Source organism: Pseudoalteromonas sp. SR44-8 (genome assembly GCF_014163635.1).
GTDB classification, from domain to species: Bacteria; Pseudomonadota; Gammaproteobacteria; order Enterobacterales; family Alteromonadaceae; genus Pseudoalteromonas; species Pseudoalteromonas rhizosphaerae.
The window spans coordinates 115,343-173,013 of sequence record NZ_JACJDS010000002.1; the positions used below are offsets into that span (position 1 = coordinate 115,343).

Annotated in this window: 51 protein-coding genes and 2 tRNA genes (2 of these 53 running past the window's edge); 22 read left to right on the forward strand and 31 right to left on the reverse strand. The window is 41.3% G+C overall.

Annotated features, from left to right (window positions below; genetic code table 11):
- From H5183_RS01335 to H5183_RS01345, 3 genes are all read right to left on the reverse strand, one after another.
- Positions 1–183: the start of an ABC transporter ATP-binding protein gene (locus H5183_RS01335; RefSeq protein WP_182730716.1), read on the reverse strand. Its footprint begins 573 nt before the window's first position; only the first 183 of its 756 coding nucleotides appear in the window; it begins with the start codon at positions 181–183; its stop codon lies beyond the left edge, outside the window.
- On the reverse strand, positions 180–1,457 hold the full coding sequence (locus H5183_RS01340; protein WP_145240305.1) for an efflux RND transporter periplasmic adaptor subunit: 1,278 nt from the start codon (positions 1,455–1,457) through the stop codon (positions 180–182). The genes H5183_RS01335 and H5183_RS01340 overlap by 4 nt, the downstream gene beginning before the upstream one ends.
- Before the next feature lie 158 nt (positions 1,458–1,615).
- Positions 1,616–3,100, reverse strand: a complete 1,485-nt coding sequence (locus H5183_RS01345) for a serine hydrolase (protein WP_182730717.1) — start codon at positions 3,098–3,100, stop codon at positions 1,616–1,618.
- Between the two features lie 329 nt (positions 3,101–3,429).
- Here H5183_RS01345 and H5183_RS01350 point away from each other — a divergent pair, with 329 nt between their 5' ends.
- The 7 genes from H5183_RS01350 (at position 3,430) to H5183_RS01380 (ending at position 12,068) form a co-directional block, all read left to right on the forward strand.
- Complete coding sequence (locus H5183_RS01350; RefSeq protein ID WP_182717510.1) at positions 3,430–5,076, forward strand: methyl-accepting chemotaxis protein; 1,647 nt, start codon at positions 3,430–3,432, stop codon at positions 5,074–5,076.
- Positions 5,077–5,355: 279 nt separating this feature from the next.
- Positions 5,356–6,597 carry an OprO/OprP family phosphate-selective porin gene (locus tag H5183_RS01355; protein ID WP_182730718.1) on the forward strand — a complete coding sequence of 414 codons (1,242 nt, stop codon included), beginning with the start codon at positions 5,356–5,358 and terminating at the stop codon, positions 6,595–6,597.
- A gap of 12 nt (positions 6,598–6,609) precedes the next feature.
- Complete coding sequence (locus H5183_RS01360; RefSeq protein ID WP_145240099.1) at positions 6,610–7,593, forward strand: tripartite tricarboxylate transporter substrate binding protein; 984 nt, start codon at positions 6,610–6,612, stop codon at positions 7,591–7,593.
- A gap of 11 nt (positions 7,594–7,604) precedes the next feature.
- A complete protein-coding gene (locus H5183_RS01365) occupies positions 7,605–8,072 on the forward strand; it encodes a tripartite tricarboxylate transporter TctB family protein (RefSeq protein WP_145240097.1) in 468 nt (155 codons plus the stop codon).
- 3 nt (positions 8,073–8,075) lie between these two features.
- Positions 8,076–9,617 carry a tripartite tricarboxylate transporter permease gene (locus H5183_RS01370; RefSeq protein ID WP_145240095.1) on the forward strand — a complete coding sequence of 514 codons (1,542 nt, stop codon included), beginning with the start codon at positions 8,076–8,078 and terminating at the stop codon, positions 9,615–9,617.
- Between the two features lie 12 nt (positions 9,618–9,629).
- Positions 9,630–11,252 (forward strand): sensor histidine kinase, encoded by a 1,623-nt coding sequence (locus H5183_RS01375; protein WP_145240093.1) that lies wholly within the window; start codon positions 9,630–9,632, stop codon positions 11,250–11,252.
- A gap of 93 nt (positions 11,253–11,345) precedes the next feature.
- Positions 11,346–12,068 (forward strand): response regulator, encoded by a 723-nt coding sequence (locus tag H5183_RS01380; protein WP_149982231.1) that lies wholly within the window; start codon positions 11,346–11,348, stop codon positions 12,066–12,068.
- Here the strand turns inward: H5183_RS01380 and H5183_RS01385 are convergent.
- The 3 genes from H5183_RS01385 to H5183_RS01395 form a co-directional block, all read right to left on the reverse strand.
- Complete coding sequence (locus H5183_RS01385) at positions 12,065–13,357, reverse strand: DUF3472 domain-containing protein (protein WP_182730719.1); 1,293 nt, start codon at positions 13,355–13,357, stop codon at positions 12,065–12,067. The genes H5183_RS01380 and H5183_RS01385 overlap by 4 nt on opposite strands.
- Before the next feature lie 105 nt (positions 13,358–13,462).
- Positions 13,463–16,300: a TonB-dependent receptor gene (locus H5183_RS01390; RefSeq protein ID WP_182730720.1), complete on the reverse strand. Its 2,838-nt coding sequence runs from the start codon at positions 16,298–16,300 to the stop codon at positions 13,463–13,465.
- A 96-nt stretch (positions 16,301–16,396) separates the two neighbouring features.
- Positions 16,397–17,770, reverse strand: coding sequence for a Gfo/Idh/MocA family protein (locus H5183_RS01395; RefSeq protein ID WP_182730721.1), 1,374 nt, complete (start codon positions 17,768–17,770; stop codon positions 16,397–16,399).
- A gap of 263 nt (positions 17,771–18,033) precedes the next feature.
- Between H5183_RS01395 and agaR the strand changes: the two genes are divergently transcribed.
- From agaR to H5183_RS01430, 7 genes are all read left to right on the forward strand, one after another.
- A complete protein-coding gene (gene agaR, locus H5183_RS01400; RefSeq protein ID WP_145240083.1) occupies positions 18,034–18,804 on the forward strand; it encodes a transcriptional repressor AgaR in 771 nt (256 codons plus the stop codon).
- Between the two features lie 42 nt (positions 18,805–18,846).
- Entirely contained in the window at positions 18,847–20,130 is a 1,284-nt protein-coding gene (locus H5183_RS01405; protein ID WP_182730722.1) for a D-tagatose-bisphosphate aldolase, class II, non-catalytic subunit, read from the forward strand.
- A 17-nt stretch (positions 20,131–20,147) separates the two neighbouring features.
- Positions 20,148–21,284: an SIS domain-containing protein gene (locus H5183_RS01410; protein ID WP_182730723.1), complete on the forward strand. Its 1,137-nt coding sequence runs from the start codon at positions 20,148–20,150 to the stop codon at positions 21,282–21,284.
- Positions 21,277–22,206, forward strand: a complete 930-nt coding sequence (locus tag H5183_RS01415; protein WP_182730724.1) for an ROK family protein — start codon at positions 21,277–21,279, stop codon at positions 22,204–22,206. The genes H5183_RS01410 and H5183_RS01415 overlap by 8 nt, the downstream gene beginning before the upstream one ends.
- Positions 22,203–23,366 (forward strand): N-acetylglucosamine-6-phosphate deacetylase, encoded by a 1,164-nt coding sequence (gene nagA, locus H5183_RS01420; RefSeq protein ID WP_182730725.1) that lies wholly within the window; start codon positions 22,203–22,205, stop codon positions 23,364–23,366. Before H5183_RS01415 ends, nagA begins: the two co-directional genes overlap by 4 nt.
- A gap of 165 nt (positions 23,367–23,531) precedes the next feature.
- Positions 23,532–25,616, forward strand: coding sequence for an elongation factor G (fusA, locus tag H5183_RS01425; protein WP_145240072.1), 2,085 nt, complete (start codon positions 23,532–23,534; stop codon positions 25,614–25,616).
- 388 nt (positions 25,617–26,004) lie between these two features.
- A complete protein-coding gene (locus H5183_RS01430) occupies positions 26,005–26,433 on the forward strand; it encodes a hypothetical protein (protein WP_145240070.1) in 429 nt (142 codons plus the stop codon).
- A gap of 79 nt (positions 26,434–26,512) precedes the next feature.
- Here the strand turns inward: H5183_RS01430 and H5183_RS01435 are convergent, their stop codons facing one another.
- From H5183_RS01435 to H5183_RS01490, 12 genes are all read right to left on the reverse strand, one after another.
- On the reverse strand, positions 26,513–29,251 hold the full coding sequence (locus H5183_RS01435; protein WP_145240068.1) for an ExeM/NucH family extracellular endonuclease: 2,739 nt from the start codon (positions 29,249–29,251) through the stop codon (positions 26,513–26,515).
- Positions 29,252–29,393: 142 nt separating this feature from the next.
- Positions 29,394–30,401, reverse strand: a complete 1,008-nt coding sequence (gene hemB, locus H5183_RS01440) for a porphobilinogen synthase (RefSeq protein ID WP_145240066.1) — start codon at positions 30,399–30,401, stop codon at positions 29,394–29,396.
- Between the two features lie 9 nt (positions 30,402–30,410).
- On the reverse strand, positions 30,411–32,261 hold the full coding sequence (locus H5183_RS01445; protein WP_182730726.1) for a diguanylate cyclase: 1,851 nt from the start codon (positions 32,259–32,261) through the stop codon (positions 30,411–30,413).
- Between the two features lie 2 nt (positions 32,262–32,263).
- Positions 32,264–33,046, reverse strand: coding sequence for a TatD family hydrolase (locus H5183_RS01450; protein ID WP_145240063.1), 783 nt, complete (start codon positions 33,044–33,046; stop codon positions 32,264–32,266).
- Positions 33,046–33,564 (reverse strand): hypothetical protein, encoded by a 519-nt coding sequence (locus tag H5183_RS01455; RefSeq protein ID WP_145240061.1) that lies wholly within the window; start codon positions 33,562–33,564, stop codon positions 33,046–33,048. The genes H5183_RS01450 and H5183_RS01455 overlap by 1 nt, the downstream gene beginning before the upstream one ends.
- Positions 33,565–34,308, reverse strand: coding sequence for a twin-arginine translocase subunit TatC (gene tatC, locus H5183_RS01460; protein WP_145240059.1), 744 nt, complete (start codon positions 34,306–34,308; stop codon positions 33,565–33,567).
- A 47-nt stretch (positions 34,309–34,355) separates the two neighbouring features.
- Positions 34,356–34,688, reverse strand: a complete 333-nt coding sequence (gene tatB, locus H5183_RS01465) for a Sec-independent protein translocase protein TatB (protein WP_145240057.1) — start codon at positions 34,686–34,688, stop codon at positions 34,356–34,358.
- Positions 34,689–34,693: 5 nt separating this feature from the next.
- The gene (gene tatA / locus H5183_RS01470) at positions 34,694–34,933 is read right to left on the reverse strand and encodes a Sec-independent protein translocase subunit TatA (protein ID WP_064666784.1); all 240 of its coding nucleotides are present in this window, start codon (positions 34,931–34,933) and stop codon (positions 34,694–34,696) included.
- An 80-nt stretch (positions 34,934–35,013) separates the two neighbouring features.
- Entirely contained in the window at positions 35,014–36,618 is a 1,605-nt protein-coding gene (gene ubiB / locus H5183_RS01475) for a ubiquinone biosynthesis regulatory protein kinase UbiB (protein ID WP_145240055.1), read from the reverse strand.
- Between the two features lie 17 nt (positions 36,619–36,635).
- Positions 36,636–37,241: an SCP2 domain-containing protein gene (locus tag H5183_RS01480; RefSeq protein WP_145240053.1), complete on the reverse strand. Its 606-nt coding sequence runs from the start codon at positions 37,239–37,241 to the stop codon at positions 36,636–36,638.
- A gap of 40 nt (positions 37,242–37,281) precedes the next feature.
- Positions 37,282–38,037, reverse strand: coding sequence for a bifunctional demethylmenaquinone methyltransferase/2-methoxy-6-polyprenyl-1,4-benzoquinol methylase UbiE (gene ubiE / locus H5183_RS01485; protein ID WP_145240051.1), 756 nt, complete (start codon positions 38,035–38,037; stop codon positions 37,282–37,284).
- A gap of 108 nt (positions 38,038–38,145) precedes the next feature.
- Entirely contained in the window at positions 38,146–39,132 is a 987-nt protein-coding gene (locus H5183_RS01490; RefSeq protein WP_145240114.1) for a diguanylate cyclase domain-containing protein, read from the reverse strand.
- A gap of 356 nt (positions 39,133–39,488) precedes the next feature.
- Between H5183_RS01490 and H5183_RS01495 the strand changes: the two genes are divergently transcribed.
- Together H5183_RS01495 and H5183_RS01500 are read left to right on the forward strand one after the other, a co-directional pair.
- Positions 39,489–41,264 (forward strand): DUF885 family protein, encoded by a 1,776-nt coding sequence (locus H5183_RS01495; RefSeq protein WP_182730727.1) that lies wholly within the window; start codon positions 39,489–39,491, stop codon positions 41,262–41,264.
- Between the two features lie 130 nt (positions 41,265–41,394).
- The gene (locus tag H5183_RS01500) at positions 41,395–42,876 is read left to right on the forward strand and encodes an FMN-binding glutamate synthase family protein (RefSeq protein ID WP_145240047.1); all 1,482 of its coding nucleotides are present in this window, start codon (positions 41,395–41,397) and stop codon (positions 42,874–42,876) included.
- 89 nt (positions 42,877–42,965) lie between these two features.
- On the opposite strand, the gene mtnK is transcribed toward H5183_RS01500, so the two are convergent.
- Positions 42,966–44,183, reverse strand: a complete 1,218-nt coding sequence (gene mtnK, locus H5183_RS01505) for an S-methyl-5-thioribose kinase (protein WP_145240045.1) — start codon at positions 44,181–44,183, stop codon at positions 42,966–42,968.
- Positions 44,184–44,315: 132 nt separating this feature from the next.
- On the opposite strand from mtnK, the gene mtnA reads away from it, so the two are divergent.
- Positions 44,316–45,341, forward strand: a complete 1,026-nt coding sequence (gene mtnA / locus H5183_RS01510) for an S-methyl-5-thioribose-1-phosphate isomerase (protein ID WP_145240043.1) — start codon at positions 44,316–44,318, stop codon at positions 45,339–45,341.
- Here the strand turns inward: mtnA and H5183_RS01515 are convergent.
- The 4 genes from H5183_RS01515 to H5183_RS01530 are packed head-to-tail and all read right to left on the reverse strand — an operon-like array spanning position 45,338 to position 47,540.
- Positions 45,338–45,676, reverse strand: a complete 339-nt coding sequence (locus H5183_RS01515; RefSeq protein ID WP_182730728.1) for a gamma-glutamylcyclotransferase family protein — start codon at positions 45,674–45,676, stop codon at positions 45,338–45,340. The two genes, mtnA and H5183_RS01515, sit on opposite strands and share 4 nt — an antisense overlap.
- A gap of 24 nt (positions 45,677–45,700) precedes the next feature.
- Entirely contained in the window at positions 45,701–46,243 is a 543-nt protein-coding gene (locus H5183_RS01520; RefSeq protein WP_145240039.1) for an acireductone dioxygenase, read from the reverse strand.
- The gene (gene mtnC / locus H5183_RS01525) at positions 46,240–46,926 is read right to left on the reverse strand and encodes an acireductone synthase (protein ID WP_145240037.1); all 687 of its coding nucleotides are present in this window, start codon (positions 46,924–46,926) and stop codon (positions 46,240–46,242) included. The genes H5183_RS01520 and mtnC overlap by 4 nt, the downstream gene beginning before the upstream one ends.
- The gene (locus H5183_RS01530) at positions 46,923–47,540 is read right to left on the reverse strand and encodes a methylthioribulose 1-phosphate dehydratase (RefSeq protein ID WP_182730729.1); all 618 of its coding nucleotides are present in this window, start codon (positions 47,538–47,540) and stop codon (positions 46,923–46,925) included. The genes mtnC and H5183_RS01530 overlap by 4 nt, the downstream gene beginning before the upstream one ends.
- Positions 47,541–47,630: 90 nt before the next feature.
- Here H5183_RS01530 and H5183_RS01535 point away from each other — a divergent pair, with 90 nt between their 5' ends.
- Together H5183_RS01535 and H5183_RS01540 are read left to right on the forward strand one after the other, a co-directional pair.
- Positions 47,631–48,773: a methionine aminotransferase gene (locus H5183_RS01535; protein ID WP_145240033.1), complete on the forward strand. Its 1,143-nt coding sequence runs from the start codon at positions 47,631–47,633 to the stop codon at positions 48,771–48,773.
- Positions 48,761–49,549, forward strand: coding sequence for an amidohydrolase (locus tag H5183_RS01540; protein WP_182730730.1), 789 nt, complete (start codon positions 48,761–48,763; stop codon positions 49,547–49,549). Before H5183_RS01535 ends, H5183_RS01540 begins: the two co-directional genes overlap by 13 nt.
- A gap of 239 nt (positions 49,550–49,788) precedes the next feature.
- Here the strand turns inward: H5183_RS01540 and H5183_RS01545 are convergent, their stop codons facing one another.
- From H5183_RS01545 to H5183_RS01560, 4 genes are all read right to left on the reverse strand, one after another.
- Entirely contained in the window at positions 49,789–50,265 is a 477-nt protein-coding gene (locus tag H5183_RS01545; RefSeq protein WP_182730731.1) for a hypothetical protein, read from the reverse strand.
- Between the two features lie 453 nt (positions 50,266–50,718).
- Positions 50,719–50,811: transfer RNA gene (locus tag H5183_RS01550), tRNA-Ser, on the reverse strand.
- Between the two features lie 51 nt (positions 50,812–50,862).
- Positions 50,863–50,953, reverse strand: a tRNA-Ser gene (locus H5183_RS01555).
- 211 nt (positions 50,954–51,164) lie between these two features.
- Entirely contained in the window at positions 51,165–51,305 is a 141-nt protein-coding gene (locus H5183_RS01560; RefSeq protein WP_169019719.1) for a hypothetical protein, read from the reverse strand.
- A 323-nt stretch (positions 51,306–51,628) separates the two neighbouring features.
- Between H5183_RS01560 and H5183_RS01565 the strand changes: the two genes are divergently transcribed.
- A complete protein-coding gene (locus tag H5183_RS01565; RefSeq protein WP_220496238.1) occupies positions 51,629–52,483 on the forward strand; it encodes a diacylglycerol kinase family protein in 855 nt (284 codons plus the stop codon).
- Positions 52,484–52,560: 77 nt separating this feature from the next.
- Here H5183_RS01565 and H5183_RS01570 read toward each other — a convergent pair whose 3' ends face one another.
- Positions 52,561–53,496 (reverse strand): DMT family transporter, encoded by a 936-nt coding sequence (locus tag H5183_RS01570; RefSeq protein WP_145240025.1) that lies wholly within the window; start codon positions 53,494–53,496, stop codon positions 52,561–52,563.
- Between the two features lie 116 nt (positions 53,497–53,612).
- Here H5183_RS01570 and H5183_RS01575 point away from each other — a divergent pair, with 116 nt between their 5' ends.
- Complete coding sequence (locus tag H5183_RS01575; RefSeq protein ID WP_145240023.1) at positions 53,613–55,055, forward strand: PLP-dependent aminotransferase family protein; 1,443 nt, start codon at positions 53,613–53,615, stop codon at positions 55,053–55,055.
- 83 nt (positions 55,056–55,138) lie between these two features.
- Here H5183_RS01575 and H5183_RS01580 read toward each other — a convergent pair whose 3' ends face one another.
- Positions 55,139–55,936: a YggN family protein gene (locus H5183_RS01580; RefSeq protein WP_145240021.1), complete on the reverse strand. Its 798-nt coding sequence runs from the start codon at positions 55,934–55,936 to the stop codon at positions 55,139–55,141.
- A gap of 406 nt (positions 55,937–56,342) precedes the next feature.
- Between H5183_RS01580 and H5183_RS01585 the strand changes: the two genes are divergently transcribed.
- The gene (locus tag H5183_RS01585) at positions 56,343–56,531 is read left to right on the forward strand and encodes a PA3496 family putative envelope integrity protein (protein WP_145240019.1); all 189 of its coding nucleotides are present in this window, start codon (positions 56,343–56,345) and stop codon (positions 56,529–56,531) included.
- Positions 56,532–56,580: 49 nt separating this feature from the next.
- On the opposite strand, the gene H5183_RS01590 is transcribed toward H5183_RS01585, so the two are convergent.
- Positions 56,581–57,072, reverse strand: a complete 492-nt coding sequence (locus tag H5183_RS01590; RefSeq protein WP_182730732.1) for a glutathione peroxidase — start codon at positions 57,070–57,072, stop codon at positions 56,581–56,583.
- 95 nt (positions 57,073–57,167) lie between these two features.
- Positions 57,168–57,671, reverse strand: partial view of a LysR family transcriptional regulator gene (locus H5183_RS01595; protein WP_182730733.1) — the 3' portion only. 369 nt of this gene lie beyond the right edge of the window; the window shows 504 of its 873 coding nt (coding positions 370–873); the start codon falls outside the window, past its right edge; the stop codon is at positions 57,168–57,170.

A 57,671-nucleotide genomic window follows, 5' to 3' on the forward strand; every position in this document is an offset into this window, starting at 1 on the left:
GCTGTCTAGCAAGCCAAGTAAAGATAACAGCGTTGATTTACCACAACCTGATGGGCCACTAATGCAAATATAATCGCCTTGATTTATTTCAAGGTCGATATTTTTGAGGGCGTAGGTTTCAACATTTTGGCTGCGATAAACCTTGGCGATATTTTTTAATGAGATAAGTGTATTGGTGTTCATAAACTTTCCTGTTCTATTTTTATAGTTGCCAAATGCTGCCATTTAGAGAGATCTGAAATGATCAGCTGTTCACCCACTTTAGCGCCGCTCAGCAGTTGAATTTTGTTATCACTGAGTGTACCAAATTCAATTTGCGTGGGGTGTGCTAAATGGGTAGTCGGGTTAAGTTTAAAAAGTGTAGCGTCAGTATCGGCTTGCACTTTGGTGGGTAAGTTAACGGTGAGTGCATTGGGTATAACGTGGCTTATTACATACCCTTCAATACTTAAATCTGGGCGTGCGTTAGCTGGCAACGAACCTGTTAAATCAAGTTCAATCATCACGCGGCCATCACTGACGATAGGGTCAATACGGGTGACAGTTGCGATTACTTCGCCACTATTACCCGTGCTAAACGTGTTTACTCTTGCTGGCATATTTAAAGCTATTTTTTCTGCATCGCTTTGTTGCACACTAAGCTCAGCCTTGAGAGCGGTATCTGAGCCTACTATGGCGAGCCGTGTACCTGGTGTAAGGTTTTGACCAAGCTCAACATTAAGCTCTTGCAGCATGCCGTCAATGCCGGCGGTGACCTGTAAGTCATCAAAGGCTTGCTGTTGTACTTGATAGTTCAATTCAAACTGGCTTAATAGCTCTTGTTGAATTTTGCTGCGCTGATGGTGCATATCGGCTAATTGGACTAAGCGTTGCTTTTCAATATCAACACGTTGCTCTAGCTGCTTCACGGTTAATAAACTGCGCTTGTAATCAAGGCTTGAAACAATGCCTTGCTCGATTAATTTACTTTCGGCCTGTGCACGCAGTTGGGCACTTTCAAGCTCGCTTTTTAAAATAGTCAGGCTTGCTTGGCGCTCTAATAGCTGACTCTTTTGATTGATTATTTGTTCGTTAGCGCTGGCTTTTTGTCTTGCCAATTCGAGCCGTGCGACTGATAAACGTTGCGCTTGTAGTGGATTTACCAGGGTTAAAATAACGGTGTCTTTATTGACGCGGGTGCCGGGGTATACATGAATAGCTTCGACCATGGCGCTATCGGTATTGGTTAAATAACGCTGATACTTTGATTTTAAACGGCCAAAGCCACGTATTTTTATTACAAAATCAGCTTGAGTTACGGTGGCTATTTGCAGTTGATTAGCCGCCAATGTGGTAGGTGCTAGCCATGAGTAAATCAGCCAAATAATAAGCGCTATGCTAATAAGTAAGGTGCCAAATATGAGTTTTTTACGCTGACTCGGTTTGGTGCTGCGTTTTAAGGTGCTATCTATATCCATAGGTTATATTTCTTTATGTTTATAACTAATAAACACGGTAGCGAGGAGTGTGCCAAAATTTAAATTATTGATTCTAATTGTTTTTATGTTTTTTGTTAATGCAGTTTTTCCCACTTCTGGGATGTATAAATCAAAAGTGGGATAATTTAAAAGCGAGTTTACTGATTAATTTTTGCTAATTTAGTCAGCTGCTTTTTCGCATGAGTATTATCAGGCTGGAGTTTAAGTACATGGTTATAATTGGCGATTGCTTGTTGGTGGTCACCGAGATACCAGTACGCTTCTGCTAAGCTATCAAAGGTATTGTAACTATGTGGATAAAGGTGCGTGTTAAGCTTAAAAACCGCTAACGCTTCATTGAGTTTGTCTTGGTTAATAAGCGAATAACCCCATAAGTTAATATTGTTTTCGGTAAATTGAATCTGCTCATCTTTACTTAATTGAGCGGCAGCTGTAATTGCATTTCCATAGCCTTGTACTTCAAGAACTTGCCATAAGCGTTTAATATTTTTGGGTAAACCAAAGCCATTCTCTTGTTTCATTTGCGGGATATAGAAGCCTGCAATTTCATCTACAAATTGCGATGGCAGTGCGCCAATTAAGTTAGTTAAGATGACAATCGACATATTATCTTTAGGGTAAACAAAGATACCCGCTCTGTTACCACCTACCGCAGCTAATGCAGGATGCTCTTCTCGGCCCATAACTGGCCAGCCAAGACTATAACCATTTAAACGCTGATTAAAGCCTTGAGTATGACCGTTTTTTAGGCGGGTCGGGGACCACATTTGCTGAATACTTTGTGCACTAATAAACTGATTTGTTTGTAATGCCACTAGCCAATTTGCTAATTCTGTTGCTGTTGAGGCCATGCCTGCGGCGGTTTGTAACAGTTCAGAGAAAATGGCTTCTCTGGAATTTATAAGTTCATTAGCTTGGCTTTCGTACCGTCTAGCCGAGTGCTTTACAACATTGTTGAGATTACTAAAGCCAGCTTCAAGTGTTCGGCTCATTTCAGTTTTCTGTAACTGATTTTTCGCTATGAATTGCTGAAATGGGATCCCCGCTAGCTTGTTAATTAACTGACCAATAATGACGTAGTTTGTTTGGTTATATTTAAAGCGAGTGCCGGTTTCGAATTCTAATGGCTTAGTTTGTACTTGTTGCCACGCATCATCGGGTCCTTGATCTGAGATTAAATTAGCAATTTCATCTTTTATTATGTCAGGTAAGCCTGAGGTATGGCTCATTAACTCTCTTGTTGTTATAGCGTGCCACTGAGTTGGCAGCTCTGGTAGGTAATTAGCAATAGGCGCATCGAGATCTAATTTCTTTTGCTCAACAAGCTGCATTAGAGCTACACCAACAAAGGCTTTTGTTGCAGAATTAATTGCAAATAGAGTATTGGCATCAACGGCAATATTATCTTCAATATTTGCAACTCCGTAGCTGGCAACTTTAATTATTTTATTATTTCGAACAACAGCGAGTTGTAACCCCGGAATATTTCTTTTTTGCATTAACTCAACAACCCATTGGTCGAGCTCATCTGCATGTGCTGAAAAGGCGCAGAAAGCGGCCGATAGAAGGGTTATGGCTGGTAGGATTAATTTTTTTGCTAATTTTTTGCAAGCTGTGTACACGATGTTGTCCTTAGTGTTCATTTGTATCTATTTTTTGCTTAGATAGTTTTTGATGTGAGCACTAAAGCGAGGAGCATGCCAAAGTGTAAAGTGTTGAAATTTATGTGTTTTGTGTTTTTTCGGACTTGGGAAATTCCCATTTATGGGAATTTCAAATTAAAAGTGGGAGTGTGGCTTATAGGGCTTAATAAATATACTTGGAATGGTCGTGGCTATTAGATTTTTTAATTCTTTTTGTTCATTTAGTTTATTTGTTTTTTTCAGGTACATAGCGCTATTTTTCTTTTAAACAGACCCTCCCATTGCCCGCAAACTGATAAGTGATAAAAATGAGCCAATTTATAAATAACCTTAGCTTTCGAGTTAAATTTGCTATTCCTGTCGTCGTCGCCTTAGTTATTTTTTCGGTGTTGTCGGGTTACGTGTTGTATACGTTTAAAGAGCAAGCTCGACTTAACAGTTTTATAAGCTTAGAGGTGCGAACGGTGCTGGACGATCTTGAAGACGGCTATCGTGATCTCTTTCAGGTGAAAACGGCAGGTTTGAGCATGGTGCTAGGACAAGGCGACAAACAAAACTATATAGTACAGCTTGCAGAGTACCGAGATAATATAGTCCGTATCGACGCGCGCCTTTCTAGCCCATTAAAGCTGGTGAAGTCTGGCTACATTGATGCGATCAATGCACAGCGGGTTACGAATATCAAAGCCGATGTCGCTATTTGGTCTCGTTACTACCAAGCACTTTTTAGTGATCACCAGCTTGCGGCTAGTTACTTAGCTGAGCATAAACAAGATATGGAAGCAGTGTTAGCGCGTATTCGCAAAAATGTTACTAGCATGCGTGATGAAATAGATGCCAAACTTACAAATTCTTTAATTGAAGTAACCGCTAATCAAGAGTCTGCTAGCTTTGCTTTGCAGTTTGGTATTGTATTGAGCTTTGTTTTATCAATAGCTGCAACTTGGCTGCTGTCTACCGTTATTTTGGCGCCGTTAAAGAAAATGCAGTTAGCATTAGAAAACATAGCTAGTGGCCAAGGCGATCTCACGCAACGGTTAAACAGTGAGTCAAACGATGAAATGGGTGCGCTTGCGCGTTCGTTTAATACCTTTATCAGTAAAATTCATAACACAGTATTGGCGGTTGTCGGCTCGGCTGAACAGGTGCGCAATGAAACTGAAAGTTTGCGCATTATTACTGCAAGTGTATTAAGTGAAGCCAGTAATCAGCAAATAGAAAGTGAGCAAGTGGCAGCTGCGGTAAATGAAATGAGCACGACCAGTGATAACGTAAGCCAAAACGCTAATGATGCGGCCAGTGCCACAAGTACTGCTAATAATGATGCCAACGTAGCAAAAGCCACAATTGAAGAAACCATTTCGTTAATTAATCAACTGGTGACCGACATTTCGGCATCGAGCGACGTAATAAACACCTTAGAGCAAGATGTAATGAATATCGCCACTGTGCTTGATGTTATCCGTGGTATTGCTGATCAAACAAACTTGTTAGCGTTAAATGCGGCCATTGAAGCCGCGCGCGCGGGTGAGCAGGGGCGAGGCTTTGCGGTCGTTGCTGACGAGGTGCGTTCATTAGCGAGTCGCACGCAAGATAGTACCGGAGAGATCAACGCCATGATTGAAAAGCTCCAACAAGGCACCAATCAAGCGGTTGGTGCAATGCAAGCCAGTACCAAAAGCGGTCAACAAACGATTGAGCACTCTCGCGGTGCCGCGCAATCGGTGCAGCGTATTAATGACGCAGTTACCATTATTAACGATATGAACATGCAAATTGCCACCGCTGCCACGCAGCAAAGCCAAGTGAGTGAAGATGTGAATATCAATGTGCAACGTATCGCTACATCAAGTGGCAATATGCTAGACAAAGTGGATCAGGCTGAGCGTGCATGCCAAGCATTGGCACAGCAGTGTCAACAGTTAGACAACCTAGTAAGCAACTTTAAAGTATAAGTATTATCAAGGGGGGGAATTATTTATCACCCCTTAAGATGCCTCTTTTAGCTAAACCTCAATAAATAATCAATTACTATCAACGAGTTATTAAACTGTAGTTTTGTGCATATTGTGCGTGATTTTTATGCGCTAAATGCATTTTAAGCAGATCAATGCAGCTTAAATTCTAAACATTTCGTTAATCTGACGTTAACACTATGCTCGAAGACAGATAGCAGTGTGTAGTCGCTCATCTAACGACAACAAAATCATCAACAGGTGTGGAGAGAACAACCAATGAAAGCAAGTAACACACAATTGGCTTTAGCCATTGCAGCAGCGCTAGCAAGTACCTCAGCATTCGCTGCCAATGACACTGAAAAATTACAGCAGCAACTAGACGAACTACAAAAAGAAGTCGCTGCGCTGAAGAAGTCTAGCGGCTTTAATTTGGAATTTGGTGGTCGAGTGCAACTTGATTACAACTATTTTGATGGTGCATATAACGCGAATAATGACGGTGATGCAGGCGGTGATTTTTTTGCGCGTCGTATCCGTACTTATGTTGAAAGTGAGCATGGTAACTGGGATCACAAGTTACTGCTTGAGTTTGCCGAAGGTACAGCAGAAATCGTGATGGCGCGAGTTCGTTATAATTTCGATAATGGTCTAAAAATTAAAGCGGGTAAAATCCGTGAAGACATCACTTTAAATGGCTTAACGAGCTCTAAGCATACCAATACTATAGAGCGCAGTACGCTAGCCAATACTTTCTCGCCGTTCTTCCGTTGGGGAGCGTCAGCGTCTCAATACTTTAAAGACAGTGGTTTTCGTTATGCCGTTGGTGTTTATAAAAATGATGCCTTTGGTGCGACGGGTCATGACGACGATGATCAACTAACACTCGCTGCAACGGGACGTGTTACTTGGTCAAGCGCAGCCCCAGGCGATGTGATTCATTTAGGTGCGTGGCATTCATACCGTGATATGGGTGGTAACGAGTTAGGTGCGCGCTTTGCCCGTGGCGAAATACGTGAAGCCAATGTACGTCTTGTTGATTATGCGGTGGGTGGTAATGCCGTGGCATTGGATAGTTTGTCGCAAAGTGGTCTTGAGTTTGCGTATCAAGCTGATGCATTAACGCTAGAGGCTGAATACGCAAGCCGCACACTTGATGCTGTTAATGGCGCCGACCCGCTTGATGGCGAACGTTATGACGGTTTTCATGTATCAGCGAGCTACTTCTTAGGTGGTGAGCAACGCAGGTACAAAGCCGGTTCAGCATTATTTGTACAACCTAAAGGCATTAAAGATGCGTGGGAGCTTGTCGCCCGAGTATCACAAATGGATGCAACAAGTAGCACGCAAGGTACTGAAGTAACTAATTATACCCTAGGCACATCCTATTATATCAGCAGCGATATCAAATTTATGGGCAACTTGATCTACAGCGATGTAGAGGGTCCAGGCGCAACTGCGTTAGTGGGTGATGAAGACTCAGGTATGGGCTTTAGTGCGCGCATGCAGTATTTATTTTAGGAGTAAATTGAGATGAACTTACTTAAAAAATCATTTAAATCATTTAAAACTACGGTACTTGCGGCATCGTTAGTACTAAGCAGTCCGTTTGCTATGGCTGACATTCACTTTTTAGTACCGGGCGGCCCTGGTGGCGGCTGGGATACCACAGCACGCGGTGTGGGTGAAGGTTTAGTGAAAGCGGGTATTGAAGATAATGCGTCTTTTCAAAATATGTCGGGCGGCGGCGGTGGCCGTGCAATCGCTTATCTGATTGAGTCTGGTACTAAAAAAGGCGATATCTTAATGGTTAACTCAACACCTATCGTGTTGCGGGCACTAACCGGTAAAATTCCTTACAGCTACCGTGATTTAACTCCCGTTGCCAGTATGATTGCCGACTACGGTGCGTTTGTAGTACGTAACGATTCGCCATTTAAAACCTGGCAGGATGTGATCGCAGCAATGAAAGAAGATTCAGGCTCTGTAAAAGTAGCTGGTGGCTCTGCACGTGGCAGCATGGATCACTTAGTTGCAGCGCAAGCAGTTAAAGCGGCAGGCCTTGACGGACGTCGTTTGCGTTATATCCCTTATGACGCGGGTGGTAAAGCCAAAGCAGGGTTGTTATCTGGCGAGGTTAACTTACTTTCTACCGGACTTAGCGAAGCGTTAGAAGTCGCTAATGGCGGTCAAGCGCGCATTCTAGCTGTGACCTCTGGTGAGGCACTACCAGATTATCCACAAATTCCAACCTTAAAATCACTTGGTTATGATATGGAGTTTGTTAATTGGCGTGGTTTCTTCGCGGCACCTAATTTACCGGCTGATAAACTTGCAGAATACACCGAGAAGTTACGTAAATTACAAACCACTCCAGAGTGGGAAGTAGTCCGTGCACGTAACGGTTGGTTAAACCTATTCCAAGAAAAAGATCAATTTATAAAGTCACTTGAACAGCAAGAAGCACAGCTTAAAGTTGTTATGGAAGAACTCGGCTTTATTCGTACGTCACGTTAATCGAGGCTTTTATGTTGAATCGCGAACTACTAGGGCCAAGTTTATTCTTGGCGCTATTTACCCTCTACGCCATTGTTGCATGGCAAATTCCGTTACTCCCATTTGAAGAGTATGAAACGGTTACTTCTGCCACCTTACCTAAAGTATATGCGGCATTTGGTATTATCGTTTGTCTGCTTTCTATCGGGGCTACTTTACTTAAACCAACTGCAGCCGTTGATGAAGATAATGCGCTCGAAAAGTCACATGTATTGCGAACAATCGGGTTGCTTATATTGATGGTGATATATAGCGCAGCGCTTGAGCCTATTGGCTTTTTAATCTCAACCAGTGCGTTTTTATTAGTTGGCTTTTTTGTTATGGGTGAGCGCCGCAAGGCTATTCTCTTATTGGCCTCTATCCCTGTTGCTGTAGTGTTTTGGTTTTTAATGACCCAAGTGCTCGGTATTTATTTGGTTCCTGGCAACCTGTGGAGTTAAGTTATGTTTGATGGAATTATGCTGGGCTTGTCGACCGTACTCGACTGGAACAATTTATTGTATGTCATAGTGGGTTGTTTTGTTGGTACCTTTATCGGCATGCTTCCGGGGCTTGGGCCAATTACTGCTATTGCGTTAATGATCCCAATTACTTATAGCATCGGTGCCGATTCAGGGATGATTCTGATGGCGGGGGTGTATTACGGTGCAATTTTTGGCGGTTCAACATCATCTATTTTAATTAATGCCCCAGGGGTGGCGGGTACAGTTGCGTCCTCCTTTGATGGCTATCCGCTGGCTAAACAAGGTCATGCTGGCAAAGCATTGGCGATAGCCGCTTACTCCTCCTTTATCGGCGGAACCATAGGCGCAATTTTATTGATGGTTGCAGCCCCCTTGTTGGCAAAAGTATCGCTGAGTTTTCAATCTCCAGATTACGTTGTACTGATGTTTTTAGGTTTAACAGCGATCGCGGCGTTTTCTAATAAAGGGCAATTTTTAAAAGCCATGATGATGACAGTATTTGGCTTAATGCTCGCGACTGTGGGGATTGATCCATCATCTGGTACTGAGCGTTTTACGTTAGGCCAAGCTGACTTACTTGATGGCATTAGCTTTTTATTAGTGGCAATGGCTACTTTTGCACTGGCTGAGGCGCTTATTAATGTAGTGCGTCCAGAGAAAAAAGAAACTAAAAGTATTAATGATTCAGACACACCGCAAATCGGTTCAACTAAATTGACCAAAGAAGAGATCAAAGACATTGCGCCAGTTATTGGCCGCTCGTCTATACTTGGTTTTATTGTTGGCGTATTGCCGGGTGCAGGTGCCACTATCGCTAGCTTTATGGCGTATGCGACGGAACGTAACTTAGCGCCTAAAGGCTTAAAAGAAAAGTTTGGTAAGGGTTCATTACGAGGCTTGGCAGCGCCAGAGTCTGCAAATAATGCAGCATGTACCGGTTCATTTGTACCATTATTGACATTAGGTATTCCAGGCTCGGGTACTACCGCTATTATGTTAGGTGCCTTAATTGCTTACGGTATTCAGCCAGGTCCAATGCTGATGCAAGAAAACCCAAGTGTATTTTGGGCGGTTATCGTTAGCATGTACTTTGGTAACATCGTATTGCTGATTTTGAATCTTCCTTTGATACCATATTTTGCAAAAGTATTAGCGATGCCAAAATCAGTATTAACGATAATGATTTTGTTCTTCAGCTTAATTGGTGTGTATTTAGTTTCCTTTAATACCTTTGATTTATTTATGATGGTTGGCTTTGCTGTGGTGGCGTTGGTATTACGATTACTGGCTTTCCCAATGGCACCATTACTACTAGGCTTTATTTTAGGCGACATGATTGAGCGTAACTTCCGTCGTTCAATGATGATCTCGGATGGTTCATTAAGCTTCTTATGGGAACGCCCACTAACATTGAGCATTTTTATTATCTCAATATTAGTGTTGTTATTTCCATTAAAAGACTTTATAACCCAACGCCGGGCAGATAAAGCGGCGCTTAAAGTGAAGCAAGAGCATGCATAATTGAGGTAAAAAATGAGCTACACCAAGACGCAAAATCCGCTGCAAAACATAGTTAAAAAGCCTAAGCGTTTAGAAACGCGGTTAATAATTTGGGTTACAGGGCTGTGTGTATTACAAGCGGTGTTATTTGGCGGTTTGGTGTATCGAATTACCGCACAAAGTTTGCATGATCACATTGGTGACAAAGCACTCGCTGTGGCGACGAGTATTGCATCAAGCGATGATGTCGTTAAAGCTTTAAAGAACCCTAGTAACTTGGTGGCAATCAACCAAGAAATAGAAAATCTGCGCCAGCTAACTGGCGCAGATTTTATTGTTATTGGTGATAAAAATGCGCATCGAATCGTCCATCCAGATAGCAATAAACTCGGTAAAAAAATGGTTGGCGGTGATAGCCAAGACGCGTTACACGGCGAGCGTTATATTTCAGTGGCGCAGGGCAGCTTAGGTGAATCCATTCGCGGTAAAGTGCCGGTATACGATGAGCAACAAAATATTATTGGTTTGGTCTCGGTCGGTTTTTTAGTGCAATCGGTTGAGCCGTTGATCCGTGAGCGGATTGTTGAAATTATGATTTGGGGTTTGTTGTTAGTTGCTTTGAGTATTATTGCCGCTATCTTTATTGGTCAGCGAGTAAGAAATGCCATCTTTGGTTTGCAACCAGATGAAATAGCGAGGTTGTTTTCAGAGCAGGACGCTATTTTAAATACCATGCGTAGCGGTGTTATTGCACTTGATCCCGACGGACGAGTACGCAAACTGACCCAGCGTGCTTGCGAAATTTTAGATAAACCAGTTGCCTGTATTAATCAGTCATTAACTCTGAAAGATTTACTGCCAGAGCATGCTGAGTTTTTATTACGAAATCAGCGTCGTAAAATGGTTGGCTTTGAGTTGTTTGCTGCGGATAAACGTTTGGTGTTGTCGCGTTTTTCATTGCAAGTGCAAGGGCAGGCGGATGGTATTTTACTCACTCTGCGCCCAGCTGATGAGCTTGAATACTTGAGCCAGCAACTTACTAAAGTACAAGCATTTGCCGAGTTGTTAAGGGTGCAAACCCATGATTATTCGAATAAGCTAAATCTAATTGGTGCGCTTATTCAAATGGGTAAAAATGAGCAAGCAATCGAATTGATCGGCCAAGAAAGCCAAGGTTCACAAGCACAGATCCACCATTTATTAGAACGTATTCAAGATCCTGTGTTAGCCGGTTTGCTGGTGGGTAAATACCATAAAGCCCGCGAGTTAAACGTAGTATTGGAATTAAACCCAGAAAGTTTACTTGGTGCCATCGCACGTACTGAAATGTTAGAACGAGTAGTATCAATCTTGGGCAACTTAATTGATAACGCCATTGATGCGGCGATCAGAGCCAGTAAAGATCGAGAACCTCATGTACGAGTCACGGTTGATGAAACGAGTAAGACATTATTGTTTGATGTCGAAGACAGTGGTTTTGGCTTGGGTAATGACCATGAAGTGATATTTACCCCACAATACAGTTCAAAAGCAGGGGCAGAGCATGGCATTGGTTTATATTTAGTGAAAACTAATTTAGATTCGTGTGGTGGTAGTTTAGAAATTGGTGAGTCAGATTTAAAAGGCGCGCGATTAAGCGTCTATATTCCTAAATAACCCTAAGGTAATTTAGGCTAATAAGCAGTGGCCAAGCAAACAACAATAAAAGTAAATGGGCTAACATTGCAACGCTAAAATGAGTAATAAAAAATGACATATTCAGTAGTTATCATCGAAGATGAGCTCGAAGTTGCACAACTTCTTGCTCAATACCTGCTTTTACCGAATGGGGTTGCGGGGAACCAAACTGCGCGACAAAGCTTGCGTCAAGGTCAGTATCAGGTAGTTGGTATTGCAGCAAACTTAAGTACTGCTACCGCGCTATTACAGGCGATAGAGCCCGATTTGATCTTACTTGATATCCATCTACCAGATGGCAATGGCCTTGAGTTATTAACAGACTTGCGTCGGCGCTCAATTAAAAGCGAAGTGATGCTACTGACTGCCGCCAAAGAAGTCGAAACTCTTGAAAAAGCGATGCAGTTAGGGGCCTGTGATTTTTTGGTTAAACCTTTGATGCTTAATCGACTTGATCAGGCGTTAGCGCGATTTGAGTCACGCCAGCAGTGTTTGTCTGATGCTAACGAGGTGACCCAATCTATGGTCGACACTTTATTTGGCTCAAGCGAACAAAGTAAAGCACCGGTTAGACTGCCGAAAGGGGTTGATCAGCTTACTTTAAAAAAGATTATTGATGCATTTAAAGAGCACAAAAAAACGCCTTTTACAGCACAGCAAATGGGCGATCTTGTAGGAGTAAGTCGCTCAACTGCACGCCGTTACTTAGAATATTTACTAGAGGCAGAGCAAGTCAGTGCCGACCAAAGCTATGGCAGCATAGGTCGGCCAGAGCGCTGTTATAAAATGGCTTAGTTATCTGGCAAAGCGCTTAAGTCTACCTCAGGCGCTTGACCAACTGGGCGTTCAAATTCACTGTGTAATTTAGTTGGGCCTGTAAAAAAGCCAGTGTTGCGTAAGTAAAAACCTGCGTTTTCAGTGCCTCCTTGATAATCCATTCTCGATTGCTTGGCAGCCGTTGCATCATAAGTAAATTGTGCTTTATCAAGCGAGTGCCATTGGCCTTGAGTATCTCTGAGCCACTGATTACTGTATAGCGCTTTGCGCTCGAATTGCCCTGCATCAGGGATGAAGTTTTCTAAGAAGCTGTGTGGCCTTGTCACATATGTATCTGTACTAGGGCGTCTAAATGAAGCAATGAACAGCCACTTTGCGGCGATAGGGTCATAAAAATATGCGCTGTAGTCGGTATGATTAGCAAGGTTTTCAGTCGGATTTACTTTCAATAAAAAGCGGTAGGTTTGTTCTGCTTGCCAAGGGAATACTAAATAGCTTTGCCCGCCAGAACCTTCATTACCAAACTTACCGGTATACACATCATGCCCTTTAGCTAATTGCTGAATACGCATTTCCACAGGAATAGCAGCTGGATCATCGGTCTGAAAAGGACTCCATACTGAAAATAATACACGGCGTTCAGTGTCAGAGTTTACTTGCATACCAAAGTAACCCTCAGCAAAACCATTGGCCATAAAATACGAGCCTTGATGATCATACCCTTGTGGTACGCTCAGCTCTGAATAGAACCATTGATAGTTTTTAGTCTTGTCAGGTATGGGATAGTTTAAATGCACGGAAGGCCCGCGACGACCCCAATAAATATCATCTTTTACATATAAAGGCGCCGCCGACTCTTTATCTAGCGTGACAATAAGACCTTGAATATCAGCAAAGGTGTCAGCTGTTTTAGCGATACCGGTAAGTTGCAATTGTTGGTATCCGATTTGATCTGGCAGAAATTCGCCAAGATCGATATCTTGAAATTGCTGATTAGTGAGCGTAATTAACTGACTCTGTTGATTAAAGTCGACTTTAAGCTGGCTGCGATCGCCTGCAACTTTTACGCGCAACTTTAAATTAAAAGCCGCTTTTGTTGGCAGGTAAAAGTAGTGATTAACTGGTATTGCAGAGTTTTGCCAGTGCGTGATCCCCACATCACTAATCAGTTTTTTATTTGCTGCGATACTATGGCTAGTAGCACTATTGCCATAACTGGGAATAAAGTAATCCGTGGTTTGGTTTGCCACTGCAAATGGCGAAAATGAAGTCCATAATAATGAACCAATAAATAGTAAAACTCTCATAGTGAGCTCCATAAAAAGCGCCGACAAACGGCGCTAATATAAGAGGGTATACCCAAGCCTCCTCAAGATGTGAATTCTGCATCTTGAGGTGGTTTGGGTATAAGCTTAAAATGATGCTGAAAAGCCAAGGCTAATCGAGCGACCATAGCGCGCTAAGCGACGAATTTGTTCTTCTGTTTTTACGTATGACCACTGTCTTTCATTGGTTAAGTTGGTTACGCTTAAATCAACTCGCACTTTCTCAGTGATATTGTAACTGGCACTGAAATCGTATTGGCCGTAGTCTGCCGCCCATTCTGGTCCGCCCCATGCATCAGGATAGACTAAGTAGTCGTCGCGCCAGTTATAAGCAATACGGGTTTGATAATCACCTTTTTCATAATAAATAACCGCGTTATACGAGTGCTCAGACATCCCCACAAATGGCAGATCATTTAGCTCTTCGTCGTCATAGCTGCTGTCTGTGAAAGTATAGTTTATTTGTACACCCAGGCCATCGAATGGTGCTGGAAGTATTTCGTCAAAAGACTGCTGATAAGCTGTTTCAAAGCCTAAAATTGTTGCGCCTTTTTCCGATGTAGGTGAGATTTTTGTAAAAACTGGGCCTTCTACAGCCACTCCATCTTTAAAATAATTACCCACTTGCGCAGTGCCTACTCGGCCGCGGGCAATCACTGATTCGATGTCTTTATAGTAGGCTGCAAAGGTTAGTGCACCATAGTCAGAGAAATACCATTCAATCGTCGTATCTATTTGATTGGCTCTTAGTGGCTTAATACCCGGGTTTGAGGCATGGTATTCGGCATTATTAAAATCTAAGTAGCTATAAGGCGATAGATAATCTAAGTTTGGCCGTGTGATTACTTTAGCCGCACTAAAACGATAGAGTAAGTCATCACGTAGATGCAATTTAAAGTTTAAGCTCGGTAGTACGTCGGTGTAGCTTTCTTCAGTGGTGGAGCGGGTGTAATAATCTTCAATTTCACCCTCAACGCGATAGCTTAATGCGCCATCTTTTTCGGTTATATTGTAACGAACATTATCAACATCAAAGATGTAACCATCTGATGTGACATCGGTTTGTATTACACGGACGCCCATGTTTAGTGCAAAAGGCAGTTTAGCAATATCGCCTTGTAGATTTGCTTCAACAAAAGCCGCTAAGGTCTGCTCAGTAAGGGCGAATGAATCCTTTGGGCTGTTCTTTGCGACAATTTTATCTTGCGCCGCTTGTGGATTAATTGATTCATAAAAAGCATACAGTTTGTCGTAATTAAAGCTTGCCCATGGATCCGGATGTTTACCAGGCTCACCATCTAAGAAGTTATCAAAGTTAGCTGGCACGAGTACATCTGCTGGTAAACGAAATAGGTTTAAGCCGCCTAGCTCTTCAACACTTGAGTCGTCAAAACTGTCGTATTCTGAGTTTTTAAAATAAGCGCCACCATTACTGAACATTGATGCATTTTTTGATTTATAAACACTGCGTTCTTTGGTTTGTTTGCCGTAATGAACGCCAAATTGAATATCTTTCACTAGTTCAAAAGAGGGAATATAGGTTGCTGCTAAGCGCACCTCTTCTATTTGGTCTTTCACATCGGTGCCTGAATTGTAGCTGTAATGCGCACCAAAAGGTTGTTCTGCACTCAGTGCTGGGGTCATGGTCACATCTGGCAGCATATTACTACCGGTTTGGTCGATAGTGATACCATCAACAAAACCACGTGCAACAATAAAACGATTGTTACCATTGCTGACATTTTTAGCTTGTGACTGTGAAATATCTAAATCAACCGTTAAGCTCTCTGTGGCATACCAAACCGTATTAAAACCCCATTGCCAAGTATCTGTATTACGTGGCACAGACACATTTAACAGCTCAGCCATTGCGCCATCAACTAGTTCTACATAATTAGCGTTACCATCTTCATTGAACTTTACTTCACCGATAGCGGGGATCCCCGGTGTCCAAGATTCATCATAGGTTACAAATGAAATTTGATATTGCTCACCATTGGTTTCGTATTGTGAGTACATGCTGTCAAAGTTAACATCTATACTATCTGACGGGCGCCATTGCAGCGCTAAGCTTGCACCCAGTCGCTCACGCGTATCCTGCCAATTTGAATAACGTACATAGCCTGGAATAATCGATGGGTATGATTGCTCATTATCTTCAAGCTTGCCGTTGCCGTTACTATCGATTGGGATACGTACATCAACATTCTCGTCTGGATCATAAAAACCTTCACCTTCATAAGAGTCTTCACGCTGTGTTCGTTCAGAATATACCGCTGTAAACAGCGCTCCAAAGGTATTATCAAAAAAGGTATCACTAATTAAAAACGAAGCTTGTGGATTGGTGTCGCCAGTACGTTCTTCATAAATGCCTTTGGCACTGCCTGATAAAGTGAAACCATCTAAATCCAAAGGTTTGCGGGTTTTGATATTGATAACTGAGCCAATGCCGCCTTCTTGTGTTTTACTTTGTGGGGATTTGTATACTTCGAGGGATTGGACTATTTCGGGGGCGATTAAATCAAAATTAAAGTTACGGCTAGAATGCTCTGATGCCATGCGTCGGCCATTAACGGTGGTAACGTTGTAGTCACCACCTAAACCTCGCACGGTAACATTTTGGCCCTCGCCGCCGTTACGGGTAATTGCAATCCCCGTCATCCGTTGCAATGCCTCGGCAATGTTTTGGTCGGGAAACTTACCGATATCTTCAGCAACGATAGCATCCATAACCCCCACAGCTTGTTGTTTTAAATACAGGGATTCTTTAATACTCGAGCGAACACCTCTAACTTCAATTACTTCGACTTGCTCTGCTCCGGCTTCTTTTTCTTTTTTTTTGTCTTCATCAGCTGCCAGCGAGGTGCCACTGAAGATGGCGCTCATAGACAAAAACAGTGTGGACAGTTTTAGTTGTGCTTTCATAATAGTTACCTGTATTTTACTTGTTGATGGTTGTTTTTTTATTGAGTTATTGCCACGCGTGTTGAGTGTATTTTTCTCCAACACGCGTGAGGTTAATTACGAAATAATGCCAAGTGGTTTTGCTTGCTGCCAAAGACCACGGGTGAAATCTGGGAAGTCTTTGCTGTTACTTCTATCGGCTACTGAATCAACAGATAGCGGGAAAACAGCTGACCATGCGGCTGCGTCATACACATCTTGATCAAGTGGTTCGCCATTGCGTAGGCAAAAAATAATCCGCCAAAACATCAAGAAGTCCATGCCACCATGGCCGCCGTTGCGTTCAGCCTCAGCGCCCATTTTTTGCCAGAGCGGATGATCGTATTTGTTATACCAATCAGCCATGTCGTAATCCCACTCGTGATAGCTTTTACTGCCACCTTGCTCAAGTGCGATCCTATTTGGAAAGCCAGCAAACACACCGTTAGTGCCTTGAATTAAGTTATGACGAGAATAAGGACGTGGGGTGGTGGTATCGTGTTGCACCATAATGCTGCGACCTTTAACCGTTTTAATAATGCTGGTATTCATATCACCCGCAATATAGTTAAGTTTGTTGCGGCTATGATCTGCGGGGAATTCTTTTTTAGCGTAGGCTGCACGGCCTAATGATGGCGAGCTCATCGAGCTTATATAGTCAAAACGATCGCCACGATTGATATTCATGTATTGTGAAACAGGGCCTAAGCCATGAGTTGGGTATAAATTACCATTAACCGCTGCATGCCATGGTGTACGCCAAGAACCTGTTTTATGGTCAATTTCTTTCATTTGCCAGCGTAGCTCATGGATATATGCTGCTTCACCATGCAACAATTCACCAAAAACGCCTTGGCGAACCATATTAAGAACCATTAATTCGTCGCGTCCGTAGCAAACATTTTCCAACATCATGCAGTTTTTTTGAGTTCGCTCAGAGGTGTTTACTAGTTGCCATGCCTCTTCTACAGTCACAGCTGCTGGTACTTCAACAAAAGCATGCTTGCCGCTTTCCATGGTATCGACAGCCATCGGCGTATGCCACTGCCATGGCGTTGAAATAATAACAATATCAATGTCTTGGCGTTCTAGCATGCGACGGTAATCGTGATCGTTTTTGCCATAGGTATCTGGTTTTTTAAAACCTTTATCAACGACAATCTTCACGGCCCTGTCTACAACGGCCTGATGGGTATCGCAAATTGCTTTAATTTCAACGCCATCGAGATGACAAAAATGCTTAACAGCACCAACACCACGTTCACCCACGCCAATAAAGCCAACCCTTACTACGTCCATTTTTGGCACTGTTAAGCCAAGGGTTGAACGTCCTTGTTGTGCGGTTCTTAATATTGATTTGGAATTGGTGGTAGAGGTACAACCCAAAGCCGCGCTGGTTGCTGCAATTGCGGCCATTGATTGTAAAAATCGTCTACGGTTGAGATCGCCCATAACATTGCCCTTATTGTTTATTATTTGTAAATTTGTTTTCGCAGGCTTTTATTTGTACACACAATGAAATATCAATGCAAGATAAAAATCTTTCATTTGCTTTCGTTTTAGTGGTGTTGTTTTTTATTTTTTATTTTAAAGTCTTTATTTACAATGGTTTAATTGCACTTTTTAATGTTTAAAGATAAATGTAAAAAAATTGAATTGAAAGTAAACGAAAGCTGCGTACAATGAATGAAAGTTAACAATGAAAGAGAGCGGGCATGCTTAACACTATCGAAAGGCGTCATGAGATTGTGCAATTGGTCTACAAACAAGAGCGGGTGCAGGTTCCTGAGTTAGCTCAGTTGTTTGGTGTTTCAACGGTAACTATCCGTAACGACTTAAATGAGTTGGATGAAAAAGGATTGTTGGTACGGTCCCGTGGTGGTGCAGTTGCCAGTAATCGCTTAACTCAAGAATTATCATTAAAAGAAAAACACGATGCAAATCGCGGTATTAAAGAGCGCTTAGGTAAATTTGCAGCGAGTCTAATTAAGGATGGTGAATCGATTATTTTAGACTCAGGGACAACAACTGAAGAAGTCGCTAAAAATCTAACCAGCCACCACGGCGTAGTTGTGATGACCAATGGTTTAAATGTGGCGCACTCACTACTTAATGCGCCATCGGTTGAAGTGTTAATGACTGGTGGCACGCTACGTAAAAAATCACTGTCATTTTATGGCCGCCAAGCTGAACAGCACTTACAACAATATCACTTTGATAAGTTAATTTTGGGTGTTGATGGCTTTGAAAAAGATATTGGTATTACAACGCACTTTGAGCTTGAAGCTCTGCTAAATCGGGTGATGTGTGAAGTATCGCGAGAGATCATAGTAGTAACAGATTCTAGTAAATTTAATCGTAAAGGCGTGCATAAGATTATTGCCGCCAGTGAAATAAACGTACTGGTTACAGACAGTGGAATTCCAGCAGAGATAAAAACCGCGCTCGAAGATGCAGGTGTGCGGTTACATATTCTCGATCTTTAACTTTCATAACTAAACAAAGATTATCTAACGAAGAGGCTTGCAATGACGATATTACAGCAATTAATCGCAGCGAATAAACGCGGCGAAAAACAGGGTATTTATGCCGTTTGTTCCGCTCATCCATTGGTGCTAGAAGCTGCCATATTGCAAGCCAAACAAGATAATAGTTATTTATTAATCGAAGCAACCGCTAATCAGGTCAATCAGTTTGGTGGTTATACGGGTATGTTACCTGCTGATTTTATGGCATTTATTGAGCAGCTTGCGACAAAGCAAGAGTTTGCAATTGATAAGCTGATCCTTGGCGGTGACCATTTAGGCCCTGTGTGTTGGTGTGATGAAAGCGCTGAATCGGCGATGCAAAAAGCTGAGCAGTTGGTCGCCAGTTATGTTGGTGCAGGATTCAAAAAAATTCACTTAGACACCAGTATGCGCTGCGTCGATGATGAATTAATTTTAGCAGATGAAACAGTTGCAACACGTGCGGCGCAGTTGTGTGCAGTGGCTGAACAAACAGCATTAGATACCTTTGGCCGCAGTGACTTAGTCTATGTTATTGGTACTGAGGTGCCGCCGCCCGGTGGTGCCGATGAGCAAATAGATACGCTTGCAGTCACAGAAACTGACCATGTTGCTAGTACATTGGCATTGCATCACGATGCATTTTTACAGCAGGGGTTATCATTGGCATGGCAGCGAGTAGTTGGCTTGGTTGTACAGCCAGGTGTGGAATTCGATAACACGCAAGTATTTGATTATGATAGCGCTAAAGCGCAACGGCTAAAGCAATATATAAAGGCCGTTGATGGCATTGCCTTTGAAGCACATTCAACTGATTATCAAACGCCCATTGCGTATCAACAATTAGTAAATGATCATTTTGCGATTTTAAAAGTGGGCCCAGAGCTTACCTTTGCTTTGCGTGAGGCATTATTTGCATTAAGCCATATTGAAGATGCGCTAATAGACACCGAGCAATGTTCACATATACGCACTGTTATTGATGCCGATATGCAGCAGTTTCCGAAAAATTGGCAGCGTTTTTATCAAGTTGATAAATCAGTGCAGCAGCTTTATCGTCGCTTTAGTTTTAGTGATCGAATCCGTTATTACTGGGGACAACAAGGCAATCAAGCTGCCGTTGATAAGCTATTTTGTAATTTACAAAAACAACCGATACCACTGCCGTTACTAAGCCAATATATGCCATTGCAGTATCTTGCAGTGCGAAATAACACCCTGCAAAACAGCCCTAAATCTTTGGTACTTCATCACATAATGCAAGTAACCAGTCGCTACGCAGATGCGTGTTTTAAACAACAATAGACGTAAGTGAGGTAGTAATGTCTAGTTATTTAGCAATTGATGAAACCCTTTTAGAAGCTAAAAATAGTTTATGGACTGCAAAAGAAATTATGCAGCAGCCCGATTGTTGGCGAGCAACGCTCAGTATTGTAAAAGCTGCGCAAGCGCAGCTAGATAGTTGGCTTGCGGGCGTATTAGATAAGCCAAATGCGCAAATAATTTTTACCGGTGCCGGTACCTCAGCTTATGTTGGTGAGGCGGTTGTTGGTTATTTGAATCAACAATTGGATATTGCTTGTCGAAGTGTTAGTAGCACAGAGCTTGTTGCCTGCCCAGAGCAGTATTTACAGCCAAATAAGTCAACTTTATTAGTGTCATTTGCACGCTCGGGCAATAGTCCTGAAAGTGTTGCCGCTGTTGATGTAGTGAATAACTATGTAAAACACTGCGCGCATCTATTTATTACTTGTAACCCTGATGGAGCACTGCATAAACAAGTAGCGCAAGATGAAAACTATTTCTCGTTATTGATGCCTACGCAAACACTTGATCACAGCTTCGCTATGACCAGTAGTTTTACCTCAATGTTGGTGGCAAGTGTGGCAATATTTAGTGATGCAGATAACGCTGTTTTAACTATTGCAGAAGCGGTTGAAAAAAATATTGCTGGTAAATTAGCTGAACTAAAAACATTGGCTGAACTGCCTATGCATCGCTTAGTGTATTTAGGCGCAGGATCCTTAAAAGGCTATGCGCAAGAATCAGCATTAAAATTATTAGAATTAAGTGCGGGTAAAGTTATGGGGTATTTTGAATCCCCGCTTGGTTTTCGTCACGGCCCAAAATCATTGGTTGATGATAAAACTTTAATTGTTTTATTTGGCTCAACTAATACCTATACCAAGCAGTACGATATTGATTTGTTGAATGAGTTACGTCGCGATAATAAAGCTATTGATGTTCACGCCTTGACGCTGCCAGATGACGCGGTGATGCAGCAATTAGACGATGTATTTAATGGCTTATATTATATGGTCTGCGCGCAAATAATGTCGTTCTATAAAGCGTGGCAACTAGGCATTACAGTAGATAACCCATGCCCAACTGGTGAAGTAAACAGAGTGGTGCAAGGGGTGACGATTTACCCGCTAAAACAAGGTGATATTAATGACTAAACAGTATATTTATGGCATTGATATTGGCGGTAGTAAAATTGAGCTTGCTGTATTTGACGCTTCATTAAAGCAACTTGAATCATGGCGCATTGCGACTCCGCAAAATAGTTATCAAGACTTTCTAAATGCGTTAGTAGGTATGATTTTAAGTGCTGATCATAAATATCAATGTCACGGTGCGGTCGGTATTGGTATGCCTGGCATTGTTAATGCGAACCAACAAGTACTGTCGGCTAACGTGCCTCATGCGACCGGTAAAAATGCCGCGCAAGATTTAGCTCAGTTAATAAATCGCCCGGTTGCGATCGAAAACGATTGCCGCTGTTTTGCACTCTCAGAAGCGCGCAGCAGCGTTGGTTTGCAACATACCCGGGTGTTCGGTGCAATTCTTGGTACTGGTGCGGGTGGTGGGCTGTGTATTGATGGTCAATTGTATAAAAGCGCCCAGGGAATTGCAGGTGAATACGGTCATTACGCACTTTCTGCAGTGTTACAGCAGAAGTACCAGTTACCTATTTTAAAATGTGGCTGTGGTTTAACAGGGTGCATTGAAAGTTATATTGCAGGCCCTGGCTTGGCGAGAATTTACCAGCACTTTTCTGGCGAAGTATTAACTACTTTTGAAATTGTTGAAGGGTTGAGAAAAGGCGACGTATTTTGCCAACAAAGCTTTGCCTGTTATTTGGATTTAATTGGCAGTACTTTTGCGGCAATTATTATGGCCTATGACCCTGAGGTGATTGTAGTTGGTGGCGGTATGTCTTTAGTTGATGAACTAATGAGCAAGCTTGAAGATGCAATCGTACCGTATGTATTTGCTGATATTCGGGTGCCAAAAATAGTGCTTGCTGAATTTGGCGATGCCAGTGGCGCTCGCGGTGCCGCTATTTTGGCCAAAGAACAAGTGGGAGCGCTGGCATGATTGGATCCGTGTTTTACGTCAAAGCTGATATAATTTATTGTCAAGAACGAGTACTTAAAAATCACTTCATGTTAGTTGAAAATGGCATTATTAGTCATTTTACGCAAAACCCTACAGCCGGTGTGCCTATTGATGATTATGGTAATGCTGCAATTATTCCAGGCTTAATTGATTTACACATTCATGGTCGCGAAGGTTGTGATGTGATTGATTGTAAAATGAGTAGTATTGAAACGATTTCATGCTCACTTGCAGAGCATGGAGTAACAGGCTTTTTAGCAACGACAGTGACCACCGATTGGCAACAAACACTTAATGCTATGAGTGTAATTGGTCAGGCATACACGCAGCAACCTAGCGGTGCACAGGTGCTAGGTGGCTATAGTGAGGGCCTGTTTTTTAGTGAAGTTCATAAAGGCGCGCACAATCAAGATTACTTTTTAGAGCTATCGCAGTCGCATCTAGAAGCGATGATTAATGCAGCCATGGGTAGCTTAAAAGTGGTTGCGTTGGCGCCAGAAAAGCCAGGCGCAAATGCATTAATTGAATACCTGACAGCGCAAGGAATTAGGGTAATGCTTGGTCACTGTGATGCCAATTATGAACAAACTCAAAGCGCACTTGAGCATGGCGCATGCGGTGGGGTGCATGTTTTTAATGGGATGCGTGGCATTCATCATCGTGATCCAGGTTGTGCCGGCGCGGTATTGATGAATGATGACGCACTTGTTGAAGTGATTGCAGATGGTGTACATCTTCATCCTACAATTTTAAAGCTGATCTATAAGCTAAAAGGTCCACAAAAAATCGCTTTGATCAGTGATTGTATCAATGCCGGTGGACTAAATGATGGTGAGTATAAATTGGGTAAAATGGATGTTGTTGTGCAACAAGGTGTGGCGAGAACTGCCTCCGGCTCGTTAGCTGGCAGCACTTTAACGCTTGAGCAAGCAGTTAAAAATATGCATCAATTAGGCAGTGTTGAGCTACGTGAGGCGATAAATATGGCCAGCATTGTGCCCGCGCAATTTCTTAATATTGCCAGCCAAGTTGGTTCTTTAGCGGAAGGTAAGCATGCGAATTTTGCTATTTTAAACAGCGATTTTAGTATTCAGGCGACCTATGTGAAGGGTCAGCGGCGCTTTTTTAAAAGTGCATAAAATGGCTAAAGCGCTCGGCTTTAGTGTGGCTATGCGCTTCAAAACCCATAGAAAGTAAAATATTATAAAATTGATTGCATTTTAAGCGACATGTATGGTGATGTTCGCTATAAGTAATGCTATACTCCCGCCGAATAATTTTTCGACTTTATTAAGAGTAAAATAATGGCAGATTTATCGAAGTACAGAAACATTGGTATTTTCGCGCACGTTGATGCGGGTAAAACCACGACTACTGAGCGTATCCTAAAGCTTACTGGTCAAATCCATAAAACTGGTGAGGTTCATGATGGTGAATCAACAACTGACTTCATGGAACAAGAAGCTGAGCGCGGTATTACTATCCAGTCTGCGGCTGTAAGCTGTTTCTGGAAAGATCACCGTTTTAACGTTATCGATACTCCTGGACACGTTGACTTCACAGTTGAAGTATACCGTTCATTAAAAGTACTTGATGGCGGCATCGGTGTATTCTGTGGTTCTGGTGGTGTTGAGCCACAATCAGAAACTAACTGGCGTTATGCTAACGAATCAGAAGTTGCACGTGTTATTTTCGTAAATAAATTAGACCGTATGGGTGCTGATTTTTACCGTGTAACAGAGCAAGTACGTAAAGTACTTGGCGCAAACCCACTAATCATGACGTTACCAATCGGTATCGAAGATGAGTTCTGTGGTGTTGTTGATGTTTTAACTAAAAAAGCATACATCTGGGACGAAACTGGTCTTCCAGAGAACTACACGATCGAAGACGTTCCAGCTGACATGGTAGACAAAACTGAAGAATACTATGAAATGCTAGTTGAAACTGCTCTAGAGCAAGACGACGAACTTCTTGAAGCGTATATGGAAGGTGAAGCGCCTTCTTTAGAAGATATCAAGCGTTGTATCCGTAAAGGTACTCGTGACCTTGCTTTCTTCCCTACATACTGTGGTTCTGCTTTCAAGAACAAAGGTATGCAATTAGTACTTGACGCTGTTGTTGACTACTTACCATCTCCTACAGAAGTTGATCCTCAACCTCTTATGGATGAAGAAGGTAACGAAAATGGTCAATTCGCAATCGTATCTACTGACGAACCATTCAAAGCGTTAGCGTTTAAGATCATGGATGACCGTTTTGGTGCATTAACTTTCGTACGTATTTACTCAGGTAAACTTAATAAGGGTGACACTATCCTTAACGCGTTTACTGGTAAAACTGAGCGTGTTGGCCGTATGGTTGAGATGCAAGCAGACGACCGTAATGAATTAACTAGCGCACAAGCTGGTGACATCATTGCAATCGTAGGTATGAAAAACGTGCAAACTGGTCACACTCTTTGTGATCCTAAGCACCCAGTAACACTTGAGCCAATGGTATTCCCAACTCCAGTAATCTCGATTGCTGTACAGCCTAAAGATAAAGGCGGTAATGAGAAAATGGGTGTTGCTATCGGTAAAATGGTTGCAGAAGATCCATCTTTCCAAGTTGAGACTGATGAAGATTCAGGTGAAACTATCCTTAAAGGTATGGGTGAGCTTCACTTAGATATCAAAGTTGATATCCTTAAGCGTACTTACGGCGTAGATCTTATCGTTGGTCAACCACAGGTTGCTTACCGTGAAACTATCACTCGTGAAATCGAAGATAGCTACACGCATAAGAAACAATCAGGTGGTTCTGGTCAGTTCGGTAAAATCGACTACCGCATCAAGCCAGGCGAAGTTGCTTCAGGCTTCACGTTTAAATCATCAGTTGTTGGTGGTAACGTACCTAAAGAATTCTGGCCTGCAGTTGAGAAAGGCTTCAAGTCAATGATGAGCGAAGGTGTGCTAGCTGGCTTCCCAGTGCTTGACGTTGAAGTTGAACTTTTCGACGGTGGCTTCCATGCCGTGGATTCATCTGCAATCGCATTCGAAATCGCTGCTAAAGGCGCTTTCCGTCAATCGATCCCTAAAGCGGGCGCACAACTTCTTGAGCCAATCATGAAAGTTGACGTGTTCACTCCAGAAGATCACGTTGGTGATGTAATCGGTGACCTTAACCGTCGTCGTGGTATGATGAAAGACCAAGAAGCTGGTTTAACAGGCGTTCGTATTAAAGCTGACGTTCCGTTATCAGAAATGTTCGGTTACATCGGTTCATTACGTACAATGACATCAGGTCGTGGTCAGTTCTCTATGGAGTTCTCACACTATGCACCATGTCCACAAAACGTAGCTGAAACTGTAATCGCTGCAGAAAAAGAGAAAAAAGCTGCTAAGTAATTAGCCTTTAAACTCTTAAAAAAACCCGCACTTGTTGCGGGTTTTTTATTGCCAGAAATATTATCCCTCCAACAATCGAATACTTTTTTGTTGTTATGCTAGCAATGAGTCGTTAGCACTCTTAGTCGCTATTGAAGCAAAGAGTCAAATAATCAACTATTTATTACTGCAGCTTAAACGTTATTCCACTCATAAGTTGTAGTTTAAAAGCTGGCTGTCTTACTAATTAAACTAGTTATTTATAACTAGGTAAAAAGTAGTGCAATTACTTGAATCTTAGTTACTAATACAGGTAGAATACCCGCTTATGCCACCCATATACGCATATTAGAGAAATGGAAGTCTCTCGAATAAAGAGACATATATGTGTACTTTTTAGGACGTTTATATGAATTCAATTAAATTGAGCCCAAACTGGCTGTTGCAGTTAGTTATGATACTAACCCTTTGTGCTGTTGCTTTTTTGCTAACAATCATCTTTGCTGTAAATCAGACTTTTTTAGCCCTAATTATTGTTCCTGTTATATTTATTATCTCAATTTTGAGCATCATCAATTTACGCTTTTTGCATTGTTATAAAGCGGGCATTTATTACTCTCAGGGGTTAGGTAAAAAATATATTAATGCAGATGAAATTATTGATATTCAATTTAACTCATTAAAATTACTGACTGTTTTATCGGTTTCTTTAGAAGATAGCAAAGTAATCCACTTTTATAATTGGCAGTTTGATGATCAAGCTCAGCAGTCAATTATGTATTGGTATAGTAAGAAGAATAGCTGTAATAATTCACAGCATACCCAATGTAATGCATAAAAAAGGCCGCAGTTTAGCGGCCTTTTTACTAATCTGAACTCTGCTGAATAAACTTATTACAAGCAGAGTTTAGTTTATGCTACGCTTTTTTACGGCGTAGGAATGTTAGTGGTAACGCCAGTAACGTTAACCAAAATAATGAACCTGAGTCATCGTCTTCGTCATCAGTCTCATCATTAGCGATATTAATGTAAACGAGCTGCGCATTTGATAAATTACCAGCACTGTCTTTTGCTTGTACCATTAATGTGATTTTTCTTTCAAACTCATAGTCTAAATCACCAGCAACGATTAGTTGCCCTTGCTCATTTATAGTTACTGCATCGTGGCCAGATACAATGAAGCCAATAACGGGTGTGTACTGTGCATCGGCATCACTAAAACTCAATTGACCAATGACAGTGCCAATTGGACTATTTTCACTGATGCTAAAACTCTGCTCAGGCTCTAGAACTGGAGCTTGAGGCTCAGGAATTGGCTCTACAGCAGGGGCAGATTGAATATCAATAATTACAGGATCATGATCAGAGGCACGATAAGCACTCTCTGAATACAAGCTAGCAACTTGAGAATCAGATTTAAACTCTACGTTATAATCCAGACTGATCGGCTCATCAGCATTGATATGCCAATCTGTCGCTGCAACAACCTTCGCGAGTAAGCTTGGGCTGGCAACTGCATGATCTAGGCTGCCCATACGTCCAGAAAAACTATATGAATAGCCAAGAGTGTTACCATCTAATTCTGCAACGACATTTTTAAATCCTTTGTCTGCAAATGCACGTATTGGATCTTCCATCGCATAGGCATTCATATCACCTACTAATATGATGTCCTCATCGTCTATGCCTGTTGGCTTGCTATCAAGCCAGTCTGCAAAGCCATTAGCACCAGCAACGCGGATCTCATTCCAACATGCTTGCCCATCACCTAAATCGGCATTGTTGCCATCGGCACTGCCACAGCTACCTTTGGATTTTAAATGTGCTACAGCAACAGTAAATACTTCTTCTGATTCAAGTGATTTGAAGCTTTGTGCGATAGGTGTACGGTTACTATAGTCAAATGGATATTGGGTTGTGATAGCTGCGGTGCCAACTTGTGCGACTTTATTTGCACGGTAGATAAGTGCGGTGGTAATTTCATCAGTACCAATTTTATCTACGTTAAAATTAACAAAGGCGTATTCATTATTGCTATCTTCATCGTTTAACGCATTAACTAGACTAGCAATAGCGCTATTTGCACCGAAACCATCGTTTTCGATTTCCATTAAGCCGATAACATCAGCTTCTATAGCAACAAGTGCACTGACAATTTTCGCTTGTTGGCGAATAAATTCAGCTTCACTATCAGCGCCACGACTGGTTGGGAAACCAGCACCTTGACCATCACCATTAAAGTAGTTAAGGACATTAAAACTTGCAATTCGAATATCTGCATCAGCGTGCAGTTCTGGCGCATTTGTACGTGGGTTAGTTGCAACAAAAGTTGGTTGTACTGTTGGGTGAATACGATAGCGATCAAAGCTGTAACCCATTACACCAGTGATTGCGTTTACAGAATCACCTAAACGTAATGTGTTATAAGCGTCTAAGCCAGTACCAGGGTAAGAAACTGGGTCAAGGTTTTGCTTCGTTGAACCATCATCAAGTAAGATTTGTTTTTTTATGTTTTCGGCTTCAACAGCGTTAGCAGCATCACCAGGAAGGGCTATTTGTGTACCTTGATATAAGCGTTCTGTGGCAAGACCTACTTCACCATAACGGCCTAAACCATAGTTGTTGCTAACAACCAGCGGTTGTTCTAGTGAAACCAGCATGCCTTCATAAGCTTCTAAATCGGTTACATTATTAACAGGGAGAGTGATACTTGTTGCTGTTGGCGTTAAGCCTGTAGCACATACTTCCACTTGACTAACATCACCAATTTGGGTGGCATTAAAGTATTCTGCGACACTGCCTTTAACTCGCACGTGATCACCAACATTGACATCGGTATTAGCAAAATAAACAAAGATACCTTCAGAAGTAAGTGGGTTTGTATCAATATCTGCATCAAGTGATGTAATAAAGAAGCCACTTAATTGCTCACTACCTTGAAAATCAGCAGTTACTACGCCTTCCAGCTCAATTTCTGTGTTTAACAGAGGGCTATCACCACCTTCACCTTGTACTGCGCTGATAAGTGTTTTAGCTGCGCCGCATTCTAATGGAATAACTGGTTCTGGATCTGGGGTTGGCTCAGTACTCTCACCATGAAAACCGAGCCCTGAAAAGTCATCTTTATCAAATTGTAGCCATTGTTCACTTGGATCAAATGACGCAGTAGCATCGCTGCGACCTGCAGTAATACTTAGCTTGCGACGTAAGCTTTTGTCCTTGGTGCTAACACCTCCGGCTGACCATTCGCTACCAGGGTCAACGCCTAACTGACCAAAGCTATCAACAATAGTGCCGTCTTTCGTAAGTACCAATGCATCATCACCATTGAAATAAGTAACGGTTGCTTCAATATCAGCTTTAGCTTTAAGCTCGTCTACAGAGCCTGCATTTACGATTACATAGGTGCCATTGGCGGCTAAGCTACCGGATAGAGCAAGTGTATTATTTGGAGCTGTCAGGTCGCCATTGCCATTGGCGAAAAGTGAGATGTTATAGCCATCAAGCGATAGTGTTTCGCCAGAGGTATTAAAAAGCTCAATTGCTTTATTGTTACTACCACCTTCAACATATTCTGAAATTATTAAATTAGCAGAAGCTGGTGCACTGAGGCTTGCAATTACAAGCGCCAATGGCGTTATTTTTGTTTTAAACATTATTATTTTTTCCCGTGTATTGTGTCCCGAGTGGGACAAACAGTTTAAGGAAAATTTATGACAAAGAAAATACAAAATGTTAATAATATGGAAATAAAAAGGGCGCAGAATCGCCCTTTTCTAAATTAAAAATGTATAAGGCTTACCTTTTTAGCAGTTGTGCAGCCTGCTTTGCAAAATAGGTAAGAATACCGTCAGCGCCAGCACGTTTGAAAGCAAGCAAGGACTCCATAATTGTGGCTTCTTCAGCAAGCCAGCCATTATCAATCGCCGCTTTATGCATCGCGTACTCGCCACTCACTTGATAAGCAAACGTCGGCACACCAAATTCATCTTTAACTCGGCGTACGATATCTAAATAAGGCATACCGGGTTTCACCATCACCATGTCAGCACCTTCTTGTAAATCCAGCGCTACTTCACGAATGGCTTCATCGGAATTAGCTGGGTCCATTTGGTAGGTTTTTTTGTCCGCACCTTTTAAGTTACCAGCCGAACCGACTGCATCACGAAATGGTCCATAGTAACTTGAGGCATATTTAGCTGAATAAGCCATAATGCGTGTATGAATATGGCCTTCGGCCTCTAGCGCTTCACGGATCGCGCCAATGCGGCCATCCATCATATCTGAAGGGGCAACAATATCTGCACCCGCTTGTGCATGAGATATCGCTTGTTTAACTAATATTTCTGTCGTGATGTCGTTAATTACATAGCCATCATCGTCGATAATTCCGTCTTGCCCATGCACTGTAAAGGGATCAAGTGCTACATCGGTGATTACCCCTAATTCTGGATAGGCTTCTTTGAGTGCGCGTACAGTGCGTTGTGCCAGTGCATCATCATTGTAAGCTTCTTCAGCAAGCAATGATTTTTTGTCCGCAGGGGTGACCGGAAAAATAGCGATTGCAGGAATACCTAATTCAACCAACTCTTTTGCTTCAATCAGCAGTAAGTCAATCGATAAGCGCTCTATGCCTGGCATCGATGCAATGGCTTCTCGGCGATTGTTACCTTCAAGCACAAATACTGGGTAAATTAAGTCATTCACACTGAGTTGATTTTCAGCCATCAAGCGGCGAGAGAAATCATTGCGGCGCATTCTGCGCATGCGAGTATAAGGGAAAAGGTCGAGACCTGATTGGGCCATTATTTGCTCCTAGTCTAAAATTGGAAAACTAACTACACGATTACGCCCACTTTGCTTGGCATGATAAAGTGCTTTGTCGGCGCAGTCGGTGAATAATCCCGGATTGTGAATGTCTTCAGCGATGGCGCTATATACACCAGCACTAATAGTAAACTTTATCTCATTGTTTGCTACTGTAATTGTCGCATCCATGATTGCTTGGCGGATTTGCTCCGCTATTTCTACAGCACCACCGAGGGCGGTATTGGGGAGTAAGATAACAAACTCTTCGCCACCATAACGGGCTACTTCGTCAAGTGGGCGTTTTAAATGGCTTTTTATAATGTCAGCCACAGCACGAATAGTTTGGTCGCCAATTAAGTGCCCATAGGTGTCGTTAATGCTCTTAAAGTGGTCTATGTCGAGCATTATCACGCTTAAAGATGTTTGCTCCCGACGAGAGCGACGCAAGTCCATTACTAGCTTTTTATCGAAATAGCGGCGATTTTTTATTTGTGTTAATGGATCTTCCATATTGATTTGTTCAAGTGCGCGATTCTTTTCTTCAAGCTCACGCAGAGTGACCTGAAGTTCAAACGTTCGCTCTTCTATATTTGCTTCTAAATCTAACCTAGCTTGTTCTTGCAGCTCTAAACGTTCTTGTAAGATGGCATCTTGTGCTTCACTTTGGGCTATTTTACTCTGCTGTGCAGTAACTTGGGCATCGCGTTCGATTAAAAAGTGTTTGATGGTAGCAAAGCTTAAACTGAGTGAGCAGATTAAAAAGCTAAAAAATACAAACGGTAAACCACGCGCATTAAAATCATAGAAATTAAACACAACAATAATCATGTAAAGCTGTGCGGAAAAAAACATCAACGCTCCACATAGCAGCGCACATAGTGGCTGTGTTCGCTGTTGCTTAATATCGATCCCTAACGCCGCTATGTGTAATAACATCACTAGCGCGGGCAAGAGTAGACTGTAATAAAGCATGATATTTGTTGGTAATAACCAAATAAAAAATAGGCTGATAAAAAGTAACCAGTTACTCAATCTATGTAAGGGTTGCAGCCACATTTTCGTGGACAGTCGTAATTGTTCAAATAATAGTTTGAATAAGCAAGTGGTTAATATCAACATGCTTGGAACTGCAAGCTGCTGCAGACTAGGCAAAGACGGGTGAAAATAGCGATAGCCAAAGCCATATAAGTAAATCAGTAATAACCATAAAGCCATTAAAATAGTGCCACAGAGTGCAAAGTAGCGCTTTCGTGAAAAACCAAACATAACCAAGCAAGTGATCGCTAAAGATAAAATAAACCCGACTAGCAAGCCATACATTAAATTAAACTTACTTTTATATTTTAAATATTCATCATATTGCCAAAGACTTAACGGCACTCTAACACCATCTAGACTTTTAATATGAAGTAGTAATGTTGAGTTACTTTTCGGGGGGAGTGTTAGCTTTACTAATAATGATTCTGTTTTAATTTGTCGGTTATTGAGTGGTAATGCATCACCAATTTCTTTAAACAATAATCTGTTTTGCTTAAAGTAATGGTATACAGCCACTTTATCTAATAACGGATTATCAATGGACAGTAAAATTTGTAGATCTGAATCCTCAGCGTTGACCAGTTGTAGGCGCAGCCACACGGCTTGATTGGTTAGTCCTAAATTGAGCGATTGCTCAGGAAGTTGTTGCCATTGCTGAGTAGGGGCTAGCTTAGCTTGCTCTATTGTTAAAGGTTGTTGAGAATATTCAAAAGGAATATTTAATATATGTTCAAAATGCTTATCTAAGGTGATCTGCGTTGCATTGGCTGAGAATGAAATAAGTACAAAGCTATAAAGCAGCAACCAAACACGCTTCATTATCAGCCCTTGTGGTTGAATAACTGTTGGAAGTTAAGTGTAGTTTGCTTTGCAACAGTTGCAAACTCTAGACCTTTTAAGGACGCAATTGTTTGGCATATATGTGGTAAATAGCTTGGTTCATTGCGATGCGATTTTGGTTTTGGAGTTAACGAGCGTGGGATCAAAAACGGCGCATCTGTTTCAATTAATAGACGCTCTAATGGCAGCATAGGCACCAGTTGTTGTAGTGATTTACCACGACGTTCGTCACAGACCCAACCAGTAATACCAATGTATAAACCGAGTGATAAGTATTGCTCTAAGGCGTGTTGATCACCGGTAAAACAATGTAATACTCCTCGCACCGAATACTGTTGCAGTATCGCCAGCATATCTTCGCTCGCATCTCGCTCATGTAAATATACCGGAAGATTTAACTCTACCGCTAAAGCGAGTTGTCGGTGTAACACAGAACGTTGAGTTTCACGAGGCGAAAAGTCGCGGTTGTAATCTAACCCGCATTCACCAATTGCTACAATCTCAGGATTTGCAGCAAGAGCGCACAATTGTATTTCTAGTTTTTCATCGGCTGATTTTGCGTCATGGGGGTGAACACCGGCGGTAGCAAGTAGGTGGTACTGTTGTGCTAAGTGAAGAGCTTGCTGGCTGGAGTTTATATCGCAACCAATTAACAGCATCTGGCTAACATTTTGCGCTTTTGCACGAGTAATGATAGCCGAATGTTGAGCATCAAATTGATGATTGGTAAGATTTACGCCAGCATCAATAAGTGATGTGGTCATTAATTAGTGCGCTTAACGCGGATTGAGCGATTCTGACCTGCTTTTTTCAATAAAAATGAGTTGAACATACCGCGCTCAATAATTACAGTATCATCTTGGTCGATACGCAAGCTATCTGAGCCAATTTGGCGCCATTGTTGGCCGTTATTTAAACTAATTATTAACTCACCGTAAGGTGCTTCTTTTACGTTAGTCACGACGGCAGTAATTTCATTGTCGTTTTCTTTTACTAGTTCTTTATGCTCTAAGCCAAAATCTTCATTTTTAACTTTAACTATTTGCTTACTAGCAACAGCTACATCCGCTGTTGCGGTGACTGAACTTGCAGGTGGAGTTAAGGTTTTTGTTGTTTCTGGTTTAGTTAATGACTTGCCTGCCATGGTATTGTCGTAACAAAGCAAGCGATTGAAGTCATTTTCAATAAATGTACAGGCTTGTAAAGCTTGTAAGTTAACTTCATTGGCATGAACAGTTGGAATGCTTAACAAGGCAAGTATTGGTAAAAGTTGTTTTTTCATTTATTCCTCTGATTCATCTTGTTGAGGTTTAGCCTTATAAAAGGATGCTAAGATTAAACCCAATTCAAATAACAGCAGCATTGGAAATGCTAATAAAGATTGTGATAGCACATCAGGTGGCGTTAAAAACATTGCTACAACAAAAACCCCGACTACAATATAAGGGCGTTTCTCTTTTAAACTTTGTGTTGTGGTAGCGCCACTAAAACATAACAGCATAATAGCTACCGGAATCTCAAAAGCGACCCCAAAGGCAAAAAAGAGCTTCAATGCAAAACTTAAGTAGCTACTAATGTCTGGTGCCAAGGTCATCATTTCTGGACCAACGCTAGTAAAAAAGCCAAGAATAATGGGCAGCACTACAAAGTAACAAAATGCGATACCACTATAAAAAAGAATAATGCTTGATGCCAAAACAGGCATTAACATACGTTTTTCATGTTGGTATAACCCTGGCGCAATAAAGCCCCAGATTTGGTGTAAAATTAACGGAAACGCTGCAAATAAAGCGACAAATAAGGTTAACTTAAACGGCGCAAAAAACGGTGCAGTTACATCTGTAGCGATCATGGTTGCTGTACTTGGTAAGTGCGCAACTAATGGAGCCGCTACAAAACCGTAAATATCGTTTGCAAAGTAAACCAGCGCAATAAAAAATACTAATATGGCTAATAAGGCTTTCATGAGCCTATTTCGCAATTCAATTAAATGACTTACAAAGCCTGATTTAACTTGTTCAGTCATAATTTAACTCGTTACCGATATATAGACCATAGCTAACAAAAATAATTTCATTTTTGTTCATCAACATTCACTTTATCTGCTTGCTCAGGAGGATTTCTTTTATAACTATGGGTGACCGAGTCCGCAGCCTTTTGCAATTCGCTGACTGAATCTTTTATTGCAGGACTTAAGTCCTGCATGCCTTGTTGTTCGGCTTTTTTTAAATTTTGGTGTAACTCATGCACTCTTAATTCTTCATTAACTTCAGCCTTAACCGAATTAGCCAGCGATTTTATAGTTTTTATCCAACGGCTAACAGTACGAATAGCAACTGGCAACCGCTCAGGGCCAAGTACCACTAAGCCGACGATTAACACCACAACAAGTTCCCACATACCCATGCTAATTAAGCCTTATGGTCTTCTTTACTTTTATCAACAGACTCTTTGTTTTGTATTGGGTTATTTGCTTGTTCAATTGGTTCTGCTGGTTTATTTTGCTCATCTTCAGAGACTGCTTTTTTAAACCCTTTTACAGCGTTACCTAAATCACCGCCAATACCACGCAATTTTTTCGTACCAAAAAGTAACACTATGATTGCCAAAACAATTAACAATTGCCAAATACTAATGCCGCCAAAACCCATGATGTTCTCCACTTAATTAAATACTGTGAATTAAAATTATTGTACTGATTATACTCACCGAGCACTAAATAGCACTTAGTTTATGCAGCGCTGCGCCAAGCAAGTATAAAGCCGCTTAAAGAGCATATCGCAGCAATACCTGCAGCGACAAGGTCATGCTGCAAATAACATAACCCTGATACTATCATTGCTGAGCCAGCAAAAAGACCAAGTAATAATGGCTTGTGCGATGGCTGTGGCAGTGGTGCAGGACTGTTGCGCTGTTGTTTTAAGTTGTGATAGATCAAATCAGGTAACTCGGGCATTTTTTCTGCCCAAAATGGCAAATTTGCGTATACCTGTTTAAATACCGACCAAGGACCAACCTGTTGCTTTACCCAGTCTTCTAAAAAGGGTTTAGCTGTTTTCCATAAATCTAGTTGCGGATATAGCTGACGCCCAAGGCCTTCAACATACAACAAGGTTTTTTGTAGTAGAACTAATTGGGGTTGAACTTGCATATTAAAGCGACGAGCGGTATTAAATAGATTAACTAAGACATGGCCAAATGAAATCTCTGCTAATGGCTTATTAAAAATCGGCTCGCAGACAGTGCGAATGGCAAACTCAAATTCTTCCACGCTGGTGTCTTTAGGTACCCAGCCAGAATCGACATGTAATTGTGCGACTTGACGATAATCGCGATTAAAAAAGGCAATAAAGTTTTCGGCTAAGTAACGTTTGTCTTCTTTGTTTAGCGTGCCCACGATGCCACAATCGATACCGATAAATTTGGGGTTTTCAGGGCTTTCATAGGATACAAATACATTACCAGGGTGCATATCAGCATGAAAAAAACTATCACGGAACACTTGGGTGAAAAACACCTCCACACCGCGTTCAGCCAGTAGTTTCATATTGGTGTTTTGCGCAACTAATGCCTCAGTATCAGACACTGGAATGCCGTAAATTCGCTCCATGACTAGTACATTTACGCGACTATAGTCACTGTAAACATAGGGAATATAAAGCGAATCAGAACCTTCAAAATTACGCTTTAATTGAATGGCGTTTGCGCCTTCACGCATCAGATCAAGTTCATCAAGTAAGGTTTTCTTATACTCTTTGACTACTTCAACAGGGCGTAACCTTTTCGCTTCATTGATTAACTTGGCCACTATTTTAGAAAATTGTTCCATTAATGCTAAATCAGCGTCAATTTGTTCTCTGATATCAGGGCGAATGACTTTGATAACCACCTTTTGTGGTTGATTATGCTCATCCACTAAAGTGGCTGTATGTACTTGGGCAATGGATGCTGAAGCTAAAGGGGTTTGCTCAAAATCACTAAAGTATTCACTGATATCATCGATTTCGAGTGCATTTTCAATTAGTTGTTGTGCTAACACACCATCAAATGGCTGTACTTGATCTTGCAGCAAGGCTAGCTCTAAAGCGATATCTAGTGGTAATAAATCGCGCCGAGTAGATAACATTTGGCCAAATTTGATCCATACTGGCCCCAATTGTTGTAATGCTAAACGCAGTCTTAACCCTGCTGGTTTTTCTGGGTGCTTATTGGTTAGCCAAAATAGACATGCACGGCCAACTTTGCCATACCAAGGTATTTTTTGTGATGGGATCAGTTCATCCAAACCATAGCTAAGGAGGGTTTTTGTGATGTTATAAAGCCGAGCAGCTGACACAGATAATCCTTACTGATTCATTTTGCTTGAAGTAGTTGGTTGATACGTAACTCAAGTTGCGCAACATGTGCTTTGAGTTGACGCGTGTGTTGCTTAAATTGCTCAAGCTCTAAAGGATGAATGGTCACTTTGAGCTCGTCTTGGCATAAAGTAGTTAGCGTTGTAGAGAGTTTCTTGTTGGCTTTTTGACTTTGCTGTTGAGTTTGTTTAACTAACTGCCATAGTTGCTGTGCCGCTGCGTCACCAAGATAATCAGATAAGTGTTCAGGCCAATCGATATTAAGCGCAGCGAAAGCATTACTAAACCCTTGTGCAATATTTAGATCACCTTGCAAATCGAGTTTATCTTGGCGGATTAACTGAGTCAGCATTGCAGGGTTTTTAAGTGCCATTAAAGTATTAATATCGGCGCTTATCATGCAGTCATATTGCGTTTCGGTAGTGTTGTATAAATGCAGTTGTTGGCCAGTAAACACCACTAAAAACTGCTGTTGCCAATCGCGTATATCAATTAATAAACGTTGTTGGGATATTGACGACAGTCTATCGCTAAGAGTGGGATCGAGTTTAAGCGCCGTATTTAAAACCCTTTCGACGAGTGCGACCATGAAATTATTTAACATACAATACCTTAGCAATAAACTTTACTAGCTGGTGTGACGCTTAATATTTAAAGCCACGATGTAATGCTACAATACCACCGGTGAGATTTTGATAGGTGGTTTGCTCAAATCCAGCCTCGTTCATCATTGCTTTTAGTGTTTCTTGATCTGGGTGCATACGAATTGATTCAGCTAAATATTTGTATGATTCACCGTCGTTAGCAACTAACTCACCCATTTTAGGTAGTAAGTTAAATGAGTAAAAATCATAGGCTTTACTTAATACTTGATGCTCTGGTTTGGAGAACTCCAATACCAGCAGACGACCACCAGGCTTTAAGATTCGGTACATCGAGCGAAGTGCTTTATTTTGATCTGTAACATTACGTAAACCAAAGGCAATGGTAATTAAATCAAAACTATTATCAGGGAAAGGCAGTGCTTCAGCATTCATTTGTACGTAGTCAATATTACCGACAAGACCTAGGTTATGTAGCTTTTCGCGCCCCACTTTAAGCATTGATGAGTTAATATCACCTAATACTACTTGCCCAGTATCACCAACTAGTTGACTAAACTTTGCCGTTAAGTCGCCGGTGCCACCGGCTAAATCCAGCACATGATGGCCTTTACGCACACCTGAACTAGCAATGGTTTGACGTTTCCATAAACGATGAATACCAAACGACATGAGATCATTCATTACGTCATATTTAGTAGCAACGGAATGAAATACATCGGCAACCATAGAAGCTTTTTCGGTTTCGGCAACGGTTTTATAACCAAAATGCGTGGTCTTTTCAGGATTCTCGTTCATGATTAATCTCTATCGTGGTAATAAAGACTAGTGTACTTGATTGTTACGCCATGGTGCAATTTGAATCTGGGGAAAATTGCTTGTGGATCAAGCTTTATGAGTTACGGCTCACTGTCCGGCAATAAAGCTGCTTTGGCCAAGCGATCTGGCTTTATGTGCTGCATTGGAGGCTTTACGGGCAAGATTATTAAAATCTTTTTCGTCTAAGTGCTTGGCAATCCCTAATGAAAGGTTGATTGCTGGAAGTTTAATACCGTTTTTAGAACTAACGAAACGTAATTTTTCGACTCCATTACGGACTTTTTCAGCAATTACATTCGCAGTTTCAGGGTCGATATCAGCCAGTAATACAGTAAAAGCATCTTTGCCTGTTCGCCCTGGTAGGCCACTTTCAAATACATATTTTTGAATTTGTTTAGCTACCTTGCTTAAAATTACTTCACCAATGATATCGCCGTAGTTATCAATAAAGTGATCTAGGTTATCTATTTGAATGGCAATCGCGCACACAGATTTTTTTTGGTCTAACCATAATTGTGTTTGCTGGTTTAAATAATGACGTTTAAAAAGGCCTGTTTGTTGATCGGTGATGTGTTGTTTGCGTAATTGTACGAGTTGTTGTTGAGTTTTTTCTTGTCGTCGCTTTGCTTTGATCAGCTCTTGTTTAAATTGTTTATGTTGAGTGAGCAAGTGAGCAGTTTGCTTATTTAATGTCTCAAGTGCGAGGCGAGTTTGGGCAATATTATTTTCATCTAAAGAATGTACACAGTCGCTGACTTGACTTGCAAAGCGGATAATATCTTTTTCGGTTGAGTGCGCGCTACGTGATAATGAATTAATAATACCATCAACATTACGAACCATATTGGTTTCAGCTTTATGGGCTTGATCCATGTAATCGAAATAAAGTTGTTCTACATAAACACAGTCAATTTCTTGGCCTTGGGCAATTGCACGATCGATAGTGGTATTTAAATCAGAATTAACTTGGCTAACGTAGGTGTAGACAACGTGATAATTAAGAGGAGTCGGTGGTAATATATGATGTTCTAAAAAGATACATACCTTGGTCATTTTTTCTTGAGCAATAGCCATGGAATCATGGAACATCATTGTATACACCAATTAAATACACGTAACAGCGAAATTAAATAACTCTCTCCGTGAGGTCTTGACGCAATCCTAGCGTATGGGATTGCCTTACATTAATCTGTATCGGGGATATTTAAAAGCAAAAATATGTAATTTGATAGCGAAATTTCTATTTTTATCGCTCAATAGCTGGTTTTCTCGACAATCTTATTAAGCAATAAAAAGTGCTGATTAACTACTAGTCAATAGTCGCGGTTAATTTAACCTTGTATTTATTGCCCTTGGTCGCATTTTTTTGGTTATTGTAGCAGTCTAGGTTAGGTTAACCCTCACGTTTTCAGTAGCAGATCCCTATTATTATGAAAAAATCACCTTCATCGGTTATGCGTCATTCTCTGTTAAGCATCGCCTTGGCATGTACATTAAGTGCTTGCCAAATGACCACCGTAGATAGCGATCAACAATTTACGCAAGTTGCGCAATCAATTGTTGATTATCGTAAAAGTATTAGCACGTATAGCAACCCCGAGGGTGTTGATGGTTATTTGTTAACTAATTTATCTGCTGAGTTTCTTGAAAAGAAATATCAACATAACACTGAATTATTAGCGCAGTTAGATGCAATAGATAAAGATAAACTCAGTGATGAAAACCGTATTAATCTCACTATAATTCGTGGACAAGTACAAAATAGTATCGATGAATATGTATTTAACAGCCACTACATGCCGCTTACTTCTGAATATGGCTTTCACTCTAGTTTATCTTTTATGGTGTCGAGTTCAGATTATAAAAAATTAGCTGATTACCAGCTTTATTTGCAACGTTTGCAGCAAGTTCCTCGATTTTTTCAGCAAAACATCAGCTGGATGCGCAAAGGTTTAGAAGTTGGTTTAACGCAACCGAAAGCGGTGCTTGTGGGTTATCAAGACTCTATCAGTGCATATATTGTTGATGACGCTACTGAGTCTGAGTTTTATAAACCATTTTTAAATAATACCGCTGGTTTGAGTGATGGTGAGTTTTTTGCTTTACAACAACAAGCAAAGAAAATTATTAAAGAGCAAGTGATTACTGCTTATCAAGATTATTTAACATTTTTTAATGAAGAGTATCAGCCAGGTGCGCGTACTGAAATTGGTATCTCTGCAACACCTAATGGTGCTGCGTTTTATGCCAATCGCGCCAAGTATTATACCACCACAGATATGACGCCAAAAGAAATCCATGAACTGGGGTTAAAAGAAGTGGCACGTATTCGTGCTGAAATGGATAAGATTATTGAGCAAGTTGGTTTTAAAGGCACGTTTGCTGAATTTGTGCACTTTTTACGTACTGATCCGCAATTTTATGCTAAAACACCGGAAGAGTTATTAAAAGAAGCATCGTACATAGCTAAAAAGATGGATGCACAATTACCTAAGCTATTTCATACCTTACCACGCATGCCTTATGGTGTTGCGCCGGTGCCAGCAAGCATAGCGCCTAAGTACACGACTGGCCGTTATTCTGGTTCGAGTCGTGATGATCAAGCGGGTTATTACTGGGTAAACACTTATGCACTTGATAAGCGCCCTTTATACGTATTAGAAGCTCTCACTTTTCATGAGGCTGTACCAGGGCATCATTTACAGATCTCCCTTAATGCTGAATTAGAAAACTTACCAAGCTATCGTCAGAATGCATACTTATCGGCATTTGGTGAAGGGTGGGGGTTATATTCTGAGTATTTAGGAATTGAAGCGGGTTTTTACCAAGACCCATACAGTAACTTTGGCCGTTTAACTTATGAAATGTGGCGAGCAGCTCGTTTAGTGGTTGATACTGGCATGCATATGTATGGCTGGAGCCGAGATCGCGCGATGAAGTTTATGAGTGAAAATACGGCATTGTCACTACATAACGTGAAAACCGAAACTGATCGTTATATTTCATGGCCAGCACAAGCACTATCATACAAAATTGGTGAGCTGACTATTAAGCGCTTACGTAAAGAAACCGAGCAAGCATTAGGGCAAGACTTTGATGTACGTGAGTTTCACCATCAAATACTTCGCCACGGTTCTGTGCCAATGTCAGTATTAGAAGATCAAATCCATCAATATATTGAAACCGAGCTAGAAAAGCGCGGCTAAATTACAACGTTCAATTTATCTCGGTTCGTGCTGATTAGCGTGTAACCGAGCTTTCCTTACAAAACATTTGCTTGAAACTTGTTCTGCTTATATTCTCAAAGCTGGAAAAACAACCAGCAAGGGGCGCTGCATGAGTAATTTAATAGTTTTTAGCATTGATGTGTTTGCCAGCTTATTTATAGTGGTATTTGGGTGTTTAGTTTTAGTTGTTATTTATTTTTATATCAGTGATGTAACTCAATCTAAACAAGCGATTAGACGTAATTATCCGGTAATAGGTCGGTTTAGATACTTTTTTGAGCGCCAAGGTGAGTTTTTTCGTCAATACTTTTTCGCTATGGATCGCGAAGAAATGCCATTTAATCGCGCCGATCGTAGTTGGGTTTATAAAGCGGCTAAAAATGTTGATCGTACCACCGCCTTTGGCTCAACTCAGAGCCTAGAAGTTACCGGGACCGTGATGTTTATGAACTGCGCGTTTCCTACCTTGGACGAAGAAGCGCTTGAACCTAGTGCAGTTACGTTAGGGCCGCATTGTCGAAATCCTTATATTACTAAATCGCTATTCAATATTTCAGGTATGAGTTTTGGTGCGTTATCAAAACCTGCTGTACGTGCGTTATCGCAAGGTGCCAAACTCGCTGGTTGTTGGATGAACACTGGTGAAGGTGGTTTAAGCCCTTATCACTTAGAAGGAGGTGCCGACATTGTGTTTCAAATTGGCACAGCTAAATATGGTGTGCGCGATGAACAAGGTAAATTAAGTCATGAGAAGCTCAAGCAAATAGCTGCGCATGAACAAGTAAAAATGTTTGAAATTAAAATGAGCCAAGGTGCGAAGCCTGGTAAAGGCGGTATGTTGCCAGGCAAAAAAGTGACTGCTGAAATTGCGGCTATTCGTGGTATCCCAGAAGGTCACGATTCAATTAGCCCAAATGGTCATCCTGAAGTTAAAAACCCTGCAGATTTACTTGATATGATTGCCTCGGTGCGCGAAACGACTGGCAAGCCAACCGGCTTTAAAGCGGTTATTGGCGCTTATGCATGGCTGGAAACCTTGTTTGCTGAGATCAATCATCGTGGTATTGAATCTGCGCCCGATTTTATTACTATCGATAGTGCTGATGGCGGTACCGGTGCTGCACCACAACCGCTGATGGATTCGGTGGGTTTACCACTGAAAGAAAGTTTACCTTTGGTTGTTAATATGCTCGAAAAGCATGGCCTGCGAGAGCGAATTAAAGTTATTGCGTCAGGCAAACTGATTGTGCCGTCTAAGGTTGCATGGGCGCTCGCGCTGGGCGCAGACTTTGTTGTATCGGCACGTGGTCATATGTTTGCTTTGGGTTGTATTCAAGCGCTGCAATGTAATAAAGACACTTGCCCAACAGGGATAACCACACACAACGAGCGGTTGCAACGTGGCTTAGATGTCGCCGATAAAGCGCAGCGCGTAGCAAACTACAATAAGTACATTCATTATGGTGCGGGTTTAATTGCTCACTCATGCGGGGTATTTAGTGCCCGTGAACTTGGCCGCCAGCATGTGCGCGTTGTGCAAGAAAATGGTTTATCAGAGCCGCTTGATAAAATGTATGAAAATTACCAGTAATTTAAAAGACTAGGTAATAGAAGCTAGGTCCCGCCCAAATAGGTTGATAAAAGGCACTAAATAAAGTGCCTTTTGCTATTTTTATAAATTTAATTTAGTTGGCTTATCAATAAAGAGAAAAACTCTTCTTTGTTATTGCAAGTGTGGGCGTTGAGTACTAACTGCTCACCCAGCGCTAAAGTGTGGCGTTGTACGTCTAAACGCGCCTGCGCATCTTCAATGCCATCAATGTCAGCAACGTGTGCTAAGCCGATAGTGCGGCGTATCAGTTCTGTCCCACAGTAACCAATCGCGTCTTGTAATACTTGTTGCATAAAATACTCGCCATAACCAGCGGCTTTTAAATTGTTATCTGTGGTTTGCTCTGCAATAAATGTCAGCCACTGTTGTTCAAACAAAGAATAACTCTCTTGCAGGCAAGTCAGTAAATGGGTGTGATAGTTACGGCGTGTAACAAATTCACTAATACGAGCATTTTGCGCGCAGTAGTTTAATAATAAATTGCCGATAAATGAGCCGATATCAAAGCCAACTGGGCCAAAAAAGCCAAATTCAGGGTCGATCATCTTAGTGGTTTTTTGATCGACAAAAATACTGCCGCTATGCATATCACCATGTAATAGCGTCTGCGGGCATGATAAAAACTTAGCTTTTAGTTTTGCGATCGCTAAATGTAATGCGGTGTTATTTTGTAGTTTATTGACTGTACTTTGCAACTCGCTTGGGTAGTTATTACGCTCATGTTCACGCAAGATATCGTTGAAAAACAAATCTTCAGTAATTTGGCACAACTCTGGATTAGTAAACTGACTGACTTTGGCTTTTTTATCTTGCGCGGTTAGGTAAAAGTCTGAGTTATAAAAACCAGTATGGCTTAAGTAGTGAGCCACATGTTGACCTAATAGCGGAAATTGCTCTGCGTTTATTTGTGCGCTACGCAAAATTTGTAAGTGACCAAGATCTTCTAAAATGGTCAGTGCTTGCTCTGGATTATGATGCAATACTTTTGCTGTGTAGTCAGGGCTTAATGCGCCGTGATTGAGTAAAACCTCAGCTTCAATGCGTGCTCGGTCAAGCGTTAATGGCCATGATTCACCCACACAGCGTGCATAAGGCAAGGCTTGCTTTAAAATAACGCTATTACTTTGCTCGTCGCTTATTCTAAAAACGAGATTTAAATTGCCATCTCCAAACTCATACGCCGATAACGTTTGGTCAGGATCAAACAAATCATACCCATCTTTAGTTACAAGATTTTTAATATAATCAATCGCATGCTGTGCATTAAAGGCAACGTATTCGGCCATCGGCGTACTCTCAGAAAATGATAAACAATAGCATTCTATACCTTCAACCGTTTAGATGTCTACACTTCTGGGTTGTGCGTTTTAAAAACTACTGTAAAATAACCTCAGCCTAACGATTATTCAGGATCAATCATGCAAGACCTCATAGCGAGCAGTTTAAAATATCAAAACAATACACTAAGCGTGTTAGACCAATACCTACTGCCGCATCAGCAGGTATGGCACGAATGTGATGATGTAGCCAGTATGAGGGATTTAATTCTAAGCTTAAAAATACGCGGCGCACCGCTGATTGGTTTAGGAGCAAGTTTGCTAGTTGCCCATTTGGCAGAGCAAGGCACAGCTAAAGTAGCATTAGCGCAGGCGATTGATGATTTAGAAGCCACTCGGCCAACTGCGGTTAATTTAATGCATTGTATGGCAAAGTTACGTATTGCATTACAACAAGATGATTATGTAACGGCAATTGTAAGCGCTGCTGTAACATTGTTTAATGAAGATATCGCCTTGTGTGAAAGCATGGCAAATCATGGTGCTGCATTGGTTAGCAGCGGCGATAATATTCTCACACATTGTAATACTGGTGCCTTAGCAACCGCAGGTATTGGTACTGCTCTTGGTGTTATTTATAAAGCGCAGCAACGTCATGGCGATATTCATGTATGGGTGGATGAAACGCGGCCATTATTGCAAGGCGGGCGTTTAACCGCGTTTGAACTTGAGCGCTGGCAAGTACCTTACACCTTAATTTGCGATAATATGGCAGCGAGTTTAATGGCTGCTGGCAAGGTTGATAAAATTTTTGTCGGTGCAGATCGTATTGCTGCAAATGGTGACTTTGCTAATAAAGTAGGCACTTATAACTTAGCAGTACTGGCGCATTTTCATGACATCCCATTTTATGTAGTAGCGCCGCTAACAACCCTCGATGTAAACACAGCATGCGGTGCAGACATTGAAATAGAACAACGTAACAGCGCAGAAGTGCGCGGTGTAAGCGGAAGCTTTGGTGAAGCGCTATGGGCACCTACAAATGCTAACGTATATAATCCCGCATTTGATGTAACCCCCGCTAAGCTTATTACCGGCTGGGTACTCGATACTGGCGTTTATGACCAACAACAAGTTTTAGTTGGTGAATTAAAAAGGCTGGTTTAACAGCCTTTTGCCACATACACCCATGTATTAATGCCGCTGCTAAATGACTCTTCAATACGGATGTAGTCATTAACTTCGTAGCTATCCGCGTTAGCAAGTTCCTCTAAGGTGATAGTAAAAATAGTGCCAGTTACTGTATCTGTTGGCAGGCCTGTTTTAATTAATGCTGGATGAAAACGCTGGCCGCTGCTTTTGTGCACGGCGGCGTCGGTGATCTCAACTTCGCCTACTACGTAACCTTGTAGTGTATCGGCTTGGCCTTCGAGCAAGCGGCCAAAGGTATCAAGCTGTACTTGCTCTAATTGCAGTGTGCCGTATGAAAACAACTTTTCCATTTAAACTCCATTATTAACAGATATCTAGTCCAATAAAGGAAACTGCTTAGCAATCTCAGATTCGGTGCTTTGTGCCACCCAGCCTTCGGTATTATTGAATAAACGGATCGCAGTAAATTCAGGATCGCTGCCCATATCAAACCAATGGGGAGTAAGCTCTGGTACTGAAATTAAATCACCCTGCTTGCAAAGTACTTGGTAAACCTTGTCGTTAATATGCAGGCAAAATAATCCTTGGCCTTTTACAAAAAAGCGTACTTCGTCTTCACTATGGGTGTGCTCAAATAAAAACTTAGCACGTAATTCTGCAGCGTTCGGATTGCCTTTTGCCAGCGAAATAACATCTACAGTTTGATAACCACCTTGTTGCTTTAAGCTTTCAATATCAGCGTTATAGGCGGAAATAATAGCTTCATGGCTAGTATCAGCAGTAATCATTTTTGTTGCTTGCCACTGCTCAAATCGTACATTTACTTTATTAAGCTCGGTGGCAATTTGTGCTGTATCTTGAGTGTTTAATAAAGCATTATTGCCGTTACAGTCAGCAAAAATAGTCAGTTGGCTCATGCTAAATGCTCCACAGTGAATTGGCTAAAATCGTTAATATAGTTATGCGCAGGCGAGCTTGCTTGACCATCACGGATCAGGTGCAAGGTTTTTAAACCTGCGGCTTTGGCGGCATCAAGCTCGGCTGCCACATCACTTAAAAATAACACTTCATTAGCGGCAAAAGGTAGTTGCTCAATAATATTGTGATATGAACGTTGCTCTTGTTTAGCGCCGACTTGAGTATCAAAATAATCAGTAAATAAGGAGCGAATATCACCAAAGTCAGAGTAGTTAAAAATTAAATGCTGTGCTTTTACTGACCCTGATGAATACACATACAACTGCTGGCCGGCTTGTTGCTGTGCAACTAAAAAGTGGTAGGCATCTGGGTATAAATGGCCGGTAAAATCGCCATTTTCATAGCCAGTTTGCCAAATCAAACCTTGTAACTGTTTTAATGGAGTGATTTTTTTATCGTCACGGATCCATTCAAGTAAAGTGTTAATTACGACATCAATACTGGCATCTGGCTGTTCAATAACCGCTTTTACGGCATAAATTTGTTCAGCTACAGCGCTTTGCTCTTGATGAGTTTTTACAAATTCGGGGAGCTGCTTTGCGGCATATGGAAATAGTACGTCTTTAACAAACGAAATACGGGTAATAGTGCCTTCAATATCGGTCAGCAGTGCTTTGATCATGATTCTAATCCTACTAATTTTAAGCGTTCTATCTCACATGCAAATAAAAACTCAAGGCCTTCTAATTGACGGCGTACTTCACCAATAGTGCGACCCACTACATACAAACCGTGGCCGCGAATAAGCACGCCGTGCTCAATAGGCGTGTGTAAGTGGTGATCGCTCACTAATAAACTCAAGCGATCAATATCTTGGTCGTTATCAAAGATTGGAATACTCAAGGTGTCTAAATGTGAAGTAATGCCGGTTAGTGACTTTTGCATTTCGTAGCCGTGTAAGTCTAGGCTGTGACCTTTAATAACCCGAGATAATACCGTCGCAGCAACCGAATGAGTGTGCAATACATAATTAGCAGCAGGAATAAGTTTATACATGCACAAATGCAATTCGGTTTCAGCTGAGGGTTTGGCGGCGCTAGCGCTACGATTACCGACATGATCCAGTTCAATAAAGGTATGCGACCCTAATTGACCTTTGTCAAAACCGCTGGCAGTAACCACAAAACCGGTGTTAGTTCGCGCTGAAAAATTACCACCCGTAGCTGGCACCCAACCACGTTGACTGATCCACTTTCCTACTTCTATAAGTTCTGAAATAGCGGTATTGTTATGCATACATTCCTCATACTTTTTTAGACGGCTATACATCTGTTAACAGCAATGATAGCATCGCTTTGGGCGCAAAACCATCATTAAGGGTAACCAGTGTTTGAAAGTAAATTGCCAAATTTAGGCACCAGTATTTTTAGTCAAATGACTGCTTTAGCAAATCAATTCGAAGCGATTAATTTATCGCAGGGGTTTCCTGAGTTTGATGCGCCTGAGCTACTTAAAAAACAGCTTAATCATTATGTGCTTGAAGGAGTTAATCAATATTCACCTTCATCTGGTGTGCCGCGCCTGCAGCAACAAATTGCCCAGTTAGCAAAACGAAAATATGCAGCTGAAATAGATGCCGCGCAGCAAGTAACGGTAACCTCTGGCGCGACCGAGGCCTTGTTTGTTGCCATTCAGGCGCTGGTGCGCGAAGGTGATGAAGTCATTGTGTTTGACCCCGCTTATGATTCATACCAGCCAGCGATTGAATTGGCCGGTGGTAAGTCAGTCAATATTGCTCTGCATGCTCCGAGTTATGCAATTGACTGGCAAACGGTGGCTGCGGCTATCAATAGCAAAACGCGGGCTATTATAATCAACACCCCACATAACCCAAGTGGTAAAACGTTAAAACAGCACGATATTAATGCTCTAAAAGCCTTAGTAATTAAGCATGACTTATACCTGATAAGTGATGAAGTATACGAGCATATTACTTTTGATCAGCAACCGCATTTAAGTGTGCTGCGTGATAACGAATTGTTTGCTCGCAGCTTTGTGATCTCAAGCTTTGGCAAGACTTTTCATAGCACAGGCTGGAAAATGGGTTACTGCATCGCACCCGCTGCACTTGCGGTCGAGTTTCGTAAAATTCACCAATATGTGACTTTTTCAAGCTTTACGCCGGCACAACATGCATTAGCCGATATGTTAGAACAGCAAGGTGAGCATGTGGATGAGCTCAGTGAGTTTTATCAACAAAAGCGTGATGTACTTAGTAAAGCACTAAAAGATAGCCGCTTTACCATTTTACCAAGTGAAGGCACCTACTTTTTACTGCTTGATTACAGCGATGTATCGGATTTAAATGACGTAGAATTTTGCCAGTGGTTAGTAGAACAAGCAGGCGTTGCAGCCATTCCACTAAGCGTGTTTTATCAGCAACCAAGCAACGATAAAGTTATTCGCTTATGCTTTGCCAAAAATGACGCCACGCTATTACAAGCCGCGGAGATTTTATGTCAACTTTAACTATAGCACTGATACAAACATCGCTTAATTGGTTAGATAAAGACGCCAACTTGGCACACTTTGGCAATAAAATAGCTGATATAGATAAATCAGTAGAGCTTATTTTATTGCCAGAAACCTTTGCCACCGGCTTTGCTATTAACCTTGATTGCGCAGAGCCGGATCATCAGTTAAAGCAAGGCAAAGTGCTTGATTGGATGATCGCGTCGGCAAAATCAAGCAATGCGGTAATTGCAGGCTCGGTATTGGTAACTCAAGGCGATAAAAAAGCGAATCGCTTTTATTGGGCATGGCCCAATGGCGAAGTGAAATATTACGACAAACGGCATTTATTTTGTTTGGGCAAAGAGGGCGATTTTGTAACCGCAGGGCAGCAACGTGAAGTGTTCACCCTTAATGGCTTTAGAATTCTACCGCAAGTTTGTTACGACTTACGTTTTCCGGTCTTTCAGCGCAATCGCAATGACTACGATGTGATGGTTAATGTCGCCAACTGGCCTGCTGCAAGGCGCAAAGTATGGGACACCTTACTAATGGCGCGGGCGATGGAAAACCAGTGTTATGTGATTGGGGTTAACCGTATAGGTGATGATGGCAACGGCGTCGCACACAATGGTGGCACAGCTGTATATGACTTTAAAGGTGATACGTTAGCAGCCGCTACTGATAACAAAGCTGATGTTGTTATTATCACTTTGGGCAAACAGCCGCTTGAGCTCTTTAAGCAAAGTTTCCCGGCGCATTTAGATGCCGATGGGTTTAGTTTGGGTTATTAAGATAAAGAGACTGTTTAGCCTCTTTACCCGTTTTACACAGAAGCACTGTAGGTGAGTTTGATCGCAGCGAAACCCGACAACATACAAAAAAAAATAATCTACAGGCTTGTATCAATACAAGGCCGTTTATCTGCGATGAATTTTTACCTGCTCACCCAATCGTTACGAGAGAATACCTAGGCTAGGTTAAAGTATTGATTTAATAGGTAGCAACCTATTGCATTACTATGATGTATCAGTTAGTTATCCGGTTTTTTATCTGCATTGTGATTATATGGTTGGCACAATATCTGAATTTCGTGATGCCCATCATATAATTTAAATAACTCATCGCCCCCAGTTTTGTTAAAAAATTGAGATAGGGTTATTTTGTCCTGCTCATACTCCATTAGTAACCAAAAGCCGTAAAAACCTTTAAACCAAAAATAATAGAATATCGCTGCGAAAAAAAATACTAGATAGGCTGCTTTACCTACTTTCTTTTTATATTTTAAACAACTAAGGAACAACCAAATACAACTCAATATTGCTAAAATTAAGAATGCTGAAAAAGGAGTAATAACTACTTCAATGTTGTCCCAGCGAGAGCTTAGACAAGAAGCATATCGGTCTGAAACTATTGTGTAAATTAAAGTGATTTTGAAAAGGAAGTACAATAATACAGTTGTAAAAACTGCATATAAAATACCACTTTCTTTGTCCTCACTGTTATTCAACTTGTAGCCTTAGAAAATATTTTGGTGTTTTTAAAAAGAAAAGTCAGAACGATTTTTGAATTTGGTTTAAGAGCTGACTTATGTGTTCTATTTGATATTACATTACACAACTTAGCGGAAGGGATCTAGAGTTTAGTTTTCTGGCCGCACTGCGTGCGTTTAACTTTGTTCCAGACAAAGTTTGGTCGAACCCTAGTCGAGGGTTCTCACCCGCCTTCATTGGTGTAAAGGTTACGGACATAAAACAATAGGCTTTTCATTCTGAAATTTGTGTCAAACGTGGGGATGGGCTTGCTTACGTCCATGTAACCAATCGCTTCGCGACGCTTGCAGCGGCCTAAAATGTTCCTGACATTTTATCGAACCCTGGTCGAGGGTTCTCACCCGCCTTCTGCCATTTTTAACAACAAAAAAAGCCCCACAATAAATTGCGGGGCTTTTTTCGTTATTAAATGGCGGAGAAGGAGGGATTCGAACCCTCGATAGAGCTACAAACCCTATACTCCCTTAGCAGGGGAGCGCCTTCGGCCACTCGGCCACCTCTCCGGCGCATAAATTGTCATTTTGATAATCGAGTGAACCACCAAAACGTAATAATGGTGGAGAGATAGGGATTTGAACCCTAGAGGGGCTATAAACCCCTGCCGGTTTTCAAGACCGGTGCATTCGACCACTCTGCCATCTCTCCGTTGGGAAAGAATAATACGCAGGTGATTGGGGTGTGTAAATAGGAAAAAGATCGTTTGCTGTTTTTTTGTTCTAAAAAAGAGGTTTTTTTATAAAAAAGGAGTTTTTAGGGAGTTTAAAGAAGGGGTTGCAGCAAACGAGGGAGCTAAATAAGTAGTTTCATTTAGTGGTTGGGTGTTTGCTGCACCGCTAAAGTAATCATGGTTGGGTGATTACTTGTATTGAACTGCGCCGCCAAGAGCTAGCTTTTTGCCGAAACGGTTAAGTCTGGCAAGCATTTTTGCTTTGCGGTTGGTCGGTTTTACTGCAACATGGGTAGCTGCATTTTCGTTTAATGTATTTACTGGGTTCATTACTTTGCTCCGGGTTATGTCTGTTTTGACAACACGGCTATTCTGAGCTTTTTTTGCACAAAAATAAAACGATAAAAATTAGGGTGGTCGGATAGAAATAAATAATCCGAATTATTTTTATTAAGGTATGATTCAGATAGTAAGTACTGAGTATTATGCATGATTATGAAATTTAAAGTCGCCTAAATTACTTGTTTAAAAGCAATATTACACTGCCACTGATATTTTAATGCATTAGATAATAAATAAAGTGACTAATTATTCAGATTAATTTATTTTTTGAATATGTCTATTTTCCTACTTTTGAATAGGCTGGTATCCAGATGCTAATAATTATTAAACCAAGTACGCAAAAAAAACATAAAAAAAATTGCACTTGGTTATTAGAGCAGTGTCAAAAACGTCAAATTAGTTACACTGTTTTTTACACCACAGGACATTTTACCAATGATTGCCAAAAAATAACGGTTTTGGCTCAGTCACAAAAGCGCGTTGTTGTGCTCGGTGGTGATGGCAGCCTGCATTTGGCTGTAAACGCATTGATGGGATTGAGTTGCTCGTTGGCGTTATTGCCTCAGGGGACGGGTAATGATTTTGCACGCGGCTTTGGCTGTTCAAACTCAGCTTGGCGTAATGCTATTTTTAGTGAGCATCAAGTAAAAATCGATATTGGCCAAATAAATAGCCGTTACTTTATTAATATTGCGGGGGTTGGCTTTGATGCGCATGTAGTACAGGCATTGCAAACTAAGCCTGCATTATCCGCTTTAAGTTATAGTTTAGCTGGCTTTAAGTGTTTATTCGTTTATCAGCCTTCTAGCTTGGCTGGGAGTTTTGCAGGGCAGCAATGCGAATATGGTAATTTGATTACTGTATTTGCAAATCATCATTATTTTGGTGGGGGTTTGATGATAGCGCCAAAAGCACAATTGAATAGTGGCTATTTAGAGTGCTATCGCGTGCCTGCGCGTGGTTTGTTAGGTAACCTCTACAGTTTTGTGCGCTTATTGCTACGTAAGCACCACGGTATGAAAGAGCTCAACTACCAGCGCTTAGAAACTGCTTATATAAAGACGCCTGATTTACCAATCGAAGCAGATGGTGAGCTGGTAGGCGTTACCCCAGCGGTGGTGACTATTCATCCGCTCGCGCTGCGTTTTTGTATGCCGCAATGCTAAATGGCGAGTAATATGTTAGTAATAAAAAAGCGCCTAACAAGTAGGCGCTTTTGGCGTTAGTTGCGTATATACGCATTCTAACTGGGGATGGAGCGTTTATTAGCAAATGATGCTTTATTAGACTCAATAAACGCTTTAATTCTTTTTGTTGGAGTCAGTACAATAGCATTACCAAGCAGTACTAAACTAAAGCCGATAAACGTATTGGCTTGCCAACTAAAACCTTCAAATAATGTACTTAAAGTCACTGCAACTAATGGAAATAACACAATCACATAGCTGGCACGTTCTGGGCCGATATTTTTTAGTAGTGCAAAGTAACATGCAAATGCAATAACCGTCCCAAACACCGATAAATAAACTAATGAATACCAGTAGCTTGCTGGGGCCGACAGGCTAAAATCGGCACCGCTGATGATTACATATACAAATAAACCAATAGCGCTGTATAACATGCCCCATGCATTGCCCTGCATGACGCCAATACGTTGTTGAGAGTTACGTACGCTGATCATATTCCCTAATGAAGCCACAAAGGTGCCAGCTAAGGCAAGTAGCAAACCGACCAACGCCCCATTACTCAAGTCGAACTGCTGTAATTGTGGCCAAAACAGACTGATGATGCCCAATACCCCTATCAATGCACCCGTATAAATACGTTTAGCGATGGGTTTACCAAAAAATAATCGGGTATTTACAATGTTCATTAATAACAACATTGAAAAGGCGATTGATGCCATGGCTGACGTTAAATAATGTTGTGCCCAGTAAAGTACTAAGTAATTAAGGCCAAAGTTACACAGTGCTAGTAATACGAAAAAGCCATGATCGCGACGACTATAATTCATCGGTAATTTTTTAATATTCACCCATACCCACATTAGAATTGCAGCCAAACTAAAGCGATAAAATAGTGAAACTTCAACGGCGATATCGCCAAGTTGAAATTCGATTGCGAGCCAGGTAGAGCCCCAAATTAAAACGGTTAGTGCATAAAGCACGATACTTTTCATGGCCTTGGTCCATTATGTCGATTAAGTGTTTATTTTAAGATACTTCTGTATACTTAACATACACAGAAAACTATAAATGCAACCTATACAGATTGTACGGCTTTAAGGTGTCTACTATGTCGCTGGTGATCAGCAAAACCAACCATGACTTTTTATATCAGCAAGTAATGCAGCTGGTGCGTGAGCTGAGTGAGCAGGGGACACTATTACCAGGCGAAAAACTCCCCTCATTACGTAAAATGGCCACTAAGCTGAATGTCAGTATTCCGACGGTGAAATTGGCTTACCAATCACTTGAGGCACAAGGTTTGGTTGAAGCACGAGAAAAGTCAGGCTATTTTTTAAAAACGGCACATACCCAGTTAGCGCGGCCAAAGCGGGTTAAACTCAATCGTGAGCCAGTTTCGGTCAACATGCAGGTATTAATTGAGCAAGTGTATGATGCAATTCATCAAGCCGATGTCGTACCGTTTGGCATTGCTAATCCTGTTGCTGCCGCTCCAACTGATAAAATGCTAAGTCGTACGATGCGCCGGGTTATGTCGATTGCCGGCAGTCGCGCCATAAATTATGGTGCGATGGATGGTTTTGCACCATTGAAAAAGCAGTTAATCCATCGTTATTTAGATTTTGGCATTGGTGTTGACTCGCAAGAACTTGTGATCACCAACGGTGCTCAAGAAGCACTGGCGATCGCGCTAAAATGTGTCACTAAAGTAGGTGATGTGGTGGCGATCGAGTCACCTTGTTATTTTGGTATCATTGAATTGATCGAAAGCCTGGGCCTCAAGGCGCTCGAGATCCCGCTGTGTCCTGATGATGGGATCTGGCTTGATGATCTGAGCCAGGCTTTACATGATCACGATATTAAAGCCTGTGTGTTCTCTACTTCGATCAATAATCCTGTGGGTAGTTTTATGCCTGATCATAAGCGTAAACAATTAGTAGAGTTATTGGAATCTCAAGATGTGGTGCTAATTGAAGATGATGTGTATGGTGATTTACATTTTACCCCGCAGCGCGGTACACCCGCTCAGGCTTACTCAACAAAAGGGTTGGTATTAACCTGTGCATCGTTTTCTAAAACTGCGGCGCCGAGTTATCGTGTTGGCTGGTTGATTGCCGGAAAGTTTGCTGCCAAAGCGCGTCGCTATAAGCGTGCATTGAGTTGTTCTACTTCATTGATCAATCAATGGACGTTATATGAATTTATAGTTAGTGGTGATTATGATCGTAATATAAAACTACTGCGACAGCGTCTACGTTCTAATAAAGAACGAATGATCTGGTGTTTACAACAGGCCTTTCCGAGTACCGCTAGGATCAGCGATCCGCAAGGCGGATGTGTGATCTGGATTGATTTAGGTGCGGCTTACGATAGTGTAAAACTATTTCAACTGGCATTAGAAAGTGGCATTAGCATTACTCCTGGCTATATTTTTTCAGCCACTAATAAATATCGCAGTTGTATTCGATTAAGTTATGGTTTGCCATGGGGTGAAAAAATTGAACAAGCTATTATAAAGCTAGGTGAGTTAGTGCATTTAGCGAAGAAATAGCATGGCATAAAAAAGCAGCACCTTTAAAAAAGAGTGCTGCTAAAGGGATATCAAACTTTTAGCGTTTAGAACCTGAGTTCAAGTTAGTTATTTTGTTTATAACTAAATAATTGGTAGTCTTTCAATTCTGGAACTAGTTTAACTAATTGTTGCTCTTGATCAGCAATGGTTGAAAAATTACCGCACAGTGCATCAGCGCGTTTTTCAAGTTGGTTAGCTTGTTGCTCAACTTTGGCTTCAATTTCAGCTCCCATATTTTCCATGCGTTGTTCAAAGGCTTGCATATCGCCACCAGAGCCCATTAGTTCTGAACCTACAGCCATTAAAATACTACCCATCGATTGCATCATCGCAGCTTGTACAGCGCTTTCTATTTGCTCATCAAATTGGCTTTCAAAGTTTTCGCCAAATTGGCTAAAGCTTTGTTGGCCCATTACAAAAGCGCCTTGTTGGTAAAAGGTGTTTTGTACTTCTACCTGAATATCAGCCATTAATTCATTAATGCTATCTAGGCCATCGATATTAAATGCATTGGCGACTTCTTCAATGGCGACCCCGGCAATTTTAACGCCTTCAAGAGCAATGTTCGCGACTTCTGGTAATTGGCTACGCAGACTGTCTGAATAATTACTGATAGCTTGGTGTTGTTGACTGTTGAGTGTCAAAGTTTGGCCATCAATCATTAACTCGCCACTATTTATAAAAGTCATAGTGTGGTTATCAGCTGTAAAAATTTCTAATTCATTTGGCTTAATACGCACATCATTTTTAAATTCAACGTCACATGTGTCGCCGCTAAAAGAAATATTCGTCTCATTGTCATTGTGTGCCATTGCCCCTGTGGCAATGAATAAAGAACTTATTAATAGTAATTTTTTCATTTTTATTTCCTGCTAATTTGTTGATTATGACCAGTACGTATTTAACGTATTTAATACATATCAAGTTTAGTGCCAATAATTATTAGTAAATAAAAACAAAGGGTTAATTGTTTTTTACTATTTTTAAATTGTATTAGGAGGTTATAAAAAAGCCATTTTTTAGTCATTTTGACTAATTTACATTGATACATAAAATATACTTATCGTTTCGATAAAAAACTCTCACTTTCCAGAACTCAAATTTAGCGCTATTTATTCACAATATCGACATAACACTATTTTAGAATCGCGTTATGGCTTTATTTTGGTGCTTTTTCATACGGTGAAATAGTGCTGAACATTTTTAATTTACCAATGATAGTGATAAAAATCCTTAATTGGTCTCAAACACTTTATGGAGTGGGTTGTGGGTAAGACATTTAGTTACGATGCGCTAGATGACGATTTTGTTGAAGACGAGTACGAAATGGTCGGGCGTAATCAACACGACAAGAATAAGCAAAAGGTTAAGAAAAAGTTGGAAGACTACCTTGAGCAAAAACGCTTGCGTAAAAACTTGGGCGATGATGACTTAGATGAGTATTTAAACGACTAAGAGATAATTTAAATAAAGAGGCAATTTGCCTCTTTATTGCTTTTAGAGTTTAGATACTACTGCTTTTAAGGGCTTTGATAATAGCACCTTCGATTTGCTGCGGTTTGGTAAATGGTGCAAAGCGTTTAATTGCCTCGCCGTCACGGCCAACTAAAAACTTAGTAAAATTCCATTTTATTTTGCGGGTTAAAAATCCAGGTAATGCTGATTTTAAATGCCTGAATACAGGGTGGGCGTTTTCGCCATTAACATCAATTTTACTCATCATCACAAAATCAACACCGTAGTTAATCAAACAACCTTGCGCTATTTCTTTTGCGCCGCCAGGCTCTTGTTTGCCGAATTGATTGCACGGAAAACCAATAATTACTAACCCTTGATCAGCGTATTTTGCATGTAATTGTTGTAAACCTTCGTACTGTGGAGTGAAGCCACATTTACTGGCAGTGTTGACAATTAACACAACTTTGCCTGCGAAATCTGAAAAATCAATGCTTTGGCCTTGCAAATTGCTGGCTGAAAGTTGATAGAAGTCGTTCATGTTGCTCTCTAGTTATTGTTGTTTGTTAAATTCTATCCTGAGTTGTGATAGACATACAGCTTAAATTATCATCACATTGCATATACCATTTTATTTTAACTTGCATGATTAAAGCTTTTGAGTAAATGTTCAATCAATAATCGCACTCTGTATGGCATTAAATCTTTACGTGGATACACTAACCAAGAGGCATTGTCTGTTACCTGAAACTCATCAAGTAAGGTAATTAGTTGCCCGTTTTCAATATACTTATCAACAATATCAGTGGCTAAATGGGCAATGCCCAAGCCTGCTAATGTCGCAGATAATAGTGCGCGCGGATGGTTACTGCGCCAGTTGCCGGCAACTTTTACCTCTTTAATATCGCCGGCAAAATTAAATCGCCAACGTTTCCCCATGGCAATTAAGCAATTATGAGCGGTTAATTGTTGAGGCGTAGTTGGGGTTGGGTGATGTGCTAAATATTCTGGACTGGCAACGAGAGTCATGATTCGCGGGCTAAGTGGTCGTGCAATTAAGTTAGAGTCTTGCATGCGGCCAAAACGGATCGCTAAATCAAAACCTTCTTCAACTAAGTCGACATTACGATTGTTGAAGTC

What these genes read in the sequence shown, in the direction of transcription:
- agaR (WP_145240083.1), top strand. Translation starts at nt 18,034, where the DNA reads ATGCTTAACACTATCGAAAGGCGTCATGAGATTGTGCAATTGGTCTAC.
- H5183_RS01540 (WP_182730730.1), top strand. Translation starts at nt 48,761, where the DNA reads ATGTCAACTTTAACTATAGCACTGATACAAACATCGCTTAATTGGTTA.
- H5183_RS01500 (WP_145240047.1), top strand. Translation starts at nt 41,395, where the DNA reads ATGAGTAATTTAATAGTTTTTAGCATTGATGTGTTTGCCAGCTTATTT.
- H5183_RS01415 (WP_182730724.1), top strand. Translation starts at nt 21,277, where the DNA reads ATGACTAAACAGTATATTTATGGCATTGATATTGGCGGTAGTAAAATT.
- H5183_RS01515 (WP_182730728.1), bottom strand. Translation starts at nt 45,676, where the DNA reads ATGGAAAAGTTGTTTTCATACGGCACACTGCAATTAGAGCAAGTACAG.
- H5183_RS01450 (WP_145240063.1), bottom strand. Translation starts at nt 33,046, where the DNA reads ATGACCACATCACTTATTGATGCTGGCGTAAATCTTACCAATCATCAA.
- H5183_RS01575 (WP_145240023.1), top strand. Translation starts at nt 53,613, where the DNA reads ATGTCGCTGGTGATCAGCAAAACCAACCATGACTTTTTATATCAGCAA.
- H5183_RS01430 (WP_145240070.1), top strand. Translation starts at nt 26,005, where the DNA reads ATGAATTCAATTAAATTGAGCCCAAACTGGCTGTTGCAGTTAGTTATG.
- H5183_RS01365 (WP_145240097.1), top strand. Translation starts at nt 7,605, where the DNA reads ATGTTGAATCGCGAACTACTAGGGCCAAGTTTATTCTTGGCGCTATTT.
- H5183_RS01380 (WP_149982231.1), top strand. Translation starts at nt 11,346, where the DNA reads ATGACATATTCAGTAGTTATCATCGAAGATGAGCTCGAAGTTGCACAA.
- H5183_RS01385 (WP_182730719.1), bottom strand. Translation starts at nt 13,357, where the DNA reads ATGAGAGTTTTACTATTTATTGGTTCATTATTATGGACTTCATTTTCG.
- H5183_RS01570 (WP_145240025.1), bottom strand. Translation starts at nt 53,496, where the DNA reads ATGAAAAGTATCGTGCTTTATGCACTAACCGTTTTAATTTGGGGCTCT.
- H5183_RS01480 (WP_145240053.1), bottom strand. Translation starts at nt 37,241, where the DNA reads ATGTTAAATAATTTCATGGTCGCACTCGTCGAAAGGGTTTTAAATACG.
- H5183_RS01355 (WP_182730718.1), top strand. Translation starts at nt 5,356, where the DNA reads ATGAAAGCAAGTAACACACAATTGGCTTTAGCCATTGCAGCAGCGCTA.
- H5183_RS01370 (WP_145240095.1), top strand. Translation starts at nt 8,076, where the DNA reads ATGTTTGATGGAATTATGCTGGGCTTGTCGACCGTACTCGACTGGAAC.
- H5183_RS01590 (WP_182730732.1), bottom strand. Translation starts at nt 57,072, where the DNA reads ATGAACGACTTCTATCAACTTTCAGCCAGCAATTTGCAAGGCCAAAGC.
- fusA (WP_145240072.1), top strand. Translation starts at nt 23,532, where the DNA reads ATGGCAGATTTATCGAAGTACAGAAACATTGGTATTTTCGCGCACGTT.
- hemB (WP_145240066.1), bottom strand. Translation starts at nt 30,401, where the DNA reads ATGGCCCAATCAGGTCTCGACCTTTTCCCTTATACTCGCATGCGCAGA.
- mtnK (WP_145240045.1), bottom strand. Translation starts at nt 44,183, where the DNA reads ATGGCCGAATACGTTGCCTTTAATGCACAGCATGCGATTGATTATATT.
- tatC (WP_145240059.1), bottom strand. Translation starts at nt 34,308, where the DNA reads ATGACTGAACAAGTTAAATCAGGCTTTGTAAGTCATTTAATTGAATTG.
- H5183_RS01360 (WP_145240099.1), top strand. Translation starts at nt 6,610, where the DNA reads ATGAACTTACTTAAAAAATCATTTAAATCATTTAAAACTACGGTACTT.
- H5183_RS01390 (WP_182730720.1), bottom strand. Translation starts at nt 16,300, where the DNA reads ATGAAAGCACAACTAAAACTGTCCACACTGTTTTTGTCTATGAGCGCC.
- H5183_RS01410 (WP_182730723.1), top strand. Translation starts at nt 20,148, where the DNA reads ATGTCTAGTTATTTAGCAATTGATGAAACCCTTTTAGAAGCTAAAAAT.
- tatA (WP_064666784.1), bottom strand. Translation starts at nt 34,933, where the DNA reads ATGGGTTTTGGCGGCATTAGTATTTGGCAATTGTTAATTGTTTTGGCA.
- H5183_RS01520 (WP_145240039.1), bottom strand. Translation starts at nt 46,243, where the DNA reads ATGAGCCAACTGACTATTTTTGCTGACTGTAACGGCAATAATGCTTTA.
- H5183_RS01495 (WP_182730727.1), top strand. Translation starts at nt 39,489, where the DNA reads ATGAAAAAATCACCTTCATCGGTTATGCGTCATTCTCTGTTAAGCATC.
- mtnC (WP_145240037.1), bottom strand. Translation starts at nt 46,926, where the DNA reads ATGATCAAAGCACTGCTGACCGATATTGAAGGCACTATTACCCGTATT.
- mtnA (WP_145240043.1), top strand. Translation starts at nt 44,316, where the DNA reads ATGCAAGACCTCATAGCGAGCAGTTTAAAATATCAAAACAATACACTA.
- H5183_RS01490 (WP_145240114.1), bottom strand. Translation starts at nt 39,132, where the DNA reads ATGGCTATTGCTCAAGAAAAAATGACCAAGGTATGTATCTTTTTAGAA.
- H5183_RS01580 (WP_145240021.1), bottom strand. Translation starts at nt 55,936, where the DNA reads ATGAAAAAATTACTATTAATAAGTTCTTTATTCATTGCCACAGGGGCA.
- H5183_RS01435 (WP_145240068.1), bottom strand. Translation starts at nt 29,251, where the DNA reads ATGTTTAAAACAAAAATAACGCCATTGGCGCTTGTAATTGCAAGCCTC.
- H5183_RS01375 (WP_145240093.1), top strand. Translation starts at nt 9,630, where the DNA reads ATGAGCTACACCAAGACGCAAAATCCGCTGCAAAACATAGTTAAAAAG.
- H5183_RS01455 (WP_145240061.1), bottom strand. Translation starts at nt 33,564, where the DNA reads ATGAAAAAACAACTTTTACCAATACTTGCCTTGTTAAGCATTCCAACT.
- H5183_RS01560 (WP_169019719.1), bottom strand. Translation starts at nt 51,305, where the DNA reads ATGAACCCAGTAAATACATTAAACGAAAATGCAGCTACCCATGTTGCA.
- H5183_RS01445 (WP_182730726.1), bottom strand. Translation starts at nt 32,261, where the DNA reads ATGAAGCGTGTTTGGTTGCTGCTTTATAGCTTTGTACTTATTTCATTC.
- H5183_RS01395 (WP_182730721.1), bottom strand. Translation starts at nt 17,770, where the DNA reads ATGGGCGATCTCAACCGTAGACGATTTTTACAATCAATGGCCGCAATT.
- H5183_RS01340 (WP_145240305.1), bottom strand. Translation starts at nt 1,457, where the DNA reads ATGGATATAGATAGCACCTTAAAACGCAGCACCAAACCGAGTCAGCGT.
- tatB (WP_145240057.1), bottom strand. Translation starts at nt 34,688, where the DNA reads ATGGGTATGTGGGAACTTGTTGTGGTGTTAATCGTCGGCTTAGTGGTA.
- H5183_RS01350 (WP_182717510.1), top strand. Translation starts at nt 3,430, where the DNA reads ATGAGCCAATTTATAAATAACCTTAGCTTTCGAGTTAAATTTGCTATT.
- H5183_RS01565 (WP_220496238.1), top strand. Translation starts at nt 51,629, where the DNA reads ATGCTAATAATTATTAAACCAAGTACGCAAAAAAAACATAAAAAAAAT.
- H5183_RS01405 (WP_182730722.1), top strand. Translation starts at nt 18,847, where the DNA reads ATGACGATATTACAGCAATTAATCGCAGCGAATAAACGCGGCGAAAAA.
- H5183_RS01530 (WP_182730729.1), bottom strand. Translation starts at nt 47,540, where the DNA reads ATGCATAACAATACCGCTATTTCAGAACTTATAGAAGTAGGAAAGTGG.
- ubiE (WP_145240051.1), bottom strand. Translation starts at nt 38,037, where the DNA reads ATGAACGAGAATCCTGAAAAGACCACGCATTTTGGTTATAAAACCGTT.
- nagA (WP_182730725.1), top strand. Translation starts at nt 22,203, where the DNA reads ATGATTGGATCCGTGTTTTACGTCAAAGCTGATATAATTTATTGTCAA.